General features: G+C 34.6%; 52 protein-coding genes, 2 tRNA genes, 1 other RNA gene and 3 pseudogenes (1 of these 58 running past the window's edge). 21 read left to right on the forward strand and 37 right to left on the reverse strand.

The window, feature by feature from the left end; genetic code table 11:
* Positions 1 to 16 precede the first annotated feature (16 nt).
* The 4 genes from nusB to HCW_RS00020 are packed head-to-tail and all read right to left on the reverse strand — an operon-like array spanning position 17 to position 2,406.
* The gene (gene nusB / locus HCW_RS00005; protein WP_014660180.1) at positions 17 to 427 is read right to left on the reverse strand and encodes a transcription antitermination factor NusB; all 411 of its coding nucleotides are present in this window, start codon (positions 425 to 427) and stop codon (positions 17 to 19) included.
* A gap of 1 nt (position 428) precedes the next feature.
* Positions 429 to 899 carry a 6,7-dimethyl-8-ribityllumazine synthase gene (gene ribH / locus HCW_RS00010; protein ID WP_014660181.1) on the reverse strand — a complete coding sequence of 157 codons (471 nt, stop codon included), beginning with the start codon at positions 897 to 899 and terminating at the stop codon, positions 429 to 431.
* 32 nt (positions 900 to 931) lie between these two features.
* Positions 932 to 1,747, reverse strand: a complete 816-nt coding sequence (gene kdsA / locus HCW_RS00015) for a 3-deoxy-8-phosphooctulonate synthase (RefSeq protein WP_014660182.1) — start codon at positions 1,745 to 1,747, stop codon at positions 932 to 934.
* Positions 1,744 to 2,406 carry a carbonic anhydrase gene (locus HCW_RS00020; RefSeq protein ID WP_043902701.1) on the reverse strand — a complete coding sequence of 221 codons (663 nt, stop codon included), beginning with the start codon at positions 2,404 to 2,406 and terminating at the stop codon, positions 1,744 to 1,746. The genes kdsA and HCW_RS00020 overlap by 4 nt, the downstream gene beginning before the upstream one ends.
* A 127-nt stretch (positions 2,407 to 2,533) precedes the next feature.
* Here HCW_RS00020 and pyrF point away from each other — a divergent pair, with 127 nt between their 5' ends.
* From pyrF to HCW_RS00035, 3 genes are all read left to right on the forward strand, one after another.
* On the forward strand, positions 2,534 to 3,217 hold the full coding sequence (gene pyrF, locus HCW_RS00025) for an orotidine-5'-phosphate decarboxylase (protein ID WP_014660184.1): 684 nt from the start codon (positions 2,534 to 2,536) through the stop codon (positions 3,215 to 3,217).
* A gap of 1 nt (position 3,218) precedes the next feature.
* Positions 3,219 to 4,049, forward strand: a complete 831-nt coding sequence (panC, locus tag HCW_RS00030; RefSeq protein ID WP_014660185.1) for a pantoate--beta-alanine ligase — start codon at positions 3,219 to 3,221, stop codon at positions 4,047 to 4,049.
* A 207-nt stretch (positions 4,050 to 4,256) separates the two neighbouring features.
* The gene (locus HCW_RS00035) at positions 4,257 to 5,276 is read left to right on the forward strand and encodes an NADPH dehydrogenase (RefSeq protein WP_014660186.1); all 1,020 of its coding nucleotides are present in this window, start codon (positions 4,257 to 4,259) and stop codon (positions 5,274 to 5,276) included.
* A 669-nt stretch (positions 5,277 to 5,945) separates the two neighbouring features.
* Here HCW_RS00035 and HCW_RS00040 read toward each other — a convergent pair.
* From HCW_RS00040 to HCW_RS00055, 4 genes are all read right to left on the reverse strand, one after another.
* Entirely contained in the window at positions 5,946 to 6,644 is a 699-nt protein-coding gene (locus HCW_RS00040; RefSeq protein ID WP_014660187.1) for an NYN domain-containing protein, read from the reverse strand.
* A 204-nt stretch (positions 6,645 to 6,848) separates the two neighbouring features.
* Entirely contained in the window at positions 6,849 to 8,711 is a 1,863-nt protein-coding gene (gene dnaK / locus HCW_RS00045) for a molecular chaperone DnaK (RefSeq protein ID WP_014660188.1), read from the reverse strand.
* Positions 8,712 to 8,745: 34 nt separating this feature from the next.
* Entirely contained in the window at positions 8,746 to 9,315 is a 570-nt protein-coding gene (gene grpE, locus HCW_RS00050) for a nucleotide exchange factor GrpE (protein ID WP_014660189.1), read from the reverse strand.
* A gap of 11 nt (positions 9,316 to 9,326) precedes the next feature.
* Positions 9,327 to 10,076 (reverse strand): HrcA family transcriptional regulator, encoded by a 750-nt coding sequence (locus tag HCW_RS00055; RefSeq protein ID WP_014660190.1) that lies wholly within the window; start codon positions 10,074 to 10,076, stop codon positions 9,327 to 9,329.
* A gap of 279 nt (positions 10,077 to 10,355) precedes the next feature.
* Between HCW_RS00055 and HCW_RS00060 the strand changes: the two genes are divergently transcribed.
* The 4 genes from HCW_RS00060 to HCW_RS00075 all read left to right on the forward strand — a co-directional run bounded on the left by HCW_RS00060 (position 10,356) and on the right by HCW_RS00075 (position 11,551).
* Positions 10,356 to 10,994, forward strand: a complete 639-nt coding sequence (locus HCW_RS00060; protein ID WP_014660191.1) for a class II aldolase and adducin N-terminal domain-containing protein — start codon at positions 10,356 to 10,358, stop codon at positions 10,992 to 10,994.
* Positions 10,995 to 11,008: 14 nt separating this feature from the next.
* Entirely contained in the window at positions 11,009 to 11,320 is a 312-nt protein-coding gene (locus HCW_RS00065) for a hypothetical protein (protein WP_014660192.1), read from the forward strand.
* Between the two features lie 57 nt (positions 11,321 to 11,377).
* Positions 11,378 to 11,454 (forward strand) — tRNA-Ile (locus HCW_RS00070).
* 21 nt (positions 11,455 to 11,475) lie between these two features.
* A tRNA-Ala gene (locus HCW_RS00075) sits at positions 11,476 to 11,551 on the forward strand.
* Positions 11,552 to 11,642: 91 nt separating this feature from the next.
* Here HCW_RS00075 and HCW_RS08975 read toward each other — a convergent pair.
* Positions 11,643 to 12,080 (reverse strand): hypothetical protein, encoded by a 438-nt coding sequence (locus HCW_RS08975; protein ID WP_052306433.1) that lies wholly within the window; start codon positions 12,078 to 12,080, stop codon positions 11,643 to 11,645.
* Positions 12,081 to 12,136: 56 nt separating this feature from the next.
* Positions 12,137 to 13,153, reverse strand: a complete 1,017-nt coding sequence (locus HCW_RS00080; protein WP_052306434.1) for a DNA/RNA helicase domain-containing protein — start codon at positions 13,151 to 13,153, stop codon at positions 12,137 to 12,139.
* Positions 13,154 to 13,394: 241 nt separating this feature from the next.
* Between HCW_RS00080 and HCW_RS00085 the strand changes: the two genes are divergently transcribed.
* The 5 genes and pseudogenes from HCW_RS00085 (at position 13,395) to HCW_RS00105 (ending at position 18,163) form a co-directional block, all read left to right on the forward strand.
* Complete coding sequence (locus HCW_RS00085) at positions 13,395 to 14,294, forward strand: DMT family transporter (protein WP_014660193.1); 900 nt, start codon at positions 13,395 to 13,397, stop codon at positions 14,292 to 14,294.
* Positions 14,294 to 15,538, forward strand: a complete 1,245-nt coding sequence (locus HCW_RS00090) for a glycosyltransferase family 39 protein (RefSeq protein ID WP_014660194.1) — start codon at positions 14,294 to 14,296, stop codon at positions 15,536 to 15,538. The genes HCW_RS00085 and HCW_RS00090 overlap by 1 nt, the downstream gene beginning before the upstream one ends.
* Before the next feature lie 192 nt (positions 15,539 to 15,730).
* The gene (locus HCW_RS00095) at positions 15,731 to 16,282 is read left to right on the forward strand and encodes a DUF507 family protein (protein ID WP_014660195.1); all 552 of its coding nucleotides are present in this window, start codon (positions 15,731 to 15,733) and stop codon (positions 16,280 to 16,282) included.
* Positions 16,282 to 17,408 (forward strand): annotated as a pseudogene (gene carA / locus HCW_RS00100) (glutamine-hydrolyzing carbamoyl-phosphate synthase small subunit). Before HCW_RS00095 ends, carA begins: the two are co-directional and overlap by 1 nt.
* Before the next feature lie 14 nt (positions 17,409 to 17,422).
* Positions 17,423 to 18,163: a hypothetical protein gene (locus HCW_RS00105; protein ID WP_014660196.1), complete on the forward strand. Its 741-nt coding sequence runs from the start codon at positions 17,423 to 17,425 to the stop codon at positions 18,161 to 18,163.
* 380 nt (positions 18,164 to 18,543) lie between these two features.
* Here HCW_RS00105 and HCW_RS09325 read toward each other — a convergent pair whose 3' ends face one another.
* The gene (locus HCW_RS09325) at positions 18,544 to 18,873 is read right to left on the reverse strand and encodes a hypothetical protein (protein WP_155802200.1); all 330 of its coding nucleotides are present in this window, start codon (positions 18,871 to 18,873) and stop codon (positions 18,544 to 18,546) included.
* A 270-nt stretch (positions 18,874 to 19,143) separates the two neighbouring features.
* On the opposite strand from HCW_RS09325, the gene HCW_RS00115 reads away from it, so the two are divergent.
* Positions 19,144 to 19,512: a hypothetical protein gene (locus tag HCW_RS00115; protein ID WP_014660198.1), complete on the forward strand. Its 369-nt coding sequence runs from the start codon at positions 19,144 to 19,146 to the stop codon at positions 19,510 to 19,512.
* Between the two features lie 21 nt (positions 19,513 to 19,533).
* Positions 19,534 to 19,773 carry a hypothetical protein gene (locus tag HCW_RS00120; RefSeq protein ID WP_014660199.1) on the forward strand — a complete coding sequence of 80 codons (240 nt, stop codon included), beginning with the start codon at positions 19,534 to 19,536 and terminating at the stop codon, positions 19,771 to 19,773.
* A gap of 46 nt (positions 19,774 to 19,819) precedes the next feature.
* Here HCW_RS00120 and HCW_RS00125 read toward each other — a convergent pair whose 3' ends face one another.
* The 4 genes from HCW_RS00125 to alaS all read right to left on the reverse strand — a co-directional run bounded on the left by HCW_RS00125 (position 19,820) and on the right by alaS (position 25,151).
* Positions 19,820 to 20,560: a tetratricopeptide repeat protein gene (locus HCW_RS00125; protein ID WP_014660200.1), complete on the reverse strand. Its 741-nt coding sequence runs from the start codon at positions 20,558 to 20,560 to the stop codon at positions 19,820 to 19,822.
* Between the two features lie 22 nt (positions 20,561 to 20,582).
* Positions 20,583 to 21,848 (reverse strand): hypothetical protein, encoded by a 1,266-nt coding sequence (locus HCW_RS00130; protein WP_014660201.1) that lies wholly within the window; start codon positions 21,846 to 21,848, stop codon positions 20,583 to 20,585.
* 200 nt (positions 21,849 to 22,048) lie between these two features.
* Positions 22,049 to 22,606: a septum formation inhibitor Maf gene (gene maf, locus HCW_RS00135; RefSeq protein ID WP_014660202.1), complete on the reverse strand. Its 558-nt coding sequence runs from the start codon at positions 22,604 to 22,606 to the stop codon at positions 22,049 to 22,051.
* A 1-nt stretch (position 22,607) separates the two neighbouring features.
* Positions 22,608 to 25,151 carry an alanine--tRNA ligase gene (alaS, locus tag HCW_RS00140; protein ID WP_014660203.1) on the reverse strand — a complete coding sequence of 848 codons (2,544 nt, stop codon included), beginning with the start codon at positions 25,149 to 25,151 and terminating at the stop codon, positions 22,608 to 22,610.
* Positions 25,152 to 25,278: 127 nt separating this feature from the next.
* Between alaS and HCW_RS00145 the strand changes: the two genes are divergently transcribed.
* On the forward strand, positions 25,279 to 25,509 hold the full coding sequence (locus HCW_RS00145) for a YdcH family protein (protein WP_014660204.1): 231 nt from the start codon (positions 25,279 to 25,281) through the stop codon (positions 25,507 to 25,509).
* Between the two features lie 150 nt (positions 25,510 to 25,659).
* Here the strand turns inward: HCW_RS00145 and HCW_RS09620 are convergent, their stop codons facing one another.
* The 15 genes from HCW_RS09620 to HCW_RS00215 form a co-directional block, all read right to left on the reverse strand.
* On the reverse strand, positions 25,660 to 28,656 hold the full coding sequence (locus HCW_RS09620; RefSeq protein ID WP_014660205.1) for a hypothetical protein: 2,997 nt from the start codon (positions 28,654 to 28,656) through the stop codon (positions 25,660 to 25,662).
* 4 nt (positions 28,657 to 28,660) lie between these two features.
* Positions 28,661 to 29,590, reverse strand: coding sequence for a GDP-L-fucose synthase family protein (locus HCW_RS00155; RefSeq protein WP_014660206.1), 930 nt, complete (start codon positions 29,588 to 29,590; stop codon positions 28,661 to 28,663).
* Entirely contained in the window at positions 29,583 to 30,728 is a 1,146-nt protein-coding gene (gmd, locus tag HCW_RS09520) for a GDP-mannose 4,6-dehydratase (RefSeq protein WP_014660207.1), read from the reverse strand. Before gmd ends, HCW_RS00155 begins: the two co-directional genes overlap by 8 nt.
* A 9-nt stretch (positions 30,729 to 30,737) precedes the next feature.
* The gene (locus HCW_RS09525) at positions 30,738 to 32,147 is read right to left on the reverse strand and encodes a mannose-1-phosphate guanylyltransferase/mannose-6-phosphate isomerase (protein WP_014660208.1); all 1,410 of its coding nucleotides are present in this window, start codon (positions 32,145 to 32,147) and stop codon (positions 30,738 to 30,740) included.
* A 39-nt stretch (positions 32,148 to 32,186) separates the two neighbouring features.
* Positions 32,187 to 33,320 (reverse strand): DNA type IV secretion system protein ComB10, encoded by a 1,134-nt coding sequence (locus tag HCW_RS00170; RefSeq protein ID WP_014660209.1) that lies wholly within the window; start codon positions 33,318 to 33,320, stop codon positions 32,187 to 32,189.
* Positions 33,317 to 34,225, reverse strand: a complete 909-nt coding sequence (locus tag HCW_RS00175) for a TrbG/VirB9 family P-type conjugative transfer protein (RefSeq protein ID WP_014660210.1) — start codon at positions 34,223 to 34,225, stop codon at positions 33,317 to 33,319. The genes HCW_RS00170 and HCW_RS00175 overlap by 4 nt, the downstream gene beginning before the upstream one ends.
* Positions 34,225 to 34,968: a type IV secretion system protein gene (locus tag HCW_RS00180; RefSeq protein WP_014660211.1), complete on the reverse strand. Its 744-nt coding sequence runs from the start codon at positions 34,966 to 34,968 to the stop codon at positions 34,225 to 34,227. Before HCW_RS00180 ends, HCW_RS00175 begins: the two co-directional genes overlap by 1 nt.
* On the reverse strand, positions 34,965 to 35,081 hold the full coding sequence (locus tag HCW_RS09530; RefSeq protein WP_014660212.1) for a hypothetical protein: 117 nt from the start codon (positions 35,079 to 35,081) through the stop codon (positions 34,965 to 34,967). Before HCW_RS09530 ends, HCW_RS00180 begins: the two co-directional genes overlap by 4 nt.
* 22 nt (positions 35,082 to 35,103) lie before the next feature.
* On the reverse strand, positions 35,104 to 36,153 hold the full coding sequence (locus HCW_RS00185) for an NADH-ubiquinone oxidoreductase (RefSeq protein WP_014660213.1): 1,050 nt from the start codon (positions 36,151 to 36,153) through the stop codon (positions 35,104 to 35,106).
* Between the two features lie 11 nt (positions 36,154 to 36,164).
* Complete coding sequence (locus HCW_RS00190; RefSeq protein ID WP_043902703.1) at positions 36,165 to 37,157, reverse strand: DUF7488 domain-containing protein; 993 nt, start codon at positions 37,155 to 37,157, stop codon at positions 36,165 to 36,167.
* The gene (locus HCW_RS00195) at positions 37,157 to 37,450 is read right to left on the reverse strand and encodes a YbaB/EbfC family nucleoid-associated protein (RefSeq protein ID WP_043902704.1); all 294 of its coding nucleotides are present in this window, start codon (positions 37,448 to 37,450) and stop codon (positions 37,157 to 37,159) included. The genes HCW_RS00190 and HCW_RS00195 overlap by 1 nt, the downstream gene beginning before the upstream one ends.
* Positions 37,451 to 37,460: 10 nt before the next feature.
* Positions 37,461 to 37,814 carry an aspartate 1-decarboxylase gene (panD, locus tag HCW_RS00200; protein ID WP_014660216.1) on the reverse strand — a complete coding sequence of 118 codons (354 nt, stop codon included), beginning with the start codon at positions 37,812 to 37,814 and terminating at the stop codon, positions 37,461 to 37,463.
* Positions 37,811 to 40,015, reverse strand: a complete 2,205-nt coding sequence (locus HCW_RS00205) for an AAA family ATPase (RefSeq protein ID WP_014660217.1) — start codon at positions 40,013 to 40,015, stop codon at positions 37,811 to 37,813. Before HCW_RS00205 ends, panD begins: the two co-directional genes overlap by 4 nt.
* Positions 40,015 to 40,275: an ATP-dependent Clp protease adaptor ClpS gene (locus tag HCW_RS00210; protein WP_418904588.1), complete on the reverse strand. Its 261-nt coding sequence runs from the start codon at positions 40,273 to 40,275 to the stop codon at positions 40,015 to 40,017. Before HCW_RS00210 ends, HCW_RS00205 begins: the two co-directional genes overlap by 1 nt.
* Positions 40,276 to 40,377: 102 nt before the next feature.
* Positions 40,378 to 40,791, reverse strand: a complete 414-nt coding sequence (locus HCW_RS00215) for a universal stress protein (RefSeq protein ID WP_014660219.1) — start codon at positions 40,789 to 40,791, stop codon at positions 40,378 to 40,380.
* 105 nt (positions 40,792 to 40,896) lie between these two features.
* On the opposite strand from HCW_RS00215, the gene bioD reads away from it, so the two are divergent.
* Positions 40,897 to 41,574 carry a dethiobiotin synthase gene (bioD, locus tag HCW_RS00220; RefSeq protein WP_014660220.1) on the forward strand — a complete coding sequence of 226 codons (678 nt, stop codon included), beginning with the start codon at positions 40,897 to 40,899 and terminating at the stop codon, positions 41,572 to 41,574.
* Here the strand turns inward: bioD and HCW_RS00225 are convergent.
* From HCW_RS00225 to HCW_RS08980, 3 genes are all read right to left on the reverse strand, one after another.
* Positions 41,539 to 42,066 (reverse strand): DUF1523 family protein, encoded by a 528-nt coding sequence (locus HCW_RS00225; RefSeq protein WP_043902511.1) that lies wholly within the window; start codon positions 42,064 to 42,066, stop codon positions 41,539 to 41,541. The genes bioD and HCW_RS00225 overlap by 36 nt on opposite strands.
* A gap of 114 nt (positions 42,067 to 42,180) precedes the next feature.
* Complete coding sequence (gene icd, locus HCW_RS00230) at positions 42,181 to 43,458, reverse strand: isocitrate dehydrogenase (NADP(+)) (protein ID WP_014660222.1); 1,278 nt, start codon at positions 43,456 to 43,458, stop codon at positions 42,181 to 42,183.
* 121 nt (positions 43,459 to 43,579) lie between these two features.
* Positions 43,580 to 46,618, reverse strand: coding sequence for an outer membrane beta-barrel protein (locus HCW_RS08980; RefSeq protein ID WP_014660223.1), 3,039 nt, complete (start codon positions 46,616 to 46,618; stop codon positions 43,580 to 43,582).
* 737 nt (positions 46,619 to 47,355) lie between these two features.
* On the opposite strand from HCW_RS08980, the gene HCW_RS00240 reads away from it, so the two are divergent.
* The 3 genes and pseudogenes from HCW_RS00240 to lpxE all read left to right on the forward strand — a co-directional run bounded on the left by HCW_RS00240 (position 47,356) and on the right by lpxE (position 51,245).
* Positions 47,356 to 48,636: a citrate synthase gene (locus tag HCW_RS00240; RefSeq protein WP_014660224.1), complete on the forward strand. Its 1,281-nt coding sequence runs from the start codon at positions 47,356 to 47,358 to the stop codon at positions 48,634 to 48,636.
* Positions 48,637 to 49,264: 628 nt separating this feature from the next.
* Positions 49,265 to 50,664: pseudogene (gene eptA / locus HCW_RS00245) on the forward strand (phosphoethanolamine--lipid A transferase EptA).
* Positions 50,661 to 51,245, forward strand: a complete 585-nt coding sequence (lpxE, locus tag HCW_RS00250) for a lipid A 1-phosphatase LpxE (RefSeq protein ID WP_014660225.1) — start codon at positions 50,661 to 50,663, stop codon at positions 51,243 to 51,245. The pseudogene eptA and the gene lpxE overlap by 4 nt, the downstream one beginning before the upstream one ends.
* Here the strand turns inward: lpxE and nspC are convergent.
* Both nspC and HCW_RS00260 read right to left on the reverse strand, forming a co-directional pair.
* On the reverse strand, positions 51,242 to 52,453 hold the full coding sequence (gene nspC, locus HCW_RS00255) for a carboxynorspermidine decarboxylase (RefSeq protein ID WP_014660226.1): 1,212 nt from the start codon (positions 52,451 to 52,453) through the stop codon (positions 51,242 to 51,244). The two genes, lpxE and nspC, sit on opposite strands and share 4 nt — an antisense overlap.
* A 13-nt stretch (positions 52,454 to 52,466) precedes the next feature.
* Positions 52,467 to 53,429, reverse strand: coding sequence for a chemotaxis protein (locus HCW_RS00260; RefSeq protein ID WP_014660227.1), 963 nt, complete (start codon positions 53,427 to 53,429; stop codon positions 52,467 to 52,469).
* A 91-nt stretch (positions 53,430 to 53,520) separates the two neighbouring features.
* Between HCW_RS00260 and thiE the strand changes: the two genes are divergently transcribed.
* Positions 53,521 to 54,159 (forward strand): thiamine phosphate synthase, encoded by a 639-nt coding sequence (thiE, locus tag HCW_RS00265; protein ID WP_014660228.1) that lies wholly within the window; start codon positions 53,521 to 53,523, stop codon positions 54,157 to 54,159.
* 13 nt (positions 54,160 to 54,172) lie between these two features.
* Here thiE and HCW_RS00270 read toward each other — a convergent pair whose 3' ends face one another.
* Positions 54,173 to 55,585: a COG3014 family protein gene (locus HCW_RS00270; protein ID WP_014660229.1), complete on the reverse strand. Its 1,413-nt coding sequence runs from the start codon at positions 55,583 to 55,585 to the stop codon at positions 54,173 to 54,175.
* A 102-nt stretch (positions 55,586 to 55,687) separates the two neighbouring features.
* On the opposite strand from HCW_RS00270, the gene ffs reads away from it, so the two are divergent.
* Positions 55,688 to 55,785, forward strand: an RNA gene (gene ffs, locus HCW_RS09210) — signal recognition particle sRNA small type.
* Positions 55,786 to 56,018: 233 nt separating this feature from the next.
* Here the strand turns inward: ffs and HCW_RS00275 are convergent.
* Positions 56,019 to 57,671, reverse strand: a pseudogene (locus tag HCW_RS00275) (VirB4 family type IV secretion/conjugal transfer ATPase) (it continues 736 nt past the right edge of the window).

The raw sequence follows: 57,671 nt of genomic DNA on the forward strand, positions 1-57,671 counted from the left end.
AAGGGGCTTTCTAATTTTAGAAAGCCTTAGTTTGTTTCTTGCTCAAAGAGTCTAAAATAGCGTTTAAAAATTTAGGGGTGTTAGGCTCTGCATAGAGTTTGCCAAGCTCTATGCACTCATTAATCACGATAGGGTTTTCAGTGGGTGTGAAACAAATTTCATACGCTCCTAAGCGCAAAATCGCCTTTTCCATACTCCCTAAGCGTTTGAAATCCCAATCTTTTAAATGCGGTTCAATAAGAGTGTCAATTTCAGCTATTTTTTCTAACACACCATTAAAAAGACTTAATGCAAAAGCGAGTTGATTGTTTTTAATCTTTTTTTCTTCTAGCATGCTTGTTGCAATTTTTTTAATCTCTTCATTCCCGCTCTCAAACGCATACAATAATTCAATCACAGCCCCTCTAGCTTGAGTTCTAGTCGCCATTTTAACCCTTAAAAGCCTTACACAAGCTTAGTAGTTCAATCACGGTGCTCATCGCCTCAAAGCCTTTATTTCCGGCTTTACTTCCTGCTCTTTCAATCGCTTGCTCAATATTATCAGTCGTTAGCACTCCAAAGCTTACGGGCGTATTGTATTTTAACATGGTGTTTGCAATGCCCTTAGTCGCCTCTGCACTCACATAATCAAAATGCGGAGTCCCCCCTCTAATAATCGCTCCTAGCACACACACGCCATCATATTTTTTACTCTCTAATAATCTATCTAAAATAAAAGGCAGTTCATAAGCCCCGGGAACTAGAATAATATCTAAAAGCTTTTCATCGCCCCCATGCCTTTTAAAACAATCAATTGCCCCTTCTTGCAATCTGTCTGTAATAATATGATTAAAACGAGATGTTAAAATAGCGATTTTTTCATTCCCTTGTAATTGTAATTTACCCTCAATAAGTTGCATAATTATCCTTTAAAAATAAGATTAAATAAAATTTAAAATAAACTTTGAATTTTTAGCATATCTGTTACCAAATTTTCAAGTTGCTCTATTTTGAGCATGTTTGCCCCATCACTTAGGGCGTTTTTAGGCTCAATATGTGTTTCGGCAAAAAGTCCATCAATACCTACCGCACTAGCCGCACGCCCTAAAATTGGCGCAAAAGAGCTATCTCCAGAGCTCTTCCCATTCGCACCACCGGGCATTTGCACGCTATGAGTGGCATCAAAAATCACAGGGGCAAACTCTCGCATAATCACCAAAGAGCGCATATCCACAACTAGATTTCCATACCCAAAGCTACTCCCCCTTTCACACAACCACACACCATTAGCCAAAGCGCTTTCATAGCTTGGTTGCATAATGGAGGCATCACGAGTTTTAAGAGCTTTTAAGACAGAATATTGCATGTCTTTGGGGTTCATAAATTGCCCTTTTTTAATATTTACAATAGCGTTTGTCTTGCTTGCCTCTACAATCAAATCTGTTTGACGACACAAAAACGCCGGAATTTGTAAAATATCTGCCACTTTTGCCACTTCTTCTACTTGATGACTTTCATGCACATCAGTTAAAATTTGATAGCCAAATTCATCTTTAATGGCTTGCAACATTTCTAAGCCTTTTTTTAATCCCGGCCCTCTGTAGCTTTCTAAGCTAGTGCGATTAGCTTTATCAAAGCTCGCTTTAAAATAAAAGTCTATTTGCTCATTTTGCGCCAAAGGCTTGAGCCTTTGAGCTATAGCATGCAAATTTTCTTGACTCTCAATCACGCAAGGCCCAGCAATTAAGATAGGTTTGACAAGTTTCATAAAATCTCCTTTATCATTGTTTGACAATTTTTAATGGATTTAAACGCATGTGTGCTAGGGTCATAATTAAAAATCTCGCCCGTTTCAATAATATAATGCCACCCATAAAGGCGCAATTCCTTTTTTAAAAAACGCTCCTTAATAAACTCATAGCTCAATAAGTTTTTTAATTGGTGCTTAATATTTAAGCGCTCTGTAAGCCACATGCGTTTAGCACTATTATGGCTGAATTGGTGGTGCAACTTCAATTCTTCTTTAATAGGCTCTAAAAATTCTATCCATTTTTCTACATAAGGGGCTTTTTCTCTATCTTCATTATCTGTTTTATGGATAGCTTGGCATGCCCCACAATTACTATGTCCGCATAGAATAATGTTTTTCACCCCTACATGCACAACGGCATATTCAATGCTTGCAATCGTAGAAAGGGCTTGTTCTTGGCAAATTAACTCACTTGGTGGCACAATATTGCCCATGTTACGAATCACATATAATTCACCGGGTTTTGTGCCTGTAATCAAATTTGGCACTACTCGTGAATCCACACAAGAAATGAACAAGGTATGAGGTTTTTGCTTGGTTTTCAAGCTCTCATAAAGCTCCTTTAATTCCTCATATTCATTCTCTTGAAATTCCAATGCTCCTTGAAATGCCTTAATCACGCTCAACCCTTAAAAATATAATCTCTTATTAATCTTGTTTTGTTTTCAAACGCTTATGATAGCTAAAAGTTCTTAAATTTCTTTTTGTTATAATGGAATGATTTTTATTTAAAGGGTTTTTCTTATGCAATTATGTGTCGCATTAGACTTAGAAGAAAAAGATGACAATCTTAAATTATTAAAACAATTAAAGGGCTTAGATTTATGGGCTAAAGTAGGGCTTAGGTCTTTTATTAGAGATGGCTCATCTTTTTTACAAGAGATTAAAGAAATTGATGAAAATTTTAAGATTTTTTTAGATTTGAAATTATATGACATTCCATACACTATGGCAAATGCCGCACTAGAATGCGCTAAATTAGATATTGATATGCTAACCATTCATTTAAGTAGTGGCAAGAGTGCTATGCAAACTTTAATGCAACGCTTAGATACTCTCAAAAAACGCCCTCTCATTATGGGTGTGAGTGCTTTAACAAGTTTTAGTGAAGAGGAATTTTTAAGCGTGTATAACGCCCCTTTGAAAGAGCAAGCTATAAAGTTAAGTGCTATAGGCAAAGAAAGTGGCATTGATGGCGTGGTGTGCTCAGTATTTGAAAGCCTAGCAATTAAAGAGAGTTTAGGAAAAGACTTCTTAACTTTAACGCCTGGAATTAGACTAGATAAAGATGACCAAGAAGACCAACAGCGTGTAGCAAATGCTAAAGAGGCCAAGAGTAATTTAAGTGATTTTATCGTGGTGGGTCGCCCTATTTATCGCTCTAATAATCCTAGAGAAACCGCCTTAAAACTTTTAGAGGATTGTTAAAATGCAAGTTTTAGAAACTATCGCTGATTTAAGAAAATATCGCAAGAGCTTGAAAGAAAGCATAGGTTTTGTGCCAACTATGGGAGCCCTACACAAAGGGCATGTAAGCCTAGCAACAAGAAGCTTGCAAGAAAATGCCCACACGATTCTTAGTATTTTTGTTAATCCCACGCAATTTGGAGCGAACGAAGATTTTAGCGCTTACCCAAGAGTTTTAGAAAAAGATTTGAGCTTATGTGAAGAAGTAGGCGTGAATGCGGTGTTTATCCCTAAAGCTGATGAGATGTATCCTTATGAATTGGAGCAACGCTTAGAACTCTATGCCCCTAAATTTTTATCAAACTCTTTAGAGGGGGCGCAACGAGAAGGGCATTTTGATGGAGTGGTGCAAGTGGTATTAAGGCTATTTCATCTCATCTGTCCCACTAGGGCGTATTTTGGTAAAAAGGACGCCCAACAACTTTTAATCATTCAACACATGGTAAAAGACTTGCTTTTAGATACTGAAATAGTGCCGTGCGAAATTGTGCGTGATTTTGATAACTTGGCTTTAAGCTCTAGAAATGTGTATTTGAATGAATTTGAAAGAAAACAAGCTCTAGCTATCCCAAAAGCCTTAGAAACTATCAAGCAAGCCATAGATAAGGGCGAAAAGGCATGTGATAAACTTAAGAGCTTAGGGCTTAAAGTTTTAGAGAACTTGGAAGTGAATTATTTAGAATTTTGTAACCATAAACTAGAGCCTTTAAAAATCATAGAGCCCCTTAACACGCTTATTTTAGTGGCTGTGCGTGTGGGTAAAACGAGGCTTTTAGATAATTTGTGGGTGTGAATCAAGCTTAGGGGTTAAGCATTTTTTCTTTGGCTTTTTATTTAAGGCTTTTTAATCCGTATAATCTTATTTTAGGGTTGATATAAACCCCTTGTCTTTAAAATTATAATAACCACAATCTAAAAAACTCTAAGATAAAAAAACACAAAGTCTTTTACCTTTTTCAATTATAATGGTCGCTATTTTTAAGATAAGAAAGGAACAATTATGATAAAAGAAAAAACCTTGCTTTTTAGCCCTTTTAAAATCGCCAATCACACGATAAAAAATAGAGTGGTTATGGCACCCATGGACCAATATATGGCGGTTGATGGCTTTGTGAATGATTGGCATTTGCACCATTATGTAGCTCGTGCTATAGGGCAAGTGGGCTTAATCATCATAGAGGCTAGTGCGGTGTGTGAGAATGGGCGCATTTCAGCACAAGATTTAGGCATTTATGATGACGCTCATATAGAGGGGCTTAAAAATCTTGTTGAAAAATGCCATGCTTATGGCGCAACAATGGCCATTCAAATCAATCATGCCGGGCGTAAATGCTCTCTTAAAAACACGCCCTTAATCGCACCAAGTGCCATTAGCTTTAATTCCAAGTCCCCTACCCCTAAAGAAATGGATACTAACGACATCAAGCAAGTTATTGAAGATTTCAAAAAATCAGCCTTAAGGGCTAAAGAATGCAACTTTGATATGCTAGAAATCCATGCCGCTCATGGCTACTTGCTTAGCTCATTTTTATCGCCCTTAAGCAATAAACGCACTGATAAATACGGGCAAAATAGGGCGTTATTATTGCAAGAAATTTTAGAATCCATTAAAAGCGTTCTTCCTAATATGCCCTTAATCGTGCGTATTTCTGCTGATGATTATCATCAAAATGGCAATAGTGCTAAAGATTTTATTGAGCTTTTAGAGCCTTTAAGTCATTTGTATGACGCTTTAGATGTGAGCTGTGGGGGTGTAGTAGAAGTGCCTATTAGAGTGTATCCGGGCTATCAAATTGAACAAGCGAGTTTATTAAAAGACGCACTAGGTAAAATTACTATTGCTGGAGGAGCGTTAAGTGATGCTAAAATGGCACAAAAAATTATTTCTAGTCAAAGCGCTGATGCTATCTTTTTAGCTAGAGAGTTATTAAAAAATCCTTTTTGGTGTCTTCAAAGTGCTTTAGCCTTAAACCAAGAAATAGATATTCCAAAGCCTTATGAGCGTATTGTTCATCTATAGACAAGCCCTATTGTAGGGTTTATCTTTAGACTTACAAGCGTTAATTACAACAAACTAGGCTTAAGTTTTTGTTAGCTTACCTATATGGTGGGGGTCTAGGGGGTATTAACCCCCCCCATACAAGCAAGATTTAACCTTGAAAAAGAGAGCTTGATTTGGTCTAGTCCTAATTCCTTACGATTATGGAGTTTTTCATGCGCTTATATTTAAAACAAAGAGCAAAAGGCTATTTATCATCTTTTTACCAACAAACTTAAAAATGCAAGAGCAAGCATTTTTAAAGTTGCTTTGAAGTTATTCTTTTATCTCTTTGACCCCTTGTCCTTAATGCTTTTAAAAATAACTTTGACCTATTTCTTATTTCGCCTTTTTAATTTAGCAACTTTTTCACATTCTAAGGTCATAAAATTTGAATTTGTTTGAAACTTGTCTTGATAGTTACTCTTAAGATAGTAGCTGTTTTTGATATTTTTTAGATTTTATAATTATATTAAAAATATTTAATAATTTCTATAAAACATCTTGAATGAATTATATGCTTGCTTGACATCGTTCTAACAGCAACTTAAATCCTCTTGCTAGAATTTAAGCTATCTTGACCCAAGATATTTTTACTAATTTTATTTTGTAGAGAAAGCGTATCTTGCCATAGAGACAAGATATATTAATTTATTTTACTTTGACAACTAAGGTGTCCTTGTTGCCATTATCGTGTTTGCTGACAAATTTTATTTCAAAAATATCCTTATATTTTTTCAAAAACTCACCCCACGAATTTGAGCCAAAGTTTTTTGCAATATAACTTGCATTTTTTCTTTGCAATATACAACCCAAAATACTCACAAGCATAGTTCCGTCATCTTGTTTGTTTTCTTCTATGGTATTTTTTATTACCTCTAAAATCTCTTCATCTTGTTGTATCGGTTTTTGTTTTTCAAGGTTGATAAAAGTTGTATAGGCATCGCAAAAACAAGCAGGCGCTTTTGATTCCCCAAAACCAATAATATTAAAACCCTTTGATTTTACAGTAATAATTAAATCTCTAAAATCGCCATCGCTAGACACCAAAGCAATGGTATCAATATGGTCTTGATTGATTGTTTCAAGTATGGCTCTTTGTATTCTTAAATCGCAAGAATTTTTCCCGGTTTTACTAAAAACTTGTATAGGTTCTATAGCAAACTTTTCATGCAATTTTCTATCCCAAGCCTTGGTGCTGTTTGGTTCCAAATTGCTATCCCAATCTTTAAACGATTGTCGGATAATCACTTCGCCACGATTTTGCAAGTCGTTAAATACAAAATCAACATGCTTTGCTGATACATTTTCGCAGTCAAAAAATACTGCTATTTTATTTTCTTTTTTCATGGTCGCTCCATTTTACAATTTATAATCATAATTATACTTTCATAATACTTATAATCATCATTTGGATTGTAAATTGTGCTTTATAAAAGTGTGGGTTAAGCTAGAAAACAAATTTTTTAAATATTTCGCACCCTAAAAAAGGGTTTGAAAATTAAGAGGGAGATAAAAACAAGGAGTTAAACCCCTTGTTTTAAAAAGTGGGTTTTACTCCACTTCCGCATCAATCACATCGTCATCTTTTTTCTTAGGTTGCTCGGTGTTATTTTTATTTGCCATAGCCTCGCCTAGTTTTTGAGCCACTTGAGCTAAGGCCTTAGATTTATCTTCAAGCTCAGCTTTAGTAGCGTTATCATTTTTCACGCAATCTTTAAGAGCGTTAATGGCATTTTGAATTTCATTCACATCATTTTCATTCAAATTCGCCTTATGCTCATCAAGGCTCTTTTGGGTTTGGTGTGCGAGACTATCGGCTTGATTTCTTGCCTCAATCACTTCTTTTCTTCTAGCGTCTTCTTCTTTGTGCAACTCAGCGTCTTTAACCATTTTTTCAATTTCGCTATCAGATAATCCGCTAGAACCAGAAATTTTAATCTCTTGGCTTTTACCGGTATTTTTATCTTGTGCACTCACGGTTAAGATACCATTAGCGTCAATATCAAAGGTTACTTCAATTTGAGGCACACCTCTTGGAGCTGGAGCAATGCCTTGCAAATCAAATTTACCCAAAGATTTATTGTCTCTTGCCAATTCTCTTTCGCCTTGTAAAACCATAATAGACACAGCTGGTTGGTTATCTTCTGCAGTAGAGAATACTTGAGATTTTTTAGCAGGAATGGTAGTGCCTCTATCAATGACTTTAGTCATCACGCCCCCTAAAGTCTCAATCCCTAGACTTAAAGGCGTAACATCTAGTAAAAGCACATCTTTCACATCGCCTTTTAACACGCCCCCTTGAATGCTCGCACCCACGGCTACGACCTCATCAGGATTAACACTCTTATTCAAGTCTTTGTTGATAAATTCTTTTACCCTTTCTTGAACCTTAGGAATACGAGTAGAACCACCCACCATAACCACTTCTGAAATCTCATTCTTAGATAGCCCTGCATCTTTAATCACGCTTTCAATCTTAGAAATAGTCTCTTCCACTAAATCTTCTGTCAAACTTTCAAATTTAGCCCTAGTAAGCTTTTTGACTAAGTGCTTAGGTCCTGTAGCGTCCGCTGTGATGAAAGGCAAATTGATTTCAGTTTCAGTTGCAGAGCTTAATTCTTTCTTGGCATTTTCTGCAGCTTCTTTTAGACGCTGGAGTGCCATAACATCGTTTTTAATCTCAATGCCGGTTTCATCTTTAAATTCACTTGCCAGAAAATCTATCACACGATTATCAAAATCATCGCCCCCTAAGAACGCATCACCCCCTGTGGCTAAAACTTCTACGACATTATCGCCGGTTTCTAGCACGGTAACATCAAAAGTTCCCCCACCCAAATCATAAACCATGATTTTTTCGCTCTCTTTTTTATCTAAGCCATAAGCTAATGCCGCAGAAGTAGGCTCATTGATTATCCTTAAAACATTAAGCCCTGCAATAGTGCCTGCTTCTTTAGTCGCTTTTCTTTGGCTATCGTTAAAATAAGCTGGAACAGTGATAACCGCCTCTGTAACACTCTCTCCCAAATAGCTCTCAGCATCTTCTTTGAGTTTCATTAAAATTTTGGCTGAAATCTCTTGAGGGGTATAAACCTTGCCAGCAATTTCAATCGCACAAGCCCCATTTCTATCTACAATCTTATAAGGTAAGCGTTTTTCGGCTTCTTTAGCCTTATCTTCATTAAACATCAAGCCCATAATTCTTTTAATAGAATAGATAGTCTTTTCTGGGTTAGTAACCGCTTGTCTTTTAGCACTCTCACCCACTAAAATTTCGCCCTTATCGGTGAATGCCACAATAGATGGAGTGGTGTTTTTACCTTCCTTATTAGCAATAATCTTAGCTTCATTGCCTTCATACACAGCCATTGCAGAGTTGGTTGTCCCTAAATCAATTCCAATAACTTTTCCCATGTGTTATCCTTTCTTTATAAAATAATCGTTCTTATTAATCGTTTTTAGCAATGCTTACCATTGCAGGCCTTAAAACCCTTTCTTTATACTTGTAACCCTTTTGTAAAACTTGCACAATTTGTCCGTTTTCTTTCTCTTCGCTTTTAACTTGCATAATCGCATTGTGAAAATTAGGGTCAAATTCTTCTAAACATTCAATCCCTTCAATGCCATGCTTGGCTAAAACTTCATGCAATTTTTCAATAGTGAGTTCCAAGCCCTTAGAAATCGCGCTTTCTTCATTCTCTTCTATAGCGCTCTTATGAGCTCCAAGAAGCGCGTCAATCACAGGCAATAAATCTAATGCGATTTTTTCATACGCATATTCTAATGCCATGCTCTTGTCTTTTTCTAAGCGTTTTTTCACATTCTCAAAATCCGCATGCACTCTTAAATACTCTTCATGCATTTCTTTGTATTTAAGCTCAAAATTTTCTTTGTTTTCTTCTTCTTGTGCATTATTTTCTTGGCTTTCGCTAGGTTGATTTTCATCACAAGCGCAAGCGCAAGTCATCTCATCTAGTTCTGTGCTAGAATCTTGCTCTTTTTTGCAACAATCTTTCATGCTTTTCCTCCTTAAGAAATAGTTTTAAAAAAATGCGTATAATCGCATTCTAATTTTCCAAAGCATAGTAGTTTAGCGCCCAAGTTATTGAGTGAATGCACCACTAACATGCTGTTAGGCTCTATAAAATGCAAGCCCTCTTTCAAACGCTCTAAGATTTTACCCTCTAGCACTTCAAAAAACAGAGCATTTTGCATAAGAGGCTCTAGTTTTGGCACATTAAAGCGTAAGAGATTAGAGTATTCTAAATTCTCTAGCTGTTTAGCCAAGCTTAGAGCATTTACAGAAAGGGCGATTTGACGCACCTCTGTAGCACTCTTGCCTATAAGTTTTTGCAAAAAGTCTTGCATTTTAGCGCTATAGTCTAGCACGCAAGCAAACGCTTTAAAATCTAGGATTAAAAAGCGTTTTTCATGTGCTATGACAGCGTTTAAACACACCAAATTAGGCTTTTTAACTAGACTAAAGATACCAAAACGCTCGCTCGCCTCTTTTAAGGCTTTTTCTTTTAAGTCTAATGGCTCTAATCTCAATGACCTTTGCCAATATTCTTTTAATGCCTTAGAGGTGGGTAAGCGTGCACTGCTACAATGGGCTTGCTTCAGTGCTCCCTCTTTAGAGAGAGCTTGAAAATAGTTCCTAATGGTCGCACAAGATACCTTTAAATCAAGGGCTTCTTTCAAGCGTTTGGAGCTAATGGGTTCTAAGGTCTGCACATAGTGTTTGATAAACAAATCTAACATGCTCTTTTTTTTACCCATTCAAACAACCCTCAAAGCTAAACTTTTTTAAACACCATTAAAATTAAAAATCTCGTTAATTCATACTAGTTTGATGAAACAACGAGTGCATTGTAGCATAAAAAGTTAATAAATTATCACTTGATTGCCAAAAACGCTAAAAATTATGCGATTTTTCTTATAAGTTTAGTCTAATAATATAAAGTTTAATGATACTAATTAAGTAATGATTATTTAGTTTTCTAGTTTAACTTAACCAAGTTTGAAAGGTTAGGATAAAATGGGTTAAAACTTGTTATCATGCTAGGTATGAATATGCACACTAGAGGGATTGATACCGATTTAATTGTTGCGCTTAAGGACATTTCGCTATCTATGTTTAGAAAGGGATTCTTTGGGCTTTATCAAGGCTCTATATCCGCACGAATTGGCGCTAATCAGTTTATTATCAATAAAAGAGAGGCGGTGTTTGACCACCTTAATGAAAATACTTTGATTGTTTTGCATGATAAGGTGGATTATCGTTGGAGAGAGGCTAGTATTGATTCATCAATTCATGCAAGCGTCTATGAGGAATTTTTGGACGCTAAATTCATTGCCTATGCACGACCACCTTATAGCCTAGCATATTCCTTAAGACATGATAAATTATTGCCTATGGATTATTTGGGGCATAGATTCTTGGGTGAAGTTGTGCCTATCTATCACCCTAGAGATTATGATAATTGGTATGAAAGGGCTAATATTGAGATTTTGCGCCAATTACAAGAGAGTGGAAAATTTTTTGTTTTTATTAAAGGTTGTGGGATTTTTGCTTATCATAGAGAATTGCATGGGCTTATGGAGATTTTTGACTTGATTGAAAATTCATGTAAGGTTCTAAGACTAGGCGATTTAATGGATTGCTGTTATAATGATGATGAGCGCTTTAATATTTAAATAAGGAAAGTTTGATGTATATTAACGCTAATTCTTATATGCCTAATTTCACGCAACTTCAAACGCTTAATGATGTTAATAGTGATAGTCGCATTTTAGATAGGAGTCAAGTAGAGCAAGATTTGCAACAAACAAGCGCTCAAGACGGATTTTCTTCAACTAATGCTGAAAATACACCAAACTTTGATAGATTGCAAACTTTAGAAACTATCAATAATGATGGGAGTATTCAAGATAAGTCTTTAGTAGAACCCACACTTTTAGACTCTAAGGGGGAAAATGTGGAGCAAATCTATAATAAACCCCATTTAGATATTTATGCTTAAGTCCATTAAGTGCTAATTAAGGCATGTTATTTTATAATCTCGTTTTTGCTTTTAAAAGGGCTTATAGCTCAGGTGGTTAGAGCGCACCCCTGATAAGGGTGAGGTCGGAGGTTCAACTCCTCCTAAGCCCACCATTCTTTTACAATCCTTTGTTTGGGGAATTAGCTCAGCTGGGAGAGCGCCTGCTTTGCACGCAGGAGGTCAGCGGTTCGATCCCGCTATTCTCCACCATTATCTTATTTGCCTTTGTTTATTTTTTCATTTGAATATTTATAGATGCATACTGCATAATAATTTTTATTTTTAATTAAAACTTATAGTATTAGTTGGCATTGTTTAAAATGGACAAACACCTATTGAGTAACTCTTGGTTATTTAATAAAATGAGATGGATTTTATTTCTAGCCCGTGTAAGATTTTGGAATAGCATTTTTATGGGGTGATAATAAGTTCTAGCATTGTAACCTAATTTGTTATTTTTGTTATAATGGAAGTACTCGTCTATAACCACACACACTTGGTTAAACTCTTGCCCTATTACTTCATGGGCTTTTTTGGCAATGTTGTGCAACATATATTCTTTATGCCTTTCTTTGTTGATTTGTGAGGGGGTAAAGTGTAAAATTTCCCAATTGTATTCGTGGAGTATTTCTAAGTAGGCTCTTACATCTTTATTACTATTAAAATAGGTTATTTCAATATCATCTTTATTTATTTTTTGTTTATCGCTTTGGCAATTTTCTTTTTTGTCAAATAGCATTTTAATGAAAGTGGCTATGCTTGGGTTGGTTCTTATTTTGTTAGTTAAGTTATATTTTATAATAGATGTAGATGGCAGGTAGATGGCAGATTGTTAATTATTTGTGGTATGTTCCTATCTATCTCTTGTGTAGATAGCGTCTGTGTTTCGTCGTAAGAAAAGATGCATTTTTTATTGTGTTTTTTAATTGCGTCTATAATCTCATCCAATTGATTACGATATATTCTTTGAGTTTCGTCTATGATAATTAGATCATAAGAATATAAGTTTTTTACGAAACAGTCTTTGATACCGATAATTTCCCATTTATCTTGCTTATCTATTGTCTCATGCCCTTTATTCAAATTTCCACAATGAATAACCAATACTTTCTTATTATTTTTTATAGCTTTTTTAGCTATATCATAAGTCAATAGGGTTTTACCTGTGCCAGCTTTACCTGTAATGCTGAAAAAAAGAGTAGATGGGCTTTTTTCTATTGCTTGAAGAATGTCTTTTTGTATCGTTTGTTGGCGGTCTGTCAGAAAATACTTATTTTCTAAAAATTTTTCCGTATCATTGAAGGGTGAGACCAAATAATTAGAAGGCTTAAACAATGCATCAATATTGTCTATATGCTGGAGTTCTTGATTGATTAGGTGCTCTATTAAATTCTCAAAGTTTATTTTTTCTGTTATGTCGTTTGAGTTTAGGTAATATAATTGGCCATCACTACTTGTAAAGGTATAGCAATGGATTGTTTTACCTAGGGAGCCAAGATAGTATTTATTTCTTATGAGTTGTTCTTGAATTTTTTCTTCTGATTGTTGCTCTTTTAGTTCTATATTGATAATACAATTTTCTCCAAAGCGCAATAAATCAAATTCTTTACTTATTTGTGGGATTATATACCCGACATAAAAATGGTGTAAGATTGTTTGATTGGAGTTTAGCGCTTGAATCAAATTTTTTAAACTTTCAATTTCATGATTTTTGATAGCTTGTATGCCATGATGATTTAAGAAATTTTTATAAGAGTTTTCATCTAAAGTATCAAATGCTTGTGCTAGAGATAAGAGATTGATAGGTTTCAAATTATTCCTTTTTGATTATTTGTTATCAAAGACTTAAGCTATGAATTATTATTCTCTATTTACAAGCTAAATAATTAGATAATAGATTTATAATTAATTTATATTAAAGTATTATTGGATTTTTTGCGTATTTCTCTTATAAAGCTGTCTTTATACTAAAACCTCATGCTTAAAAACTTAAAGGCTTAATTAGAGATTTTAGGTTAAACTACCCTTAAAAACTTTATTGTGAGTAAAAGGCATGCGTAACACGATTTTATTTGGCATTTTAATGATGTTCTTGGCTAATTTATGCTTTGGTGTGATGAGTGCGTTTGTTAAAATCACAGCCGACTATTTTTCCCCTATGGAAAATGTGTTTTATCGCTCTGTTTCTATGCTGTTATTATTGCTACTTATTTATCCTTTCAAGCCCTATCGTTTGAAGAGTTACAAAAAAGGCGGTTTTAGAAAGCTTGCTTTTAGGGTTATTGTGGGGGGCTTAGCTATGCTTGCGTTTTTTTATAATATTGAAAAAATTTCACTTGGCACAGCGACAGCATTTTCACAAAGCGCACCCATTTATACGGTGCTACTCTCTTATTTTCTCTTGAAAGAAAAGCTAAGAATGAGTGCGTTAATTTCAGCTTGTATAGGGTTAGTGGGAGTGGTCTTAATCTCAAATCCAAGCGTTGAGAATATAGGGGTTTTTGAAATTCTTATGGGAATTTTAAGTGGGGTATTTGTGGCTTTGGCGTATGTAACTTTGAGAGATTTAAGGGAGTATTATGACAAACAAGCCGTGATTTTAGCGTTCGCCTTTGGCATGAGTTTGTTAGGATTAGTGGGCATGTTTATTGATATTCCCTTTTTATCTAATGGTATCCATACGCCTAGGTTAGAAGATGTTTTATGGATTTTTTTAATGGGAATTAGTGGGACTTTAGGGCAATACTTTTTGACTTATGCCTACATGAATGCTCCCGCTGGCATCATCGCCCCTATTGAATACACCCGCATTCTTTGGGGGCTATTATTAGGGCTGTATTTAGGCGATAAATTTTTAGATTTTAAAAGCTCTTTAGGGGTTCTACTCATTTTATTTTCTGGTTTGCTTATTGCTTTACCCGCTCTTTTAAAAGAATTAAGAAGTTTTAAATAATGCAACTAAGCCCTTTACAAAGCACGCTTCTTTACTTTCGCTACTTTATCTACCCTAAGAAAAAAATAAGAAGCTTTGATTTGAGCGACTTAAGCTTTGTGCCACTAGCTATGGGGGTTTTAGCCTTAGGGCTATTGATGAGTAATGAAATTTCTATTAGCTATAACGAAGCTAAGGACTTTTTTTATAACAATGCATGGTTTATTAAAATCGCTCAAAAAAGCACTGAAATTTTTGGGCAAAATGATTTGGCTCTAAGACTACCCTTTTTGCTTTCTCATCTTATCAACATGCTTTTAATTTATCTCATAGGGCGAAAGATTTTAAAAAAACCCAAAGACGCTCTTTATGCTACTTTAACTTACGCCTTATTGCCTGGGGCTAATCTCTTTGCGATTTTATTAGTTAAAAGTGTGTTTGTGCTTAATCTTGGGCTTTTAGTGAGCTACTTATTTGTAAAATCTCAAAAAATCCCCTATCTTAGCATTCTCTTATGTGTGTTTATAGATAGTGCGTTTATAACGCTTTTTTTGGGCTTAGGGGCTTATGCTTTAAGAATGCGTTATTTTAAAAGCGCTTTTTTTGCCCTTGTATGCTTACTAGCAAATCTCATTCTTTTTAATAATAGTTTTAGGGGAATGCCTAGTGGGCATTTTATAGACACTTGTTTAGAACTTATGCTTTTGTATTCACCCCTATTTTTTGTCTATTACCCCTATGTGATTTATAAAACCCTTTTTTCTAAAGAGCCGTCTTTGCTTGCATTTATTAGTGCAAGCGCTTGGCTTTTTCCTTTGCTTTTAAGCGTGCGCCAAGAAATAGATTTAAAAACTTTTGCCCCCTTAGCCTTAGTAGGCTTACCCTTATTTACTCAAGGCATGCTAAGTATTCTTAGAGTGCGTTTAAAGGAATTTAGAGGGCGGTATTATTTACGCATTTTTAGCTTGTATCTTCTAATGCTTACCGAAACGCTATTTTTATGGGGGAGCAAGGTTTCTAATGCCAATGAAAGGTTATTAAATCGGCATTTCTTAGCTAAAGAAATCGCAACAGCCCTTCAAGCAAGGGGTATTCATCAAGTTCGCATTGATGATAAACAGCTGGCTCTAAGGCTTAAATTTTATGGCATTAAAGAGGGAGGGCGCTTAATCCTTGTTGATACCAAAATTTCCAAAAAACGCCCTGATATTGAAATTATCTATGCGGATAAAATCTTGCAATCTTATAGTTTAATGCGCCAATAATAATCAATCAGATGTCTTTTTAATCAATAACGATAGCTAAGGATTTTCAAAACAAATGGCTTATTTTAAATATTTTCCTTATAAGCAACTAAAAATACTTTTATTTTCATTAAAAAACTTGCTTTAACAAGCATTTTATCTAAAAGGCGCTACAATAACTCCAACTAAATATATAAATGTGTGAGAAATAGCATGAGACTAAAACCTATCCATGTGGCGCATGTAGTAAATAAAATTACTAATGAATTTATGCGCTCAAATTTATTAGAACTTAGAACCTCTCAAGAGGTGTTTTCTGAATTGGTGCGTGAGATTTTAGATGCTAGTGTTAAAACAGAAAATGCCATAGATGAGCAAGCACGAGAACTTTTAGAAGAAAACACTGATGAAATAGAATTTATGCGGATGGACGAAAGGCAACTCTTTTGGATGATTAAAAGACAAATCGCTCAAAAAGAAGGCTTTCATTTATCTTGGGAAGATAGGTGCAATGATTTATCGCACCAAATTTTAAATAAAATCCTAGATGAAGATTTGATTATGTTTAGCGTGAGTGAAAATTTGATTAGAAATTTGATTTACAAATCCATTGACACCTACTCTAAGATGTATGAGAGCATTGAAAGCGAAGTGCATGAAAAAATCAAACATTACAAACGCAAACTGCCCGTAGGAAGTAATGAATACGAGCTAGTGTTTGAAAGGCTGTATGAAGAAGAGTTAAGGCGTAAAGGCTTTTTATAATGGTCTCTCTCTACTTAGAAAACGGGCTTTTTTTACAAGCTCAAAGTTTTGGGGCTAGTGGCACTCAAATAGGAGAGCTTGTTTTTAACACTTCTATGAGTGGCTATCAAGAAGTCATCAGCGACCCTAGCTATAAAGGGCAATTTGTGATTTTTAGCATGCCAGAAATTGGGATTGTAGGCACTAATGTTAAAGATGATGAATCCCCTTTTTGTTGTGCGGGTATTTTGGTGCGTCATTACAACGATTTTTTTCTAACGCAAGGGCAAATCTTAGCTTAAGTTCTTATTTGAAAGAGCGAAATGTTTTGGGCATTAGTGGCATTGACACAAGAAGTTTGATAAAAACCTTACGCAACAATGGGTGCTTGATGATGGTAGCTTCCACTATAGAGCATGACAAAAACAAGCTTAAAGAGATTCTAAAAAACGCTCCTAAAATTTCTCACACCCCTTTAGTAGAAAGCGTTTCTACGCAAAAAATCAAAACGCATAAGCACACCACTTTTGATTTCAAAACCTTAGATTACAAGCCTTTTGATGAAAAAATGCCGCATAAAACTATCGCTGTGCTAGACTTTGGGGCTAAGGGTAATATCTTAAACGAGCTTCAAAGCGTAGGGCTAAAAGCTCTCATTTATCCGCATAACACTCAAGCAACAGAACTCATCAAAGCCTATGAAAAAAAAGTTATTAATGGTATTTTTCTCTCTAACGGGCCGGGAGACCCCTTAAGCCTAAAACAAGAAATTGAAGAAATCAAGCAACTTATTGAAGCAAAAATCCCTATGTTTGGCATTTGTTTAGGGCATCAATTACTCTCTATCGCACAAGGCTATCCTACCTATAAGCTAAAATTTGGTCATCATGGAAGCAACCACCCCGTTAAAAACCTAGAAACAAACGCCATTGAAATCACCGCACAAAACCACAACTATTGCGTGCCTGAAGAGATTAAGCAAATCGCTGTTATCACACACCGCAATCTTTTTGACAATACCATTGAAGGCGTGCGTTATATTAACGCTCCTATCATTTCTGTCCAGCACCACCCAGAGAGTAGCCCTGGCCCCAAAGAGAGCCATTATATTTTTAAGGAATTTGTGAAGCTATTAGAGAAGTTTTAGGGGAATAGAGAGTTTTGAGTGGCTGTAAATATTGTAAAGAGACAAAGCAAGAGTCATTTGAGCACCAAAAGCACCAATTAGAGATTTATAAGGTTCTTAAAGAAGAGCAAGACAGATGGACTTATAACTTTCAAGGAATCTATCTCCAAGCTTTAAGCGTTCTTATTTTTGCTCCCTTAGGAGTATTGTGGTTTTTATGGACAAATGCTGATAAAATGAGTTTAGAGACAATCTATTTTGTCATAGAAATGGTGCTTATTTTTATTGTTGGATTTGGAAGTTCAGCTACAAGCAAGTCTGCACGAACTTTAAGGATTAGATTCTATACTCGCTATGAGACTTTACAAACATGTCTAAAAAATCCTAAATTAAGTTTAAAAGATTTACTTGCTAAGGAAGAAAAAAATAATCAAAGAAGAATGAATAGCAAAGTAGCATTCAAACAAGGCGAAAAACAAACAATAAATCAAACGAGCATGATGCTCTATCAAAAATGGATTTCTGATTTCATTATCTTGCCAATATTGATTATGGCAACATACTTTTTGCCCCTTGTAGCATGGCTTAAATTAAATACCGACTTGAATACAGCACTTACAATGTTTGTCATTAATTCGCTTATTATGACCACCATTTTTATAGCTAACACACTTCATATGACCACCAACAAACCGTTTTTCCTTGGAGCTTATTTGCTCATACTTACACCTATTATCATAAAATTAGAATTTTTAAATGCCACAAGTTGTGGCTAGACTCTATGGCTAGGATTAGCATGTTCTCTAGGATTTTTTCTCTTTTCATTACCTTTTATTCTTCAGAGCCCTATAAAAGTTCAAGATTTAATCCAAGAGTGCTTTTCAAGATTATTAGAGCCCAAAACACTATGGTTTATAGCATTCCTTGTTTCTTGCGTGTTAATAACAATGCTTGTGTTTAATGCTCCATTAGAGGACAATAAGTTAGATGGTTATATAAATTGTTATATAACTTATATAAAGATAATTGTGAGTATGTGTGGCTCAATTTTTCTATACTTTCTCATTCTTAAGAAGTTCCCTAACATAAAAGAGTGTCTTACCAAATCATTAATACTAGTTTGTTTGTTTGGTTTTTTTCTGTTAAATGTAAACAACTATTCTATCATGGAAAAGCCTAAGCCTATTATTTTATTTGTCTTATTTGCCATAATATGGTTTGTTCTCTTTTGCTGTTTCGTGTCTAAGGCGGTTAAAAATAATAAAATTGCTTTTATAATGCTTTGTCTCCTTTGTATTGGCTCTTTGATAGCTTGTTTCATCTTTAGCAATGAGATTGTAGAGTCGCTTGCTGGCAAAGGATTATTTAAAATAACGAGCGATGAATGGAATAATCTTATTAAAGCTATAAAAGAAGTTCTTAATATTATCTTTGATTTCACCACTGAAAAATCCCAGCAAATTTGCTGCAAAGTTCCACAAAACATATAATCTCACACCCCCCTTACCCCCTTCAACAAATCCTAAAACCTAGGTTTTCAACTTAAAATCTAGTTAATTGCAACCAAAATACCCTTAAAAATTTCTAAGTTCTAAATTTATAGCACAAACTCAAATTATCACTTAAAAATTCCTAAAAAATTGATTATAATACACATAATTAAAAGGTATGTTTAGTTATCAAAGGCTCATCCCACAACCAAATAATCATAAAAAGCCTTATAAACTCAACCAAAATTGATAGTTAGGAACTTAATGTGCAACCCATATGGAAATTTTTAATCCCCCAATTAACTTTTAAAAATATTGTCATAGCAATTTTATTTATTGCAGTCATTGTCTTAAGCATTTGCTTTTTTATCTTTTATAAAAATGCGCTCATAGAAAGAGAAACTTGCAAAATAGGCGTAGATTTGCAAAATGAGGCTCTAAAAAAGCAAGAATTAGATGTTAAAACCTATAACAAAGAGCATTCTAAAACCGAGCAACAAATCGCCAAAAAGTATTCTAAAGCCCAGAAAGACAAGCAAGTTGAGAAAGCAACTAAAGACGCTACCCCTACAGATAAAGAGCTCAAAAAAGTTGAAAATCTCATTGAGACTTTTAAAAAAGAAGAAAAGAAATAATGCTTTTTAAAAGGATTTGCCATGCTTAAAACCACCTTTCTTTCTCTAACTGCTCTCTTGGCTCTTTCTGGGTGCTACAGAGTGTATAAACCGGTATATATCCCTACAAAATGTGAAATTGAAATGCCTAAACGCCCCGAACTCGCCCACACAGAGATTGATAAAAACTTAGAGGCTCTACTTGTTTATACAGAGACTTTGGAAAAAGACTTAGAATTTTGTATTAAAGGCACTTCGCCAAGCGCAAATAAAAAGAAGTGAAAAGTTTAGAGTTTAGTTTTTGCTAACTCTAAATTTTCTCTAAAAGCTAAGGTTTTTTACTCTTTAGATTTTCTCGCAAACTTTTTTTCTCATCACAACTTTTTTGATCCCCTAATTTACAAGCTTTTTTGAAGTAAAATAGAGCATTTTCTTGAGACATTACATCCAAACCCAATTCTTTATATGGTATCCAATAATAACTAGAGTTTTTATTATCAAGCGAATAGGTCTGTTGGAGTGCTCCTATCATAAAACAAGCTTCAGCATCTTTATTTGTGCACTTTTCTTTCAAAAAAGTCATTGGATTATGAAAACCTTTTATCTTACCCCATTCATAACAATCAGCTATTAAAAAAGGATTACTACTATATGCTCGGCATGCTTTTTCATAATAAAGACTAGCTTTTTGAATGTCTTTTTTAGTGCCTTTTCCATAATGATACATCTTTGCCAAATTGCTATAAGCTTTGAAATTTTCTAACTCTGCTGAATTTAAATAACTCTTAAAAGCTATATCATAATATTTTTCTATTTTTGCCCTATCTTGATTTTCTCTATGCAATTTGTCTGCATACCTTTCGCAAATACTCCCTAACTCATAATAAGCTTCAGATTTGTCTTCTTTGCTAGATTTTCTGTCTCGAACTATTTTGAGAGCTGTATCAAAATTATATTTTGTTCCAAAATGACCGCTATCAATTAACACTTCTTTGGTGATTTTTTCTTGTTTTCCAACAAAGATAAATCCAATCACTACCACCAACAATAACACAAACTTGAAAATCATTTAAAACTCCCTAATGCTTATATTATCTCTTTTTAACAACTAGTTCTCTTAAACCATATAAGGCAGTAAAAGTCCAAAGAATAAATACGCCTAAAGACACCCATCTGACCATCTCTATAGAATCATTTTTAATATCTAGAATAAAGTCTCCTATTGTAACTTGAAAGATATACAAAATAATTACACTATACGCCCAAACCCACCATAAACAAGCATTAAGAACTCCAATAAAATATTTTTTCTCTCTAAAAAAGAGCAAAAAAGGGAATAAAGTTACTGCTAAAAACCTTTTATAAAAAGACTCTAGCCTTAAACCCAAAGACAACAACAAAATATAAGATACCAAGATATACATAGAAAATTTATCATGTCCATAAAATTGAACAATGCAATAACCTACACTATAAACATAAAAAATCCAAAACGAAAACATATTTTGAGATATTTTTAATAATATAAATTTAGCCTTGCAAAACAACCACACCAAGAATTTATTGATTTTTAAATTGCTATCTAACTTTTGTAATTTTTTAGGAAATATAAAAATTATAAAAAATATTATTGGAGGTAAGAAAATAATCTTAAAATAAATCCAAATATTACCTTGAACTAGTTGTTTTATGTGGTAAGGATAGCAATAGTCTGTCAAACATTTTATTCCTTTGTCATTATCTATTGGCTCTATAAACCATACAGTTATCGCAGAAGAAACAATCAAATAAATCATTCCAAAAACCAAATACCCCGCAAATCTAAACGATAAAAGATACATAAATAAATTAAATTCTGTATTGTCAAATTTTTTACACAATAATTGAGATTTCTTGTTTTCTTGGACTTTCTTCATGCTATCTAGAACATTTTTCTCTTTTTTACGAATATCTTTAATTGTTTTTTGTTTATACGGATAGCAAAAATAGATTCTCTCCAAACTTTTAGCCAATGTTTTTTTGACCAAATATTTATCTCTATATCTACAGACAATCTCATCAAGAATTTCACGAGCAATACTTATGACTAGTATCGATAAACCAATAATAAAAATCATTGATAATGCAACATAAAGTTTTTCTAATTTTAAAAAATTAGTAAGAAATTTATAAATAGGGGTAATAATACCAACAATCGAACCAAGAATGGACGCATAAAACAAAATTACCAAACGCCTAGCTTTTTCTTCCATTGTAGTGCTTTCAGATTCTATTTTTTTATAGATTTCAAAGTTATGTATTCTGTTAATTTTGCCAAAAACTTCGGCTATATCATTATTCACTATTGCATTTCTCAAATTATTTTTTGTCCTTATTTGTTTCAGATTATAACACTATCAATATTTTAATCTAAAAATCAAACTAGAAAACCACTTATTGAATATTTTTTATTAATTTTACAAACTTAAAAGATTTAGCCACACTCAAAAATATCGCTTGACTTTTCATCAAGTGATATTATAAAAAATGATAAAAGCCATTAGGAGTGTCAATCTTTTTAAACCCCCAATCTCAACACCCCTAACAAGCCTTCAACATTCAACCCTAACCCTACGCTTAAATTCCCTCTTGAACTTTTAATATAGGGCTTATGAAAATCTTCTAAGCGCACACAGCCTGCACTATTTTGCCATAAGTTACTTTCTAAGTATTTTTCTATCTCGCTAGGATTAAATGCCCTTAAACACACCTTAAAGCTAGAAAAGTCTAGCCATTCTAGTGTGGGGGTAATTAAAGCACAGCAAGTTAGAATCTCTACTTCATTATGGCTTTGAAGTTTTAAAAATTCAAGGGCTTCTTGCTTGTTCTTGGCTTTTCGTTGCATTTTGTTATTCACGCTCACCACACTATCAGCCACAACTACAGCACAATTATTTTTAACTAACTCTCTTGCTTTTTCTAATTTACCCTTACATGCTAGATAGACAAACTCTCTAGGGTCTGTTACATTCAAGCTTTCTTCATCAAAGTCTAATGCCTTTTGTTTAAACTTAATCTTGCACTCTTTTAAAAGATTAGCCCTAGAATTAGATTGAGAGCCTAAAATAAGTTCCATGCTATTTCTCTAAGGCTTTTAAAGCGATACTTTTTGCTAAATCAATCGCTTTTGGCAATTTCTCTGTATCCTTACCCCCAGCACTAGCAAAATCATCTCTTCCGCCCCCTTTACCCCCTAAAATTTGTGCCACTTCCATAGCCCACACATTCGCCTTTAGGGGAGCGTTTTTCACTCCGCATGCTAAACTTAAACGCTTATTATCTTTTTTAAACACCATAGCGAGCAATTTCTCATGCGCTTTTTTCAACCTGTCAATGATTTCTTTCACGTCGCCATTTTCAATTGCACCCACAACCACACTCACGCCATTAGTGTTTTCAATGGGTAAGTCAATGTGAGTAGGAGCTTTTTGAATATTCTTCACGCTCTCTTTAAGCTTGTTAATGCCAGCGATTAAATCATTGTTTTTGAGTAAAACTTTAGCGTTCTTAAGCTCTTTATTTTCGCTCTTAGCTAATTCAAAAAGGGCTTTCCCACACACCGCTTCAATGCGTCTTACCCCACTACTCACCCCACTTTCTTTTATGATTCTAAACCCACCAATGAGTGCGGTATTTTCCACATGAATACCCCCACACAATTCAATGGACGCTTTTTCAAAGCTCACCACCCGCACATTTTCAGCATATTTTTCGCTAAATAAAGCTAACGCCCCCTTATCTTTAGCCTGATTTAAAGGCATATGCTCCACTTGACTTTTTAAGTGCTTGAAAATTTGAGCGTTAACTAAACTTTCTACTTTTTCTAACTCTTCTTCACTTAATGCTTTGGAATGCGAAAAGTCAAATCGTAATCGTTTGGATTCTACTAAACTCCCCGCTTGATTCACATGCGAGCCTAAAACTTCTCTTAATGCGCTTTGTAATAAATGCGTCGCACTATGGTGTTTTGCAACTTCAAAGCGTTCATCACTTACTTTTGCTATTAAATCTATGCCTTTTTTAAGGGGTTTTTGAACTTTGAGAAGCGAAAAATTAAGCCCAAAAAAGTTCTTCGTATCTAATACAAGAGCCACTTCTTCATTATCTTTTAAAAGTGCGCCCTTATCTCCTATAGCTCCTCCACCTTCTGCATAAAAAGGTGTTTTTTCTAACAATACCCAGACTTCTTGCTTAGGACTAATCTCTGTGATTTCTTTAAATTCACTATCAAAAAAACCTAGTGCTTGAGTAGGACACTCTATTGCTTCATACCCTACAAATTCATTAGGCTTGTAAGTGCTTAAAATGGTGCTAAAATCAGCGTTGTTTTGTTTGCCTTTCCATGACGCCTTGGAGCGTTCAACTTGTTCTTGCATGCAACATTCAAAGCCTTTCATATCCACACATGCCCCACAACTTCTTAGCATATCATTCGTTAAATCTAAAGGAAATCCAAAGGTATCATAGAGCTTGAAAGCAATTTTTCCATCAAAGATTTTATTTTCATCTAAATGCTTTAAAGACAAATTAAAGAGCTCCATGCCAGATTCTAAAGTCTCTAAAAAACGCTCTTCTTCTTCAAAGCACTCTTTCATCACATTTTCTTTAGACTCTTTCAAATACGCATGCACACTAGCAAATTGCTCGCACACTACGCCCACAATTTTGTATAGAAACGCATTCTTTAAGCCCATTAAATACCCATGTCTTAAGGCTCTTCTTAGAATGCGTCTTAGCACATAGCCACGACCTTCTTTATTGAAATGCACCCCTTGAGCGAGCAAAAACGCCACCGCTCTTGCATGATCAGCCACTACTCTAAAGCTTGGCTGAAACTCGCTGGTATAATCTAAGCTTGTAAGCTCGCTAATTTCTTGCATTAGGGGTGTAAATAACGAAGAATCAAAATTATTGAGCTTGTTTTCTAAGAGAGCTTGCACCCTTTCTAAGCCCATACCTGTATCAATGCTAGGTTTTGGCAAGGGCGATAAAATACCATCACTAGAGCGTTCGTATTGCATAAACACTAAGTTCCAAATTTCTAAAAATCTATCGCCCTCGCCTCCAAAATAATCTTCACTACTTTTAAAGTGCTTTTCGCCTTGGTCTATATAGATTTCACTACAAGGCCCACAAGGTCCTGTATCGCCCATTTGCCAAAAATTGTCTTTATCGCCCATTTTTTTGATTCTATCCACAGAGACAAATTTTTCCCACAACCTAAACGCCTCATCATCTTTTTCATGCACGCTAATATATAAATCCTTAGGTTTAAAACCTAAATTTTTGGTTACAAATTCCCATGCATTACAAATTGCCTCTTCTTTAAAATAATCTCCAAAAGAGAAATTCCCTAACATTTCAAAAAGGGTGTGGTGTCTTGCGGTATAACCCACATTTTCTAAGTCGTTATGCTTACCGCCTGCTCGCATGCATAATTGCGAAGAAGTCGCTCTAGGAGTGCTAGGCCTTGGCACAATACCTGTAAAAATATCCTTAAATTGCACCATTCCTGCATTAGTAAAAAGTAAGGTGGCATCATTAGGCACTAAGGGCATGCTAGGATAAATCTCATGCCCCTTACTTTTAAAAAATTGTAAAAATTCATTACGAATATCCATAAAATTCCTTTTTGTGTGTGGTTTAAAAACGCTCTTTTAGGGTTTTTAACTGCTTTTTGCCCTTTTAAGTTAATTTTTTAAAAAGATAGTTTATTATACACCACATTCCAAATTAAAGGAGAAAACCATGTTTCATGAGTTTAGAGATGAAATCAGTGTGTTAAAAGCGAGCAATCCGCATTTTGACAAGATTTTTGAGCAACACAACCAGCTAGATGATGACATTAAAACCGCTGAGCAACAAAATGCTAGCGATGCTGAAATCAATCAAATGAAAAAACAAAAGCTAAAATTAAAAGATGAAATCCATGCAATGATTATGGAGTATAAAGAACAGCAAAAACCTAAACATGTTTGAGGCTAAGCCATCTTCTAAAGGTTTTAGAAATACATTCAAACGCTTTTTAAAAAAGCGTTTTGCTTACAGCCTTAAACTAAGCCCACTCGCTTATTTCAAGCGGTGGGTTCTTACTTTTTTCAACATTTTAACTTTCCTATACGACCAAGTTTATTCTCTTAAAAACCCGTATTCATAGACTTTGGGCTGTAATTCTTTGGCTAAGTCTTTTAAAGCGTCTTGTAAATTTGCATAAAGCTGTTTGTAATAAGTATCTTTAGCTTTTAGGGGTTGGTTTAACTTGCCTTGGGCGTTTCTACCTTGAAAAAATTCTTTAATATCATACAAGCTTACATTAGCGTTATAGTCGTGGTTAGTGAAATCTTGTGCGTGGTAATATTTATAAATCTCTTTTCCTGCGTTAAACACGCTTAAAGCCCTTTCGCTAAATTCTAAAGGTTTAGTTTCTTTCTTGGAGCTGTCAAAGAGATTATCGGCTTGTGTTTGTATTTTACCCTTTAAAAAATCTAGCAAAACATGGCTAGAATATCTTTCTTTAGCCCCCACTTCTTCTTCATCAAAGGGTATGAAGTGGTTTACCCCCCCCCCCGTTGTAATGCGGTTTTTTCCATGAAAAAGCATGAAAGCTAAAGCATTGTTTTTAAATTCATCATCACTTTGCCATGCGTCATTATAAGGGGCGTAAAATTGGTCGTTGTGGTTAATCCATGTGTGTTCAAATACATAGCGGACAGAGAAGTAAATCGCACCGATTAAAAGGGTTTTAAGCGTTAAACCAAAAAATTTAATGTGTGCTTTCTTGCTATCATCACCATTTTGGATATAAATCAAATTTTGATTTTGAAAATCAGGACGACCAGGGTTCATATAGCTAAACGCTATGGTTTGTAATATATTTTTGTCTTGGTATTGTTGTAACCAAAAACTAATAAACGAAACGCTATCTAATATTTTTAAAATTTTTATCCCTAAAAATCCGCCGAAACTATCAAACACTTCTAAGCTAACGGAGTTTTGGAGTTTTAAGGGGTTTTGCTGTAGAATTGCATCACGCCCCATAAGTGGCTTTATGGGGCAAATACGCTTAAAGGAGTTTGTCATGTCTAAGCCACATGATAAAAACTCTTGGCTAGTAGTATATCTTAAATTCTCTTTTAAGGGGTTTAAGTTTGTCTTTTTAGTTGAAAGATAGCTAGTCAAAGTTCCCTTAGGCTCTGTGCTTAGGGGTTTCCTTGAAGTAGATTTGCCTATAACTTTTGGGGCGTTTAATGCATTTTCTAAAACTTTTAAAAATCTTTCTAAGCTATACCATTGGATAATTTTAAATTTCTTAAGAGGTTTTGTTGTAGAATTTCTTTGTGTCCCCTTAGTGTTGCTAGCCTTTGGGGACACATTTTGCCACAAAGGAGCGTTTATGTCTAAAAGACACAATGGCTCTTTCAAGGGATTATACTTCAAATTTTCTTTTAAGAAGATTAAGTTTGAATTTTGTTTATCTTTGTGAGAGCTTGCCCCCCTTAAGGGGGTAACTTCTTTTTGGCAAGTATCCCACACTAAAAAGCCGATAGGAAATTGCCCCCTAACATTATCAAAAGAATTAGCTGGCACCATAAAGCCCCCCTTAAACTCTGCTTTAAAGACTTCTCTAAATTTTTTAAAATTGCTAGAATTTAGGTATTTGAGCGTTGAAAAACTAGCTAAAGTTACGCCATTTAATTCTTTATAAATACGCATGAAAAATTGAGCAAAAAGCTCGTTATTAGCCTTGCCTAAATCTGTTTTATACTTTTCACAAATGAGATTATCTCGTGCGACTTTAGATTTATGCTCACCTGTGCCACTCATCTTAGATTTATTGCCTGCTTCTGCATACGGCGGGTTGATATAGATAATGAGCTTTTTTAACTTCTCTTGGTCTTTTAAAATTTCTTGTAGGCTTTTAGGCACTTTAGGCTCAAAAAAATCATCGTTTAAAAAGTCAAATTGAAAAACATGCTTTTCTAGTAGGTTTAATCTGTTGGTAGTGGCAAGTTCTTTTACAATCGCTACATCGTTATTATCTAAAGTAGAGAGGTATAAATTAGCTTTATTTACCAAACCACTGAGTAAGTTGCCAGTCCCCCCAGCACAATCCCAAATGATGTATTCATCTTGGTAGTCTTGCCCTAAGATTTTGGCTAAATATTCTTGGCTCTTTTCTACCCAAATTTTAGGGGTGAAAAACGCTCCTTTTCTTTCTCTAATATCGCTTGGAACTAATAAATCCCGCCTTTCTAAAATTTCTGCCTGAAACTCAACTTGCGGGGGTCTTTCATAAATGCTCCAAAATTCTTTATGAGCCTTTTGGTCGTCTTTAAAGGTGATTTCAAAAAAATCTAATAAGCCCAAATCATTTTTGCCCTTATTCAAGCGATAAGTGGTGTCGCTTAAAATGGTAACTAATTTTTCAATAATGGTCTTATTGCCATCACTGAGCAAATCGGCTAAATAAAAATCAGCGTCTATGATACCCTTAGATTTGGCTAATTCCCAGTTTGGCACTTGAATAGTGGGCTTAACAAACACCAGCCATTTTTGATAAATAGCAAAAAAATTGTTTTTATCAATTTTAATTTTGTTTAAATGGGTGGCGTTTAAATTGCTTTTAATAAATTTTTTGCATTCTGTGCTTTGGGTTTTAAAGTCAAAAACAAATTTAACTGCTCCTTGAGACTTGTCAAACAAATTGGATTTAAACATGCTTTTAAACACATATAAAGCATGTTTAAAGCTCTCGCTATTGTGATTGCTTGGGGTAGTAGAAAAATCTATATCACTTCTATAAAGAAAATTAATAATTGTGTTATCAAAAGCGATAAATTCTATTCTAAAAGCGTTAAAAGCACACAAATAAGGTGGGGTGTAATGAGAGTAAAATTTGTGCTTGCCTATGGTTAAAAGCAGTTGCACAAAAGCTTTGTCTAAATCATCAAAATCGCCCTTTTTAGCCTCGCCCCATAAAATGGGTAAAGTGGCGTTAGTATGCTTGTAGCTTAGCATGAAATCTATTTTATCCCCACTATAGAGAAACTTCTTATCTTTAAAAAACTCGGTTTTTATCCTATCTTTTAGGGTTTCTTCATTAAGAGCGAATAAATTGTCAACCATTTAACTACACACAATTTTTTAAATAATACTCATAAGCTTCTTTAATGCCCTGTTCTAAAGTGATTTCTAATTCCCATTTTAAAGCTTTTTGTTTGGAAATATCCATAAGCTTTTGTTGCATGCCTACTGGTTTAGACAAATCTTTAACAAACTCGCCTTGATAATCTAAAGCTTTTGCGACCATTTTATAATACTCTTCAATAGTGTAATCTATGCCAGAGCCTACATTCATTACGCTAGGAATTTCAGTGATATTTTCATAAGCTAGGGCGATGAATTTGGCTAAATCTTTGGCGTTTAGATATTCTCTTTTTGCACTGCCATCGCCCCACATAGTAAATTCTTTTTCGCCCCTTAGTTTGGCTCTATGCATTCTAGCAATAAGACCTGGTATCATATGAGCTACGCCTTCTTCAAACTTGTCAAACTCGCCATAGAGATTGCAAGGCACTAAGGTTTTATAAAAAACATCTCTTTCAGCACTCACATATTCGCAATACTTCATTACAGAGAGCTTGGCTAGAGCGTAGCCTTCATTCGTTGGCTCTAAAGAGCCATTGAGTAAATCGCTCTCTTTTAAAGGGTTAGGGGCATATTTTGGATAGGCACAAGAGCTTGCTAAATTAATCGCTTTTTTAACCCCACAATTTAAAGCACTTGAAAAGAGATACAAGCCCATAAGCATGTTCTCTAGCATATAAGTTGAAAGGGCGTTCATGTTCGCTACAATGCCCCCCACTCTTCCGGCACAATGGATTATCCCTGTGGGCTTGTGTTTTTCTAAATAGGCTTGGATATTGTCTTTATCTAATAAATCTAACTCGCTTTTTTTGGGGGTTAGCAAGGTAATATTAGGCTTATTTTTTTTAAAATACAAAGCGGTGTTTTGCCCCACCATGCCATAGGCACCGGTGATTAAAATGATTTCATTCATAAAAATTCCTTAAAGTATAGCCCCCCTCTTGTAAGTAAAGGCTTTTTTGACATTCTTTTAAATCATGCTCTAGCATGTCCTTGACTAACTCTTTTAAATCGTATTCTCTCACCCAGCCAAGCTCTCTCTCAGCCTTAGTTGGGTCGCCTAAGAGCAAGTCTACTTCTGTGGGTCTAAAATAGCGTTCATCTATACGCACCACAATTTGCCCTAGCTTCAAATGGCTTAAATCTAAATTTAAAGTGTTCGCTCTTTTTTCATCAATACTTTTAATTAAAGCGATTTCTTTAATGCCTGTATTTTGAAATTCTAGTTCTATACCGATAAATTCAAAACTCATTTTCACAAAATCACGCACACTCGTCGTTTTTCCTGTGGCAATCACATAATCTTGTGGGGTTGGTGCTTGGAGCATTAGATGCATCATCTTCACATAATCTTTGGCATGCCCCCAATCTCTTTTAGCGTCTAAATTCCCTAAATACAAGCAATCATTTAAGTTATACGCCATAGCACTTACAGCTCGTGTGATTTTACGGGTTACAAAAGTTTCGCCCCTTACTTTACTCTCATGGTTAAAGAGTATGCCATTAACGGCAAATAAGTTATAAGCCTCTCTGTAATTTTTAGTGATGTAAAAGGCATACATTTTAGCGACCGCATAGGGGCTTCGTGGGTTAAAGGGGGTGTTTTCATTTTGTGGGGTTTCTAAGACTTCGCCATATAATTCACTCGTGCTGGCTTGATAAAATCTAGTTTTTTCCTCTAAGCCTAAAATCCGCATGGCTTCTAAAATCCTAAGCGTGCCGATACCATCAGCGTTTGCGGTGTATTCGGGGGTCTCAAAAGAGACTTTGACATGGCTTTGTGCGGCTAAGTTGTAAATCTCTGTGGGCTTTGTGGTAGCGATTAGATGAATGAGATTAGAAGAATCAGTCATATCTCCATAGTGTAAGAAAAACCGCCTTTGATGTTCGCTATGCAAATCTTCATATAAGTGGTCAATCCTAGAAGTATTGATACTAGAAGAGCGTCTTTTTAACCCATGCACTTCATAGCCAAGACTTAGCAAATACTCGGCTAAGTAGCTCCCATCTTGCCCGGTAACTCCGGTGATTAAAGCGATTTTTTCTTTCATTTATTTTCCTTATTTTTCTTTATTTTGTCTGTTAAAATCATCAACAATCCTTATAATATCATCTTCGCCGACATATTCGCCCACTTGAACTTCTATAATAACTAAAGGAATTTTGCCATAATTAGCTAGGCGGTGTAAGGTGTTTTTAGGAATGTAGGTGGATTCATTAGCTTGTAATTCAAAAGTTTTATTATCTAATTCCACACTTGCCATTCCGCTAATCACTACCCAGTGTTCGCTCCTATGAAAATGCTTTTGTAAAGAAAGCCTAGAATTAGATTTAACTTCTAAAATCTTAACCTTGTAATGAGAGCTCTCATGCAAGACTTCATAGCTCCCCCAAGGGCGATAAACTTTAGTGTGGGCTTGCAATAGGTCTTTGTTATGTTTTTCTATCTCACCTACCAAAGCTTTTAAATCCTTAGATTTGTCTTTATGAGCGATTAAAAGAGCGTCTTTAGTGTCAATAATAGCCAAATTCTCAATGCCTAAAAGAGCTGTGGCTTTATTAGAAAACACTAAATTATTCGCACTCTCTTTAGCAAAAATAGGCGTTTGATTTAAATTAGCGTTGGTTGCTTTGTCATTAGCCACTTCTTCATAAAGAGCGTTGAAACTCCCCAAATCACTCCACTTAGCGTTTAATTCCACCATTTTGATTTTTTGACTTTGTTGCATTAAAGCAATATCAATACTCACATCTTCTAAATTTTGCATGCTCTCAACACTTAGGCGTGCAACTTTATTCTCAAAAAAATGCGAATTAGTTAGATTTTCAAACGCTTTTTCACACCCCTTTAAAATGCTAGGGGCATGTTTTTTTAATTCTTCTAAAAAAGCGCCTACTTGAAACACAAACATGCCACTATTAAAATAAAAATCCCCACTTTTTTGAAATTCTATAGCCTTTTGTAAGCTTGGCTTTTCAATAAAACGCTTGACATCTATTGCATTGGAGCTTTCAATATACCCAAACTCTGTGTTAGGCTTGTCAATGCTAATCCCAAAGGTAACTAAAAAACCTTGTTTAGCCAAATCAATCGCTTTTTTTATAGCGTCTTCATACGCTTGAGTATCCTTAATTAAGTGGTCACTTGGCGTAACAATCAAAATATCTTCTTTATTACTCATTAAAGCACTTAGGGTAATAGCATTAGCGGTGTTTTTGCTCAAACTCTCTAGCAAAAAACTCACCTTATTGTTTTTATTCTCGCTCTTTATCTCTTCTAGAGCTAAAAAGTAATGTTGCTCGTTACACACTACAAGCGTTTCATCAACTAAGGGGGTGTTTCTTTTAAAACTTAAAAGAAACAAGCTTTCATCATTAAATAGCTTTAAAAATTGCTTAGGATATAGGCTACGGCTTAGTGGCCATAGGCGTTTGCCACTCCCCCCACTTAATAGGATATTTTTAATCATGCATTCTCTTTTAGTTTTTAAGGACTTATTATAGCGTTTCTACTCCAAAAACTCAGCGATGACTTCATTACTTTTTGGCATAGGAAAAAAGATGTCCGTATTTGGCGAGATAAATACTCTACTCCCTTCTCTAATCACTACAATGGGGGCGATTTTGCTCTTATCTCTTAAAATTTGATTAATCACTTGATTGATACCTGTGCCACTTTGTCTTATCATTTGCATTAGGAGATAATCCCCAAAGAAATTCGTTGTGTCTTCTTTATTGCCCTTATTGTTTAAAGCGGAAGTTAAGCCTATCAATAAGCCATTAGTGAGCGTAGAAAGAAGTAAGGGCATGCCATAGCGTTGGAAATTCCTTTCAATGAGTTCGCCTACTAAGCCATTATAGCCCTTAATATCCGCTCCTTTAGCGTTAGTGAGCATGATATTTATGCCATGGGGTGTGATAATTCTAGTCCATACAATATCTAGGCGATACTCCCCCATTTTGTTATTGTTATTGTAGTAGCCTATGACTTTAGAACCTTTAGGAATTAAAACAGCCTTTCCCATGTTTGCAAAAATATCGCTCTCTACTTGGGCGATGACTTTACCAGCGATTTGACTAGAAATGGGCGTGATTAAAAAGGCTGGTATCATTTTATCCGCTGTAATGGTTCTTAAAAGCCTGTTTTCATTCGTGGTTATGTCTTTTTCTTTCAAATTAGTGAAACTATCTATGCCTTTAGAAGAATCTGTAGGAAAAATAAGGTTTTCTTCATAGTTTTTAGGGCTTTCTTCAAAGGGGGTTATACGAGTGGCTAATAAATCTAATTGCTCTAAAGAAAGGTCTTTTTTAGAGTAATTTGTCTTTGTAGGAGGCTTTGTGAAATCTTTTGGGATTTCTTGTTTAGGGGGGCTGATTTTTTGAGAGTTTAAAGTTTTTAGAGCGACTTCTAATTGTTGTTGTAAGGCTTTTATGGTAGCGTCTTTGGAGTTATTCTCATTGTTTTGGTTTGAATTTTGAGCGAAAATATAGTCTTGTAGGGGGTATTTCACCTCATCATCACTTAAAAGATTTGGCTGATTATTTAAGGGGGCTTTTGGCTTTTTATGATAGATTAAAGAAGTAGCCATAATCACTACAAAACCCCCTAAAAAAATAAGCACCCCTTTAAGCCATTTATTCATTTTTGAGCCTTAAAGCGGATACACAAATAATCCTTCCCTTGTCTTAAAGTCCATTGAGTTGAAACATCTTCAGCGATAATGTAATCGCCTACAATTCTTGTATTGACTGGGTTATCATAGCCATCAACGACTTTATAAATAACTGGGAATTTAGAAGACGCTAATTTTTTATCAAATTTAAAATAAGTGAAGTGTTTATCATTAAAAATTTCTTTAGGCATTAAAGAGAGATTAGATTTTTTAGAGCATAGCCACAAGCAATACCATTTTCTTTGAGAGCTTTTTAAGGCTACATAGCCTTTTTTAATATCTTTTTTAATGATTTTCATAGAATTAGTGCTATCGCCAATAATTAGTGTGTCTTCTTCTTTTTCTTTGACTTCTTTAGGGGGTTTTTCAAGGGTATTTTCTTTCTTGATAAAAGCATTAGAATAATAATTCTTATCTTCTATATAGACTTGTAAATTAGGGTGCTTGGAGCTAGTAAAGGTGGTAGAAAACACATAGAAAGAAAAAATCTTGCCTTCATCATCAATCACGCTGATATTAGAATCCACACCAATTTGTAAAGGCTTAATCAACAAAATTCGCTCGTTACTTTCTAAGATTTTTGCATTAAAGCCCACCTTATCTCCTAGCACAAAATCTTTAATGGGCTTTTTGAAATACAATAAAGTCGCCATTGCGTAACGCAGACGGATTTTATAAGTTTGCCCTTGAAAATAATCAATATTCAAAGTGTTAGACATTTTGGAGCGGTTTTTATCAAAAAAGCTGTTTTGAATGGCGTTTAAATCCTGCATGGGGTGGTTTAAATTTGGGGTTTTTTGATTAGATTCTTCTATCAACTCATCAGCTTTTATTAGGCTAAAAACTAACATTAAGCTTAATAAGAAAGTCCGCATTAATCATTCCTGTTTGTAGGCGTGATTTCTGTAATGCTATAACGAGTGATTTTAAAACCGGTAGGGTTTTTAGGCATAGAAGTGTAATCAAAATCAGGGGTGTCAAACATATAACTTAGCACGATTTTAAAACGCTTTTCATACACGAGCTTATTTTCATTCATCAGTTTTGCCACAATAGACACGCTAGCAATGGGGTTATTATCTTGATGATAAATCGCAATGTTTATAATATGGACTTCCCTTTCTAAATGGCTCTGTGCGTAAATGCTGTTTTTTGTTTTAATCAAATCTTCAAAGCGTTGCCACACTTTAGCACTACTTTGTAATCGCACTAATTCATAGCGAGACTTATCATCAATACGATTAATGCTCTCTCTATTTAGCACATACGCCCCTATAAGAGAGCGAGCTAAGGCTTCATTATGTGAAATGCTTTTATCCGCTCTTTGAATAATAGCGTAGTGCTTGTCTTGATTTAAAAAGTCCACAAAATGGTGTTCGGTTTTTTGTAAGGGTAAAAGGCTAATTAATACAATAGCTAAAATAAGAGCGATAACACTCATTAAACCTAAGAGTCTGTAAGCGATTTTTAGGCGATTTCTCTCTAGCCTAAACACGCTCTGTATGTCTAAATCATTCACACAAAAACTAGAAAGTTTGCTTTCTAAATGCTTTTCTTGAGAGTTTAAAATCTCTTCTAAATAGGCTAATTGCTCGCTATTAAAAGGCTTTTCTTTCATGCAAGACTCAGTGGGTTTTCATAGAACGCACAAGGGCTTTTCTTCATTTCATGCACCTTGCTGGAGCAACCAAGCATTAAAAACAAAAGAACCATACTAAAGAAAAATTTCATTAACTTTTTATTTCCTTTCGTATTAAACTTCTGGCTCTATTGTATCCTTTTTAACTTTCTTTTGCTTGAAATCTACAATTTTTGGCATTATAGTGGTCGTTTCTACCCTAAAAGTGGGAGAATGCGTAGAACTCTCTCTTTCTTTAGAGGTATTTTGAGAATTTTGGCTATGTGTAGATTGCATTAAAACTTGATTAAAAGAGCTTGAAACAGCTTGGCTAAGATTGGTGCTTAAAGTAGTAATCAATTGAACGCTCTCTCTAATACTATTATGGGTTTTAAAAAACGCATTGATAAAAAAGGGCACACTTATAATTAAACCCAAACAACAAAAGAGTGCCACCAATAATAAAAGCGCTAAATCCTCTCTTGCATGCATTTGAGCATTCATTAAAACTTGCATAATATAAGCGTTTAAAAAACCTACTAAAAGAATTAAAGGTTTATAAAATCCTAACGCTAGACATTTTTTAAAACATATCCATAGCACACCACGCCATGCTTTAAAAAACCCAAAGGCTAAAAATAGCACCCCTAAAGAGCACCACACATGCACTTCTAGCCACACCAATATAATTAAAGCAAACATCACGCTTAAAAAAAGAGCTTGCAAAATACCCAAAATAAGCCATAATGACCATTCTTTATGAGCTAAATCCCATATAAAAGTAAGCGCAGAAAAAGCATAGTTGAATAAAAAATCCAAACGCAATACAAGCGTGTCTTGCATTTGATTTTCTAAGCTTTGAGCCAATGAGTTAGTTAATAAATCCGGCAAAGCAAAAATTATCTTTTTAAACAATATATAAAAAGTATCTATATGATTAAGCGCATAATTAAATAAGGCAAAAAACCCTACAAAAAACAATGTCTCTAAGATGGTTTGTTTGCTAAACAAATTCTGCTCTTTCAAGCGCTCATAAGCAAATACCATAAACGCTAAAGATACAAGAGAATTAAAAACTAATTGCGCATGCAAACTATATAAGAAAAAATCTGCAAATTGTCCCAAAATCGCTGTAAGTGGTGTGATAAACCAAGAAAGAACCACTTCATAGGCATTTGGTTGCATGCAAAATTCTTTTAGCGGATTTTTAGATAGAACTCAAAACGATTACGAGAAACTAAAAGTTCAATTTTTTCACTACTTAGCGCCTCTCTCAAGGCTTTATCATTTAAGGCTATTTTATGGCGATTAACCCATAAGATTTTATCGCCAATTCTTAGCAAATTCAAACCTTTTGGTAAATTCTTCCCTAGTGCTACAACAATAAAATCTTTATCTAGTTTGATATGATAGCGCTCCAAAAAAGTATCTTTAAGCAAAAATCCCCCATAACGCCTATTAACTCTTACAACAACTTCTTTAATACGCTTATTGCGCCTGATTACTACTCTTGCAAGACTATGGTATTTAAGATTGCTTACTATCCATGCAAATTGCGCATGGGTTTTTATAGCATGCTTATTGATACTGATGATTTCATCGCCCTTTTTGAAAGGATTATGAGTAAAAAAGGGGTCAAACTGCCCCACAATCAATCCTTTATTTTCTTTTAAGCGCACTCCAATATCCCCATAATAGGGCTTTTTTTGGTTTAAAAAACGCTTGATATAGCGTGTTTGGATAAAGGAAGTTCCCCCTATAGTTAGCCCTAACATTTGATAACAAATATTGCTAATCACTCCATTTGGTTCAGTAGGCTGAGAAAATCTAGCATAGTTAGTATAATCTTGTTGTAAGGCAACTAAATCTCCCGATTTTGCCCCATAATAAGATATGCCTACCATAACCCTTTCTAGCGCCATTTTATCCAAGGCTCTCATTTCATAAGCAAACTTGCTTGGCTCACCTTGTAATAAATACAACCCAATAAAAGGGTCGCTTTTTAGCACTTTGGCATGTTTTGGATAAGTTTTAGAATAATATAAATATACGCCTTTAGGTAAAACTTTTAAAGCTACGCCCCCACTTTTTAGACTAGCTTGTTTATAAAAGGCTTGACAATGTTTAAAATCATACGCCCCAAGTAAAATTACATTAACACAAAGAGCGATTAAAATTCTATAGATAATCAAAGCTTAGAAAGATTCCCTAGCATATCAAATGCCATGCTCTTTTTACTCTCTTCTACGCTTTTATACCCCTCATTTAAAGCACTCATCAAATAAATTTGCATAGCCTCTTTATCTTCTAGCAAACTATCATCAATTTGCAAATCTACCAATTCGCCCACACCATTAAAGCTTACACTCACCATTCCACCCCCACTTTTTGAAGTATAAATCGTGTCTTTATTTTTTTCTTCTAATTGGCTAAATTCTTTTCTAACGCCATCTAACAGACCACCAAATTGACTCAAATCAATCATTATTTCCTCACTCTTTTGTTTGAATTTCGTTGTTTTCATTCACCAAGACAATGCTAGGTTTATATGTATTTGCCTCATCTTCGTTCATGCTTGCATAGGCTATAATAATAATCACATCGCCAATAGCAACCTTTCTAGCTGCCGCCCCATTGACACAAATTTCGCTTTTCTTTTTCCCTAAAATCACATAAGTGCTAAAGCGTTCGCCGTTATTGACATTTACAATTTCTACTTTCATGCCCTCTTTAAGTTTGGCAAGCTTTGCTAAGTTCTCATCTATAGTAATTGAGCCTACATAATTGAGATTGGCATCAGTGATTCTAGCTCTATGAATTTTGCTATAAAGCATTTCAAAAGTCATGGTTGTTTTACCTTTTTTGAGTTTTTAAGCGCTTTTAAAACTACTTTTCCCTCTTCTAATAAACAAGTTATTTTATAAGGGGGTTTAAATGTTTGCAAAAGCAATAAATCACATAATTTTGTCTTAATTTCATTATGAATGATTTTTTTAATCTCTCTAGCTCCTAGGGCGTTTTGCTCGCTCTTTTTGGCAATCATTTTAAGCACTTCATCATCAAAACTTAGTGTTATACCTTGCTCTTTAACTAATGCTTTTAATACTTGCAATTCTACCAAAACAATTTGTTTAAAATCATTCAAACTAAGCGCATTAAATGGCACAATCGCATCTATCCTAGAGCGTAATTCTGGGGTTAAAAATTCTTTAATCGCCCTATCATACTTGGTATTTTTAGTATCAAAAAAGCCTAGCATATCTTTATCTTGACTTCCAATATTTGAAGTCATAATCAAAATAGCATGCTTAAAACTTGCTTTATTGCCTAAATTATCACTCAAAGTGGCATTATCCATAACCTGCAAAAGCAAGTCATAGACATCAGCATGGGCTTTTTCAATTTCATCTAAGAGCAACACACAATGAGGGTGCTTTTTAAGCGCATTAACTAATAGCCCCCCTTGTTCAAACCCTACATAGCCATTAGGACTTCCTATTAACTTTGCAATACTATGAGGCTCTTTATATTCACTCATATCAAAGCGTTCAAAGTGCAAATCTAAAGCCTTGGCTAATTCTTTAGCTAATTGTGTTTTTCCTACCCCACTAGGCCCAGCAAACAAGAAACTTCCCATAGGCTTATTGTTTTGACTAAGCCCACAATACTGAATCTTAATAGCATTACTAATAGCCTCAATAGCCCTTTCTTGAGAAAAAATCTTATTTTTTAGTGTTGTTTCTAAATTTCTTAAAAGCGCTTTTTTATCGCTACTCAAACGAGCTTTAGGGATTTTGAGCTTTAAGGCTAAAATCTCTTGCACATCACTAGCGCTCACTTTTTTGCTGTTTTTAAGCGCAATCTTTTTATTCGCCCCCACTTCATCTAATAAATCAATCGCCTTATCAGGCAAAAACTTATCATGCATATAATAGCTTGTTAAATCCACGCATGCTTTAAGAGCGTTTTCATCATAACGCACTTGATGATGAGATTCATAAAGGGGAGCAAGTTGTTCTAAAATAGAATAACACACTTCTTTGCTAGGCTCTTCTATTGTTACAAGAGAAAAGCGCCGACTAAAAGCTTTATCTTTTTCAAAAGTGTTGCGATACTCTTCAAAAGTCGTTGCCCCCATACATTTCAAACTCCCATCAGTTAAAACCGGCTTTAAAATATTGGCCGCATCTAAGCTCCCTGAAGTGCTAGAGCCTGCTCCTAAAATTGTATGGATTTCATCAATAAATAAAATAGCATTAGGGCTTTTTCTAATCTCTTTAAGCACTTTTTTTAAACGCTTTTCAAAATCCCCTCTATACTTAGCTCCAGCTAACATTAGTGCTAAATCTAAAGAAAAAATCTCACAATCATATAAAAATTCTGGCACTTGCTTATTGATAATAGCTAGTGCTAACCCTTCAGCAACAGCACTCTTTCCTACTCCTGCCTCACCAAGCAATAGAGGGTTATTCTTTTTTCTGCGCCCTAAAATTTCTATAACCCTTAAAATTTCATTTTCACGCCCAATTACTGGGTCTAAAAGGTTTTCTTTAGCTAAAATGCTTAAATTTTTAGCGTATTTTTCTAAAGCCTCATTCTTTTTTTCTTGCTCTTCTTTTGGAATAAAGGGCATGGTGTTTTTGGTTAAATACAAACGAGTAATCCCAAAACTAGCCATAACTTTTGAGGCATAGCAATCTTGTTCTTCTAAGATAAAAACAAGCAAATCCTCTATTAAAACTTCCTCTAAATGGCTCGCTTGAGCATGCATTTTATGAAATACTTCCATTAAGACAAAACTTCTATCTGGCACTTTTGCGGGGTCATTTTTTAAAGGCACATATTGCAACAGATAGTCTTTAAGCATTTGGCACATTCTATGATATTCTTTTTCTTCTAAGGCACTAAAAATTTGTGCGCCACTCTCATGCTCTAAAATTGCTAATAGCAAATGCTCTGTGGTGCATAGCGCATGGTTAAAATCTAGGGCTAAAGTCAAAGTGTGGGTAATGATTTCATTTAAGGTTTGATTCATATCATATGCCATTATTTAACCTCTTCTACAACAAGTTGCAAAGGGAAGTTTAAAGCCCTAGCCCTATCTCTTACACATTGTGCTTTATACTCAGCAATATCATAAGGATACACCCCACAAACCCCCTCACCCTCATGATGAATGCTTAACATAATGGTTTGTGCCTCTTCTAAAGGCTTATCAAAAAATTCTCTTAACATAGAAACTACAAAATCCATTGTCGTATAGTGGTCATTAAGCATTAAGACTTGAGACATTTTAGGCGTAGGCATTTCATAGAGCACTGAAGTATCCGCAGAAACCTTATGCGCTGGCATTAGAGATTCAAAAAATTCATGGATTTGTTTCAAACGCACAGAAATACCCTTTTAATTTTATTTGGCAACCATAATAGGAATAGGCGATTGGTCAATAAAGCGATTTTGGTGCGAACCAAATAAACGATACAGCAAATTAGATTCACTCGCTCCAATCAATAACAAATCATAGTCCTTAGCCATATCTAAAACCACATCAATAGGTTCGCCACTTTTTAGCACTTGCTCGCATATAATGCCCTCTTTTTCAAAAAGGGTGCTAAACTCTTGCAATAGTGCCTTAGCCTTTTTTTCTTCTAAAGCCTCTGTAGTGCCATAATCCATCATTCCATTATCCGCATAAATAAATACTTCCATACTTACATGCAATAAAGTAAAACGCACGCTTTTAAGCGAATGAGCTAACTTAATTGCAGACTCTACAGCGTTACGGCATTCCTGAGTGTCGCTAATTCCAAACAAAATGTTCATAAGACCACCCTCAATGATTAGATTATTATCATTATAGCAAAATAACTTCAAACTAAAATTACGCTAACATGAGTTGAGATTTGGCATTTAAAACATGGAGTTAATATGAGCGTGGTTCTTTTTGTTAGTGCGACTAATACCAACATTGGTAAAACTACTTGCGCAAGAGAGCTTGCAAAAATTTGCAATACTCAAGGCATTAAAACGATTTTATTAAAACCCATTGAAACAGGTGTGAGCTTGCTAGATAAATCAAGTGATGCGCATTTATTTTTAAAAGACAATCAAGCATTGAATTCTTCACTCCAACTAAATGATATTTCAATCTATCGCTATAACAAAGCGTGCGCCCCACTCATTGCCCAACAAGAGGAAAATCCAAGCATGCCTATTGAATTAAATAAAATCAAGGATTTAATAGAGCATTTTAAACAGCGCTATGATTTAGTTATTGTTGAGGGGGCTGGGGGCTTATTAGTCCCCATTACTTTAAAAGAGAGCATGCTAGATTTAGCCCTAAAATTACAAGCTAAATTGCTTTTAATTAGCCATGATAATTTAGGAATGATAAATGATTGTTTATTGAATGATTATTTGTTAAAATCTCAAAAATTAGATTATAAAATCGCCATTAATCTAAGAGAGGATAATACCTCTACTTTTGAGAGCGTGAGTTTGCCCTATATTAAACAATTTAACAAACACGCTTTAAACCCTATCTTAATCTTTCAAAAAGACTTAAAAAAATTAATGGATTTTATCATTAAACCACTTACGCACTGAATGTGCGCTAATAAATAACCCCCCTAATAATAGCGCATACAAAATCCAACTAAAAATAGGCTTAGAAACTTCGCTATTTTCCTCAAGAGGTTTGATAGAAATAGCGTTAGCAAACATATCAAATAAATTAATACGCCACCCATAATATTTCACTTCTACACGCTGATTGACTAAGCTTTGAGCTAGAGCTGAAATGTCAGCAGAATTGAATTTGAAATAAAAGGGAAAGCCAAAGCGTGTGTCTTCATTGCGAAAAACTATCACATCTTTTTTATCATTAGGGTTATAGGTTTGGATAAAATACACATCTCTAGTAGGCCCTTTAGGCAGATGAGAGTTATTGACTAAACCATTTTTATCCATTCTTTTGACTTCTATACCACTTATAAAAACCGCCTTATAATGAGGCATGAAATAACTCACGCATAGCATAAGCGCTAAAAATATCATCGTTAAAAAAGATAAAACTATATTACGCACAATTTTCATAATAACTCCCTATTTTGAAGTGTAAATTAAAGCTAGTATTTAAAAAGTATTATAAGTAAAAAATAGAAAAGAGACAAAATAAGGCGCTTAAAAATAAGCGCCCTTTTTAAGAATATATTACATGCATTCAATCATCACATCAGCAAATTCAGAGCATTTAACTTCAGTAGCACCTTCCATAAGGCGGGCAAAATCATAAGTTACTTTCTTGCTCTTAATCGCTTTTTCCATAGAAGATACGATTAAATCAGCCGCTTCTACCCAACCCATATGCCTTAACATCATTTCAGCACTCAAAATAATAGAGCCAGGATTTACTTTATCAAGTCCGGTGTATTTAGGAGCAGTGCCATGCGTTGCTTCAAACATGCCCACCGTGTCATTGAGATTAGCCCCTGGAGCAATGCCAATGCCCCCAACCATTGCAGCTAATGCATCAGAAATATAATCCCCATTCAAATTCATGGTAGCAATCACGCTGTATTCGCTAGGGCGTAATAAGATTTGTTGCAAGAATGCATCGGCAATCATATCTTTTATAATGATTTCTTTTCCGGTTTTGGGGTTTTTCAACGAACACCAAGGACCTTTATCAATGATTTGAGCGCCAAATTCTTTTTGAGCTAGAGCATAGCCCCATTTCATAAACGCCCCTTCAGTAAATTTCATAATATTACCCTTATGCACGAAAGTTACGCTTGGTTTGTCATTATCAATCGCATATTCAATCGCTTTTCTCACTAATCTTTCTGTGCCCTCTTTACTGATAGGTTTGATACCTATACCGCTAGTTTCTGGGAATCTAATTTTAGTAACCTTTAATTCATCTTGTAAGAAAGCAATAAGCTTTTTAGCTTCTTCGCTACCTTGCGCCCACTCAACCCCTGCATAAATATCTTCAGCATTTTCTCTAAAAATCACCATATCCACTTTGTTAGGCTCTTTTACAGGGCTTGGACTACCATACCACCTAACCGGTCTCAAACACACATACAAGTCCATCTTTTGACGCAAAGCCACATTTAATGACCTAAACCCTTCTCCAATAGGCGTAGTCAAAGGCCCTTTAATAGACACTTTGTAATGATTAATCGCATCAATGGTATCAGGGAGTAGCCATTGCTCTTCAGGGCTTAACTCTTTGTGGTCTTTGAATTTGTTATAGCACTTTTCGCCTACAAACACTTCATACCATGCGATTTTTTTCTCGCCTTTATAAGCTTTCTCTACCGCTTTATCAACAACTTTAATCATCGCTGGGGTAATATCAGAACCAATGCCATCGCCCTCAATAAAAGGAATAATAGGGTGATTTGGCACACATAACTTGCCATCTTTAATTGTAATTTCTTCGCCCTCTGTGGGTTTAGATAAAAATCTAGGGTTATAAGCCATTAGAAATCCTTTATTTAAAAGTGTAGTAAGATAGTATCACAAAATTTCAACCCAATATTTAATAGTTTGGTTTGCTTAAGACAAAAGATTACAAAATACCCCACTCCTTTAATCCCCCTACTTAAAAATTCACCACATAGTTAAAATACAAATTAACATTATCTCTATAGATAATAGTCTCTTTATAACCCTTTAGATTACTTGTAAAATAATCATTAGTGATTAAAGGAATTTTAAACCCTAGTTCAATACCACTATGCTTAGAGAAATTACTTCTAAAGCCTATAACTAAAGGAAGTTGGAAAGCACTAGTGTGTAGATGAGCTTTACCACCTAAAGCTTTAATGTCTTTTGCATAATCATTTAATAGAGCATAGTTTGAATTATCCCAAGTAGAACCTAGTAATTCTACTCCTAGTAGAATACCTGTAGTATAGAGACTATTCTTACTCTCATAGAAGTTATATAAGAAATCAAAGCCTGCACCATAAGTATGGTGATTGGTTTTTCCTAGGTTATTGTCTTTATTGTTAATGGCAGTATTAGCACTAGAATACATATAAGAGTAAGTGGCATAACCTCTAATACCAAAATGCTTTTTCTTACCAAAGAAGTATTTATAACCTATTTGGATATCTAGTCCATAGGCTGAGTTATTAGTTCTTTGGGTTTGAGTAGTAGGCTGTGTATAAGTAATAGAGCTTGTGGCTACTTGGGAGACATTGTTTTGTGCTTGATGAACTACTTTACTAGCGTTTTGAATAACTTCAAGGGTGTTAGCTAGTGGCTTTAAATTCTCTTTATTGTCATTGCCATTAGATAAACTACTATCTATAGATTTTTGTATTTGTGTAACTAATGTGTTTAAAGCCTCATTAGCATTAGACATTTGATTGCTTAAAGAAATAAGGCTTACTTTAGAGTTGTTGTTTAATTCAGAAGTAACTTGTTTTATAAGACTAAAGACATTATTCAAGTCTTTGGTAATCTCCTTATAAGCTTTTGTATTCTCATATGAATTAAGTGTAGGGTTTTGATTTTCTAATGCTGTTTTTAACTCACTAAGGTTATTTTGTAATTGCAAGAGAGAAGTAGTGGTTTGATTTATTTTAAAGGAATTTGGAGCTAGAGTGATAGTTGTTCCATTAATGGCTATTTTAGTTGGGGTTGTTGGGTTAGGGTTAGAAGTAGGATTAGCATTCTTGCTTTGCTTAGGGTTAGAGCCACTATTAGGGTTTGTAGTTGAGTCAGCACTAGGGTTTTGGTTCTTGCTTTGACTTCTATTAGGGTTGGGGTTTATTGGGGTGTTATCAGATTTATCTTTTTGGTGAGTTGAAGGAATGGGTGGAGTAGGCGATAGTGGAATTGTTTTAGGTTGTGGGGATTGGTTATTATGTGGGGTTGGAATGCTTGGTGTATGCGATTTGCCACCATTGGTGTTCTTATTGGAGTTATTATGATGTTCTTGACTGCCATTGCCACTTACTATATGTGGGTTATCATCATTTGTTTCCTTGTTAGAACTATCACTATTATTAACTATGACTTTATTATGCTTATCATCTTTAGCTGGCGTATTACCCCCATTCTTATCGTGGTTACTAGAATTTTTAGGATTAATCACAATGCTAGGCACAGCTTGCATTCCATTAACATTGGCAACTTTTTCAACCGAAATGGAATGGTTACTAAAAGTTTCTTTTAAGGTAATGTTTTGACCACCAACATGATAAAGCACATCATAGGTGTTAGTCCCAATGTCCTTATACTCACTCGCACTCTTTCCATTAAGCATAATCAATCTATAACGATTATTGGTATAGCTACTTGCCAATTTGGAATAATCAATCACGCCATTAGTGTTTAGCACTTCATAGGCTTGATTATTTTCTATAGCACTTAAATTAAAGACAGCATTATTCTTTAATTCAATCGTATTATCAGCTAATAATTGAGAAAATGGGTCGTTATTATTTTGCGTATTAATCGTATTTTTCCCTGAAAAAATGATGGTGTTCCCATTACCGAAATAAAATTGTCCCCCCTGATTAAAGGTATCTTTCCCTGAAAAAACTACATCTCCTGTGCCAAAGTTGTAATTAGCACGATTAAAAGTTGTGCCATTAAAGGTGGTGGTAGAGTTAGTAAGGTTATTGAGATTAGAGGCTTGGATATTAAAATTATAAGTCCCCAATGAAGTGGAAATCTCTGTAGGAGCTGTGTTGGATTGCGTGCTTTTTGAATTACTATTTGGTATAGACCCATTGAAAGTTACACCATTATTAAAAGTAGTTATCCCAGAAAAGCTAATGCTAGAAGTGTTATCACTATTAAAAGTGGAGCTAGAAATTTCATTTTTACCACTAAATGAAATAGTAGAATGATTGCTGTTGTTAAAAGTGGAATTATCTGATACTTTATTCTTGCCACCAAACGAAATTGTAGAGCTATTGCTATTGCTAAAAACATCATTGGCAATAGTGGTAATTCTAACGCCAGTAAAATTCAAAGTAGAAATATCTGAGTTGTCAAAATAACTCCCACTAATAAAAATCGATTCTAAATAACCACTAGTATCGACTGAACTTTGATTATTAGAAGTTACTTTGGCATCATTAAAATTGAGCGAGAAACCACCAAGCGATAAACTTACATTATTTTTTAATACAAAATTTTGAGAAATATTGATAGTGTTAGCATTTAAACTCATACTTTGAGAAGGAGAATAGTCTTTGTTTGTTTTGTTTTCAAAAGCATCATTACTTAATGAAAGAAAAGCCTTATCGCCCAATTGAATATTTAAAGAACCATCACCAACATTTGATAAAAACTTTAGAATGTCTTGAAAATTGTCAAGCGTATAATGTTTTGTAGAGTTAGATATGCCATAAATATTAGTATAGTTATTAATATTGGCTTCAACATCAATTTTTGGAAAATTAGACTGATTAGCTTGGCAATCACTCAAAGCACTCGTTATATCAGTAACATTCGCCACTAGATATAAATTTGTTGTTGATGTATATTCGCCTTGTGTAAGGGCATTGTAACTAATCTGACAATTACCACTTGCCAACACTTCCTTTCCACTTAAAAGCACACTTAAGACTAATGAGGCTTTTAAGAATTTCTTATTAAATATCATTGCTTGAACTTTCATTTTATAATATTCCTTTTTCTTTTATTTAGAAATTTAATCAATAGCTTTTATTTAAAGAAAGCCTATAGTTATATATGACTACTGATTTTTTAAAAATCAGAAAAAACTATTTTTTATTTATGTGTATGTGTGTGTGGATAATATTTTGTGCGTTTAGCACAAAAAGAAGTTATATAAGTCTATGTAGGTAATTGGAATAAATAGAGTGTTAGTTTCTTCTTAAGAGAGAGAGAGAGACGGAATTTTTGAGATTAATAATCATTTCTTGTTTTACCTTGCATTCATTTTGTTGCACACTATTGCCTTTTATGGATTTTATGATGTTAAATGTTGGGAATTTAAAAACCAAAGAATGCTAACATAATGTTTCTTAAGATTGAGTGAATTTTGAAAAATATTTTACAAGACTAGAATAAGAATTAAATCATAATCTAATCTTTAAAAAGTTAGAATATCTCAATATAAACTGTTGTAAGATTAAAAATATGGATTAAAAATTCAAGGTTAAAAATAGAAAAATACCACTCTAAAAATCATTAAATCTCTTATAATTTTGATTAGGTATTGTTTTTAAATAGAGTTATCAATATTAAAGGTTTAATTTTGTGTTTAAAAGTAGCGCTTTAAGCTCAATGTAAAAAATGATAGGCGTTTTTTAAAAAAGAGTGTTTAACTTTTTGGCTTATAATCACAAATGTTGCGTAAAAAGTGCGAAGTTTAATACAAAAGGAGTCCTAATGTCTATTACGCTAATCAATAATGAAAACAACGAGCGCTATGAATTTGAAACCATTAAATGCACTCGTGGGCCAAAGGCGGTTGATTTTTCCAAGCTTTTTGAAAACACAGGGTTTTTCTCCTATGACCCCGGATACTCCTCTACTGCAGGGTGTAAATCTACTATTAGCTATATCAATGGTAAAGAGGGTGAATTGTATTACAAGGGGCATAAAATTGAAGATTTAGTCGCTAAATACAAGTATGTAGATGTATGCAAGCTCTTGCTTACAGGCGAACTTCCTAAAAATGCTGATGAATCTTTAGAATTTGAATTGGAATTGCGCCATAGAAGTTTTATCCATGAGACTTTATTAAACATGTTTAGCGCATTCCCTACCAATGCCCACCCTATGGCAAAGCTCTCTAGTGGTGTGTCAATTCTATCTACTTTATATTCTGCGCATGGGGATATGCACAACGAAGAAGATTACCAAACTATGGCTAGAAGAATCATTGCTAAAATCCCTACTCTAGCTGCTATTTGCTATCGCAATGAAGTAGGAGCTCCTATCATTTATCCTGATATTGCACGCTCTTATGTAGAAAACATTCTCTTTATGTTAAGAGGTTATCCGCATAGTCGTTTAAAACACACCATTAAAGGCGAAGTTGAAATCACGCCTTTAGAAGTAGAAGCTTTTGATAAAATCCTAACTCTTCATGCTGACCATGGGCAAAACGCCTCTTCTACCACCGTTAGAAATGTCGCCAGCACCGGTGTGCATCCTTATGCGGCTATTAGTGCAGGGATTTCGGCTTTATGGGGGCATTTGCATGGGGGGGCGAATGAAAAAGTGCTTTTACAATTAGAAGAAATTGGCGATGTTAAAAATGTAGATAAATATATTGCAAGAGTAAAAGATAAGAATGACAGCTTTAAGCTTATGGGCTTTGGGCATAGGGTCTATAAGAGTTATGACCCAAGAGCTAAAATTCTTAAAGGCTTGAAAGATGAGCTCCATAAAAAAGGTGTTAAAATGAACGAACGCTTAGGCGAAATTGCTGCTAAAGTGGAAGAAATCGCCTTAAAAGATGAGTATTTCATTGAAAGAAATCTCTATCCTAATGTGGATTTTTATTCTGGAACGATTCTAACAGCTTTAAAAATTCCGGTTCGTTTCTTTACGCCGGTATTTGTAATTGGTCGCACAGTGGGTTGGTGTGCGCAACTCTTAGAGCATGTCAAAAACCCTCAAGCTAGAATCACTCGTCCAAGACAAGTGTATGTAGGCGAATAAGCTTGACATTAGAACCAATGCTTAAAAAAGCTCATTTTTAAAGAGTGTTTTAGAGTAAGCCTAAAGCTTGCTCTAACGATTAAACCCCTATTATATCAATTAAGAAATTTAGCCCATGCATAATGCCAAAACCAATGGCTAACATGTTTTTGATGTAACTTAAAAATAAGGCATAAAAAAGCCACTAACTTTTCATTAAATTCTTTTTATGGTGCAATAATCTTGCTTGATTTTAAAAAATCCATATCCTTATCAAATAGTTTATCAATGTTTTAATCAAATAAAACCTAAGTATTTTATTGACTTACCTACAAAAAGAGTAACCTTTAATAAAATTAAGCCCCCTTTAAATGCAAAATAAAAAATAATCAAAGCTAAAAAACGATACAATTTTTAAGCATTTTGTAAAAAGCAAGCGAGAATTAATTTTGTGAGATTATTAAGTCCTTTTTTAAAACCCTTTAGTCCCCTTTCGCCCCTAAAGGCAACCTTTTTTTATAGCATTGCTTTTTGCATTCTCTATCATGTGCCTTTATTTCATTATGCTTACACCCATTCAGAGCCTAACACCTTTAGCTCTTATCAGCTTTTAGCAACAATTGCTATTGCTATCATTAGCGCTAATGGCATGCTTTTTCTTGTTCTTAGCCTTATCTCTAGGAAAATCTTACGCTTTTTTGTAATTGTTTTTGCGCTATTTAATTCTATTGCATTATATTTTATTAGCACTTATCACATCTTTTTGAATAAGAGCATGATGGGGAATGCACTTAATACCAACACCAATGAGGCTTTGGATTTTATTAGTTTTAAAATGTTTGTCTTTTTGGTGTTTTTAGGGATAATTCCTAGCTATATTTTTTATAAAATCAAGCTTAAAGATTCTCAAAGAAAGCACCAAATTTTAGCGCTATTTGCCTTAATACTTCTCTTTGCTCTCAATGCTTTTTTGAATGCTAAAACTTGGTTATGGTTTGATAGGCATGCAAAATTTGTAGGAGGTTTGAGCCTACCTTTTGCTTATAGCGTGAATGCTTTTAGAGCTGGTGCTTTGAAATTCTTTGCCCCTAAAATTGAGCCTTTACCCCCTTTAAACCAACAAGCAAAAGTACTCTTGTAGTGTTAGTTATAGGCGAAAGTGCAAGAAAGCATAATTACGCCCTTTATGGTTATGAGCGCCCTACAAACCCACAATTAAACATAAGGCTTTCTAAAGAAGAAATCAATGTTTTAGAGGCAACTTCTTGTGCGACCTATACCACTGCAAGCCTAGAATGTATTTTGGATTCTTCTTTTGAAAAATCTCATTTTAGCACTTATGAAAACTTGCCTACTTATCTTAATAAACATGGCATTAAAGTTTTTTGGCGTAGCGCTAATGATGGAGATAAGAATGTGCAAGCCACTTCATACAAAAAACGCTCTGAGCTTATTAAGGATTGCTTAGAGTGCAAAGACTTTGCGCCTTATGATGAGGCCTTACTTTATAATATGCCTAAACTTTTAAATGAGCATGCTAATGAAAATGTTTTGCTTATTTTGCATTTGGCCGGCTCTCATGGGCCAAGATATGATAAGAAAGTCCCTCTAGCTTTTAGGGTGTTTAAACCCTATTGCTCAAGCGTAGATTTAGCTAATTGCTCTAAAGAAAGCCTCATTAATGCCTATGACAACACAATTCTTTACAATGATTTTGTCCTAGATAGGCTTATTGATTTGTTAGAAAAGCAAGCACGCCCCACGCTTATGCTTTATGTAAGCGACCATGGCGAGAGCTTGGGCGAGGGGGCATATTATTTACATGGGGCTCCAAAAGCCATTGCTCCTAAAGAGCAATATGAAATCCCCTTTATTCTTTATACTAACGAATCTTTTAAAAAAGAGCGCAAGCTTTTTATCCCTAATGCACCCCTTACGCAAAAAAGTATCTTTCATAGTGTTTTAGGCGCTTTTGGTGCAGACAAGAACCCCGATGATGTGTATAAACCCCAATTAGACTTATTTAAAAACAAGGTAGCCCCCCAATGAAAAATCTCTCTTATTATCAAAAATTTAAGTGTCTCTATGTGCAAAGTTTGCCAAAATCTATCTCTAAAAATATTATTGGATTTAATATCTTGCTTATGCTCTTAGGCATCTTAATCCCTTTCCCTAAAGTGCCTAAGCACCATAATGTGCCATTAGTGTTTAATCTAACCGAGCATTACACACGCTTTATCCCTACGATTCTTTCTGTAGCTGTTCCTTTGGCTAAAAGAGATGTTATAGGGCTTTTTCAAGTGGCTAATGCCTCTATTGCAACCACTATTCTCACGCACACTCAAAAAAGAGCGCTCAATGATGTAACTATCTATAACCAACGCTTAGGTGAACGCCCTTATGGGGGTAATCACAACATGCCAAGCGGACATTCATCTATGATAGGATTAGCAGTAGCATTTTTAATGCGTAGATACTCCTTTAAGGGCTATTTGTGGCTCTTTCCTTTAGTGCCTTTGACTATGCTGGCTCGCATTTATTTAGATATGCACACCATTGGAGCAGTGTTAGCTGGGCTTGGTGTAGGAATCTTGTGTGCAAGTCTTTTTACAAGCCCTAAAAAGTCTTAATTCCTATTTTTATAATCCTCATAAGAAAAGTCCTTTAACACCTTGAAGCCTTTCTTGTCTAGTTTGGCTAGACTAGGGAGTGGCACACCATTAAAGGTATTGTTTTTAACAATTGTATAATGCAACATGTCTTTAAAAAGAATTTTATCGCCTCTTTTTAAAGGGGTATCAAAGCTAAAATTTTGCATAAAATCCCCCGCCAAACAAGTAGGCCCACCTAAGACATACGAATAAGTGCCCTTATTTTCGCCCTTTTCAACTTCTATTACTTCTTCATTATTTTCTACAGAAATTTTAAGGATATTAGGGCGATAGGGCATTTCCAAACAATCTGGCATATGAGCGCTAAAAGAAGTGTCTAAAATAGCGATTGTCTCTTCGTTCTGCACTAAATCTACTACGCTTGCAAGTAAAAATCCGCATTGCCACCCAATAGCCTCTCCGGGCTCTAAAATCACTTCTATATTGTTATAGCGGGCTTTAAAGTCCTTAATAATTTGAATCAGTAATTTGACATCATAATCTTCTCTAGTAATATGATGCCCTCCGCCAAAATTCACCCACTCCATTTGCTCCAAATAGGGCTTAAAATGTTTTTCCACATGTTCTAAAGTGCGTTTTAGGGCATCAGAATTTTGCTCACAATGCGTATGAAAATGCAAGCCATTAATACCCTCTAAGCCATGCTCTTTAACACCTTTTTCAAATTCACTTGGTGTAATACCCAAACGACTTACTTTAGCGCATGGGTTGTAAATAGCTGGGGTTACTTCACTATAAAGGGGGTTGATTCTTAAGCCCATTTTAATAGGGCTTAACCCTAAATTTTCTAAGCTTTTATTTTTGTCCAAGATTATATCTCTAAATTTTACATACTGATAAAAAGAATTAAAAACAATGCTTGTAGCAATAGGCAAAACTTCTTTTAAATCTTCTTCTTTAAACGCTGGGCTATAAACACAGATTTCTTTATTAACTTCTCGCCCTCCAAATTCCTCAAACGCTAAATTAGCCTCATAGACCCCACTTGCACAGCACCCACTTAAATATTCTCTTAAAATATCAAATTCACGCCAAAAAGCATAGCCTTTTAAAGCAAGCAAGATTTTTGCGCCACTTTGCTGTTGCACAAAATCTAAAATCTTAGCGTTTTCTTCTAAGCGCTCACTTTCTAATACATAACAAGGGGTAGGAATAGAACTATACATTGAAAAACTCTTTTTAAGAAACCATAAATTGTTTCACGACTCTTTCAATATCTTTGGGGTTAGATTTGGAAATGAAATCATCAGCTCTTAAACTCCTAGCCATATCTTCATTAGAACTCCCACTCATAGAAGAATTAACTACAATAGGGATTTTAGAAGTTAAAGAGTTAGCCTTAACCTGCTTAATCACTTCAAACCCGCTTGCCTCTGGCATTTCTAAATCCGTGATAATTAACCCAATATTGCTCACATCAGTTTCAGCGCTAAACAAATAATCTAATAATTTCTTACCATTAATGAAGTCAATATGATGCACCCCAAGCTTATCTAAAATCATTTGCATAGTTTTTAATACGCTTGGAGAATCATCAGCGAGCAAGACGCATTTTTCAGAATGCACTTTAGAGAGCTTTTCTAAATCATCATGCTTTTCATCTTCAATCCAAGGGAAGACATCTACAAGCATTTTTTCAATATCTACCACTTGCACCAAGCGCCCATCAAAATAGCGTGTGCGACTCACTAGCTTATTGTTTCCGGTTGAGCCACCCACACCAGCACTTTGCTCCATTTCAGTCCATTTCTTATTTAAGATTCTATCAGCCTCATAAATACGCACCCCTATTGTCCAGCGAGAAAACTCACAAATCATAATGATGTCATCTTCGCCTTCTTCTTTTTCTATCTTATAGGGGCGTAAATCTTTGGTTTTATTCTTACTATCATAATAGAACCATTTTTTCATATCAATTAGAGGGATTGTTAATTCCCTAATAATAATTAAACCCTCTACAAGCGAACTACTATCATGGCTAATAATCGTAAGCCCTCCATGATATTTCACTACCTCACGGATTTTAAACACATTTACCGCATACAAATCTTTATTTTTCCCAAGCCTAAAACACAATAATTGCAATTCATTATTTTTATGCAAACTTGTAACTTGGTCAATGCCTGCTAAACTATTAGCCATGCTCACCCCTTATCTAGTAGGTTTTTCATATAATGTATAATTATATCGTTTTTGTGCTTAACTCAACGACACTCTAATACAAGGCTTTTTTATGACTAATCTTTATGGCATTTATGCAATCAGTGATGAGAGCTTAACCCCCTATACTACTTTAATCGCACAATTAAAAAGCGCCATTAAAGGGGGGATTAAAATCTTTCAACTAAGAGATAAACATAATAATGATGCTAAATTGCTACCCATTGTGCAAGAATTAAATGCTTTATGCAAGCAACATAATGTTGCCTTTTTCTTAAATGACCGCTTAGAGCTTGCTATCAAAGCTCAAGTTTTTGGCGTGCATTTAGGCAAAGAAGATGCCACTATTTTGCAAGCTAAAAAATACTTTAAAGGAAAAATAGGCATTTCATGTTATGGCTCTTTAAAAGAGGCGCAAAAAATGCAAGATTTGGGCGCTAGTTATGTTGCCTTTGGTGCATGTTTTAATTCCCCTAGTAAGCCTTTAGCCCCAATAATAGATTTAAATCTTTTAAAAAACGCTAGAGAGAGTTTAAAAATCCCTATATGCGCTATTGGTGGCATTACGCTATCTCTTTTAAAAACACATCATTCTTTAAAATATGCTCATATGTTAGCGTTCATCTCTGATTTATGGGGCTTAAAAAATGAAAGAAGTTTAGATGAAATTACAAATCATGCCAATCAATTAAATCAAGCTTTCAATATATAACGCACCTTTAGAGCTATTTTAAATGCTTTAAAATAAAGCCATTTTTAAAGCTACGCACATACAAAATATTATTACGATTAGAGCAAAACGCTTGGGGTGTGATAACAAATTCAGAGGGCAACTCTTTGGCATTAATAACTTCAGGGACTTTTAGAGATTTTTCACAAGGTTGCAAGCTAAAAGAAAGCGCATTGATATTTCCCGCTTGAATATTATAACGCTCAAAAGCTTTATTGTTTAAGCGAATGGCATAAAATTTATGCGCAAAAATGCTTGTATTTCTTGTATCTGCAAAAGTGCTTGCTGCGGCATATAAAGAAGTTGCTAACCCTCCAATAAACCCTAGATAATGATTGGCTACTGCCTCTACGCCTACTTTAAAAGCTGCTGAGAGAATCGCTCTTGTAATAATGTAAGGGAGTTGCTTTCTAAATTCACTCGCTACAACTGCATCCATTAAAGAAATGACTTCAAAAGACCTTTGCTTATTGTTTCCTACTTGAAGACTAAAATTTTGATAAAAAGTTTCCCCCTCTTCTAATCTAGGCACAGCCAAGCTTGCATCATAAACTGAATCAAACATAGGAATTGGCACATTCACTTTAAATTCACTCTTTTGGGGTTGCTTGCCATCTTCAATAATAATCCAAGTAAATTTATCTTTAGTTGGATTTTGAAAAAACAATAAATCCTTAGCAATGATAGGGCTTTGATTAATTCCATAGGCTTCTTTAAGATAATCTATCCCTTTAGCCCTATCCCCTTCTAGTGCATAAAACAATCCTGAAAGATAGGAAATAACCGGATTAAGCAAGCCTTGATAAGCTTGATATTTATCCAAATTAGAGTAAGTAGCGTTTAAAATTTCGCCTACTTCTTCTCTGGAGCGCTCCATATTGATACGATGATTCTTGCTTGAATCAATCTCTTTAATCGCTTTTTGCACTTCTTTATAATAAAACTCTTTAGCCCTTCTTTGACGCTCATTAGCACGATTAAATTCCACTCTTGCATTCGCATTATCATCTAAAAGCATGTAATCAATAGCTTTATAATAATTAATAAGCACGCTTTCATAAATATTGCCTACATAAGCACGCACATTATCATTAACAATCGTAGCACCCACATAGCCTGCAGATTTAATAAACGCATTTTGTGTGGTATCAAAACGCTTTTCAGCCATATCAAGCATCATCAAAGAGTCCTTATAATCCCCTGCATAAAGTGCGCTCAAACCATTTTGCATATCCCATAAAAGGGCGTTTTTCTTTTGTTTGGTGAATTGCTTAGACCATTCATAGGCTTTTTTGGGGCTTTCTTCATAATAGATAGTGTTGAAGTGTGCCAAATCCATGCGATAGCCTATACAACCTGACAACAACACCCCAAAAATTGCCCAAATTAGTAATACTAAGCGTCTCAATGATTCCCTTTTATAGAAAAGTGATGCAATTAAATTTGAAAACTATCATAGCATTTTTATTAAAACATAAGCTTTTTATTGATAGAATAAACCTTAAGCTCTTATTTAGACCTATGCAATAGGATTTTAGGGTAATGCTTCAGGGTAGGAATACAGCAGAGCCCCCTAATTTCTTGTGTGCCTTAGTTATCTGGATAGGGGCGTTTTGACTCGCCCTTTTAAATCTCATTGATGATAGCCTTTTGTTTTATCAAAGATTGATGAAAATTATGATTGTTTTTTTAATATGCCCCCAATACAACCAAGAATAAAACATAAAAAAACATTCACTTTTATCACAAAAGAACCTCTCTTTTTGTTTATATAAATTATTAAAAGACGAAATAAATGTTTTATGCGATATTTATAAAAACCTTTTTAAGTTAGTGCTGACCTATTTTCCTATCATTTTTTCACGCCAATTTTTAGGATAATCTCTTTGCAAAGCTTTAATGCTATTAACATGGCTAGAATCAGAATTAAAAACCTTTAAATACTCCCCTAAAATATCCAAATTAACATCAATCATATTAGAACTCCCATCATTTAAATTCTTGACTAAGACTTGCCTAGCGTATATGGGAGTATTTTCCAAAAAAGAGATTTCCGCCTCACTTAAAGGCACATTAAAATTTTCTTTCAATTCTTTGGCATTTTTTTGAGGGTATAAGATAAGCGTTCCCATGTTGCTTAAAAAACTATGAGCGTTTCTTACCCCACTTAATTGATGAATGTCTTGCAAGGCTAAGACCACCACCCCATTAGCCTTTCGTGCTTGCGTGATAAGAGCGTTGATTTTAGTATTAAGCAAATCATTTTCTACATAGGATTTAAACTCATCTAAAAAAACCAAAAACCCACCATCATTTTTCCTAGATTCTTCTAAGATTTTATAAAATAAATAGTAAGCTAAAAGTCCCAAGTCTTTGGGGCTTTGAGTGATAGCGTCTAAATTGATAACATTTAAAAAAGCGTTTGTATCTAATTTGTCATTAAGAGCGTTAAAAAGGGGGTTATTCAAATACGGCTCTAAACTCAAATTCAATTGATTAGATGAAGTTCTTTTAAGCGTTTCTTTAAAATCCTTTAAATCAAAAGCTTTAGGATATAAAGTGTTATAAAGGCTCATAATAGCATTAGAAATGGCATTCACATCTTCTGTCAATTCCTTATTGCGTGAAATAGGGTCTTCTATGTTTAACATCGCTTGATAAAAGGATTGCAAAAATTGTATGTTCTGTGCGTTTGGCTCTAATGAAAAAGGGTTAATGCTAAAACTAAGCCCATCATGATAATGCCCCCTAAAAAACTTAGTGAAAGAATACAATCCTTGCATTCTATCAAAGGCTAAGATACGCATTTTTTCATATTTTAAAGCACTCATCATTAAAAAGCTCATTAAAGTGCTTTTGCCACTTCCTGTTGCTCCTATGATTAAAGTATGCCCATTGACTTTAGCAATTTCTTTAACCCCCTCATGCTTAACTTCTTGGTTATGAAAGTTAAATAAAAAAGCGGAGTTATCCAAATTTTTAAACACACTCAAAGGACTATTCCCCCATGAATTAGCTTTAAAGCCTGAATTTTGCTTTTCAAAGACCATTAAACATGCTAAAGCTTTAGAAGTTAAAAACCGCAAGCGGTGGTTTAAATGAATGCGTTCAGGGAAAAAGGAAAAATACCCCCCCTTTCAAACCAAAAGTTTCTATTACACCCACTAAGCCTTCTTTAGATAAAATCCCTAAAACTAAGCTTGTTTGAGCGTCTAAACTCTCTAAACTAGGGGCTTTTACAAGAATGTTTAGGGCGAATTTTTGCATAGATAAACGCCTTGTTTTAACCAACTCTTCATATTCTAGCAATTCATTTTTGACTAGATTAGACATGCTAAAGCGTGAGCGCTCTTTTAAAAAATTTAAAGCCTTATTCACGCTCATAGGCTCTATAGAAAAGATAATATCTAAATTGATTTCTTGATAAAGTAAGTTAGCCATAATAATGGAAGTAATGCGTTCACTCTCATAAGCCTTAATGCCAATAAGACGGC

The organism is Helicobacter cetorum MIT 00-7128 (assembly GCF_000259255.1).
Lineage (GTDB): Bacteria > Campylobacterota > Campylobacteria > Campylobacterales > Helicobacteraceae > Helicobacter > Helicobacter cetorum_B.

Bases quoted from the DNA above. Each gene is read 5' to 3' on its own strand.
- dnaK (WP_014660188.1), bottom strand. From the start codon at position 8,711: ATGGGAAAAGTTATTGGAATTGATTTAGGGACAACCAACTCTGCAATG.
- HCW_RS00240 (WP_014660224.1), top strand. From the start codon at position 47,356: ATGTCTATTACGCTAATCAATAATGAAAACAACGAGCGCTATGAATTT.
- panC (WP_014660185.1), top strand. From the start codon at position 3,219: ATGCAAGTTTTAGAAACTATCGCTGATTTAAGAAAATATCGCAAGAGC.
- HCW_RS08975 (WP_052306433.1), bottom strand. From the start codon at position 12,080: ATGCTATTTGACAAAAAAGAAAATTGCCAAAGCGATAAACAAAAAATA.
- HCW_RS00180 (WP_014660211.1), bottom strand. From the start codon at position 34,968: ATGAAAGAAAAGCCTTTTAATAGCGAGCAATTAGCCTATTTAGAAGAG.
- HCW_RS08980 (WP_014660223.1), bottom strand. From the start codon at position 46,618: ATGAAAGTTCAAGCAATGATATTTAATAAGAAATTCTTAAAAGCCTCA.
- HCW_RS00060 (WP_014660191.1), top strand. From the start codon at position 10,356: ATGCTAGGTATGAATATGCACACTAGAGGGATTGATACCGATTTAATT.
- HCW_RS00145 (WP_014660204.1), top strand. From the start codon at position 25,279: ATGTTTCATGAGTTTAGAGATGAAATCAGTGTGTTAAAAGCGAGCAAT.
- thiE (WP_014660228.1), top strand. From the start codon at position 53,521: ATGACTAATCTTTATGGCATTTATGCAATCAGTGATGAGAGCTTAACC.
- icd (WP_014660222.1), bottom strand. From the start codon at position 43,458: ATGGCTTATAACCCTAGATTTTTATCTAAACCCACAGAGGGCGAAGAA.
- HCW_RS00040 (WP_014660187.1), bottom strand. From the start codon at position 6,644: ATGAAAAAAGAAAATAAAATAGCAGTATTTTTTGACTGCGAAAATGTA.
- HCW_RS00210 (WP_418904588.1), bottom strand. From the start codon at position 40,275: ATGCCTACGCCTAAAATGTCTCAAGTCTTAATGCTTAATGACCACTAT.
- HCW_RS00065 (WP_014660192.1), top strand. From the start codon at position 11,009: ATGTATATTAACGCTAATTCTTATATGCCTAATTTCACGCAACTTCAA.
- grpE (WP_014660189.1), bottom strand. From the start codon at position 9,315: ATGAAAGATTGTTGCAAAAAAGAGCAAGATTCTAGCACAGAACTAGAT.
- HCW_RS00215 (WP_014660219.1), bottom strand. From the start codon at position 40,791: ATGAACATTTTGTTTGGAATTAGCGACACTCAGGAATGCCGTAACGCT.
- HCW_RS09525 (WP_014660208.1), bottom strand. From the start codon at position 32,147: ATGATTAAAAATATCCTATTAAGTGGGGGGAGTGGCAAACGCCTATGG.
- panD (WP_014660216.1), bottom strand. From the start codon at position 37,814: ATGACTTTTGAAATGCTTTATAGCAAAATTCATAGAGCTAGAATCACT.
- alaS (WP_014660203.1), bottom strand. From the start codon at position 25,151: ATGGATATTCGTAATGAATTTTTACAATTTTTTAAAAGTAAGGGGCAT.
- HCW_RS00170 (WP_014660209.1), bottom strand. From the start codon at position 33,320: ATGAATAAATGGCTTAAAGGGGTGCTTATTTTTTTAGGGGGTTTTGTA.
- maf (WP_014660202.1), bottom strand. From the start codon at position 22,606: ATGGAACTTATTTTAGGCTCTCAATCTAATTCTAGGGCTAATCTTTTA.
- HCW_RS00120 (WP_014660199.1), top strand. From the start codon at position 19,534: ATGCTTAAAACCACCTTTCTTTCTCTAACTGCTCTCTTGGCTCTTTCT.
- bioD (WP_014660220.1), top strand. From the start codon at position 40,897: ATGAGCGTGGTTCTTTTTGTTAGTGCGACTAATACCAACATTGGTAAA.
- HCW_RS09325 (WP_155802200.1), bottom strand. From the start codon at position 18,873: ATGTTTTGTGGAACTTTGCAGCAAATTTGCTGGGATTTTTCAGTGGTG.
- HCW_RS00090 (WP_014660194.1), top strand. From the start codon at position 14,294: ATGCAACTAAGCCCTTTACAAAGCACGCTTCTTTACTTTCGCTACTTT.
- lpxE (WP_014660225.1), top strand. From the start codon at position 50,661: ATGAAAAATCTCTCTTATTATCAAAAATTTAAGTGTCTCTATGTGCAA.
- HCW_RS00260 (WP_014660227.1), bottom strand. From the start codon at position 53,429: ATGGCTAATAGTTTAGCAGGCATTGACCAAGTTACAAGTTTGCATAAA.
- HCW_RS00095 (WP_014660195.1), top strand. From the start codon at position 15,731: ATGAGACTAAAACCTATCCATGTGGCGCATGTAGTAAATAAAATTACT.
- HCW_RS09530 (WP_014660212.1), bottom strand. From the start codon at position 35,081: ATGAAATTTTTCTTTAGTATGGTTCTTTTGTTTTTAATGCTTGGTTGC.
- HCW_RS00055 (WP_014660190.1), bottom strand. From the start codon at position 10,076: ATGGGTAAAAAAAAGAGCATGTTAGATTTGTTTATCAAACACTATGTG.
- gmd (WP_014660207.1), bottom strand. From the start codon at position 30,728: ATGAAAGAAAAAATCGCTTTAATCACCGGAGTTACCGGGCAAGATGGG.
- HCW_RS09620 (WP_014660205.1), bottom strand. From the start codon at position 28,656: ATGGTTGACAATTTATTCGCTCTTAATGAAGAAACCCTAAAAGATAGG.
- nspC (WP_014660226.1), bottom strand. From the start codon at position 52,453: ATGTATAGTTCTATTCCTACCCCTTGTTATGTATTAGAAAGTGAGCGC.
- HCW_RS00035 (WP_014660186.1), top strand. From the start codon at position 4,257: ATGATAAAAGAAAAAACCTTGCTTTTTAGCCCTTTTAAAATCGCCAAT.
- HCW_RS00155 (WP_014660206.1), bottom strand. From the start codon at position 29,590: ATGAATGAAATCATTTTAATCACCGGTGCCTATGGCATGGTGGGGCAA.
- HCW_RS00125 (WP_014660200.1), bottom strand. From the start codon at position 20,560: ATGATTTTCAAGTTTGTGTTATTGTTGGTGGTAGTGATTGGATTTATC.
- HCW_RS00175 (WP_014660210.1), bottom strand. From the start codon at position 34,225: ATGCGGACTTTCTTATTAAGCTTAATGTTAGTTTTTAGCCTAATAAAA.
- kdsA (WP_014660182.1), bottom strand. From the start codon at position 1,747: ATGAAACTTGTCAAACCTATCTTAATTGCTGGGCCTTGCGTGATTGAG.
- HCW_RS00085 (WP_014660193.1), top strand. From the start codon at position 13,395: ATGCGTAACACGATTTTATTTGGCATTTTAATGATGTTCTTGGCTAAT.
- HCW_RS00185 (WP_014660213.1), bottom strand. From the start codon at position 36,153: ATGCAACCAAATGCCTATGAAGTGGTTCTTTCTTGGTTTATCACACCA.
- HCW_RS00205 (WP_014660217.1), bottom strand. From the start codon at position 40,015: ATGGCATATGATATGAATCAAACCTTAAATGAAATCATTACCCACACT.
- ribH (WP_014660181.1), bottom strand. From the start codon at position 899: ATGCAACTTATTGAGGGTAAATTACAATTACAAGGGAATGAAAAAATC.
- pyrF (WP_014660184.1), top strand. From the start codon at position 2,534: ATGCAATTATGTGTCGCATTAGACTTAGAAGAAAAAGATGACAATCTT.
- nusB (WP_014660180.1), bottom strand. From the start codon at position 427: ATGGCGACTAGAACTCAAGCTAGAGGGGCTGTGATTGAATTATTGTAT.